This window comes from Streptomyces sp. NPDC044704 (assembly GCF_056433525.1).
In genome coordinates, this window is record NZ_JBWKGY010000036.1 from 1 (window position 1) to 48,196 (window position 48,196).

Here is a 48,196-nt window from a genome sequence, read left to right on the forward strand (position 1 = left end):
CCAGAGAATCTTCACCGCGAAACCGGCACCGAAAAGAAGCAGAGCGAGCAGAAGAACGAGAAGCAGGGGAACCATAGTTATCAACCTCCAGACAACCGAATGCCCCCACACCCCCCACCCATGCACGGAAAACTTACCTGTTTCTTATCGGCCCCGACGGGAACACGCTGTCCCCACATCGCAGGCGTGACGGTACCGCGCATCCGCCGCAGTCGATTCCGAAGAGCGCCATCAGCGCAGGTTCCCAGTAGCTGGAACGCTCGGGCTGCGGAATACCAATGAGGCCGAACAGTCCCGCCGCTGGATCGACGGTGACCCGTGACCCCACCCGGAAGGCGAGTTCCGCCTCCGCTTGATGGGCCGGTGCGGGGCCGGTGACAGGCCTGGGCTTCAGGCTCAGCCCTCTATACGATCTGTTCCCGCTGTCACAGGCCGGCTGGAGGGGGCTGGAGTGCACGGTACAGAGCTGGCGACCACCGCGATACGAATGCTGACGGGAGACGGGGGCGGCACAGCGGAAGGTGCCGCTCGGCAGGCTAAGATTCGCGTGCTGGTCGAGGACCGGCTCCGCCGGAGTGCTCTGGGGGCGGCCGCGTTAGACCGTTTACGGGACGAGCCCGGCGACAGCGCCGCCTCGATCGCCGTGTCAGTGTTGGCAGACGAGATTTCCCGGGACTTCGCCTACGCCGCATTATTGACGGACGTGGTGGGCGCCGGAGCACGCCCCGGGACGGCCAGCCGGGTACCACCGCTCCCCCCGCCCCCGCCGCCGCCCGCGCACCCCCCGACGGCGACGACAGCCCTGCGGCCCCCGTTGCCGGAGACATACCGACGCCAGACGTGGTTCATCTGGCTGCTCGGGCTGCCCCTGGCGTTCGTCTCGTACGTACTTCTGAGCGTCCTGAGCCACGCGTCCACCTCCAGCGGCGGTCTGGTCGGCATCCTCAAGCTGCTCTTCCTACTCCCCCTCGTTGGCGGGCCGCTGGCGTCAGTGGCCTGGTCGGTCAGCCTGCTCCGCCGTTTCACCAGCCCCCCGCTGCTGGCGGCGGCGATCCTTTCCTCACTGCTACTCCTCAGGGTCCTTCTGTTCCGGTGACGGTACGCCAGGTGGGGCGCCTCGAACCGCCTTGCTCCCACCCGGCGGTGGCACCACCCCGAACAGCTTTTCCGCTCACTCGCCGGTGGCCGCCGGGCCGGGGCCGCTCAGGCGGCCGCGTGCAGGCGTTGGCCGAGTTGGCCCTGGCCGAAGAGCAGGGCGTAGCCGCCGCGAAGCTGACGGAGGATGTGGGTGAGGAAGCCGGGGCCGGCGCGAGGGCGGCGCCGGTGCCCCAGCGGGCGACGGGCGGGCTGACGCCGGTGCGGGCCGCCATGGCTTCAGCGGGCGAGGCCGGCGCGTTGGTCGCTGGTCAGGTGCCGGCCGACCGCACCTCGGCCGCCAGCCACTCAGCATCCGCCAGTACCAGCGGCGAGGCGCAGAGGTCATCGCCCTGTTGGTGACCGCTCCCTGCAAAGGCGAAGGAGACGCGTCATCCCCATGCCTCCCGATCCTTTCCACACCATCGCCCAACTGATCCGCCGTCAGATCCACCACCGGCTGGCCGTACCGCTGGTCAGTCGATACGACCCTCAGGAACGCCTGTGGTCGGACCCCGTGCCCTTTCCACTTTGGCGCAGCCCATCGGTCATGGGCCCATGTCCTCCATCACAGGCAGGCACTCAGTGAGCAGGTCGACGACGTCCCGCCAGGCTCGCTGCGCGTGCTGCGGGTGGTAGCCGACGCCGGGGACCACGGCGTGGTCGACCGGCGGGTGGTGGAAGGCGTGCAAGGCGCCGCCGTAGACCGTGAGGCGCCAGTCCACTCCCGCGGCCTGCATCTCAGCGGTGAACGCGTTCCGTTGGGCGGGCGACATGATTGGATCTTCCGATCCGACCCCGGCCCACACCGGGCAGCGGATGTGCGCTGCCTCGCCCGGTCGGCCCGTGGTAGTTGCGTTGACCGTCCCGATCGCGCGCAGGTCGGCACCGTCTCGTCCGAGTTCCAGCGCGATGGCGCCTCCGGTGCCGTAGCCGATGGCGGCGATCCGGTCGGGGTCGGTCCGGGGCTCGGTACGCAACTCGTCGAGTGCCGCATAGCCGATCTCCCGCATCCGCTCGGGATCAGCGAGCAGTGGCAGGCATCGGGCCAGCATCTCCTCGGGGTCACCCAAATAGCGCCCGCCGTGAAGGTCGAAGGCCAGCGCTACGTATCCCCGCTCGGCGAGAACATCGGCCCGGCGGCGCTCGACGTCGCTGAGCCCCGTGCCCTCTGGTCCGAGCAGCACCGCGGGCCGGCGGTCGGCACCGGCCGGGAGCGCGAGGTGCCCGATCATCGTCAAACCGTCGGCCCGGTACTCGACCGTACGCGTCGTAATCTTCGTCATGAGACCGGACTGTAGTGATCGTCGGGCCCGGTCCGGCCGGTGTTCTGCCGCCGGCAGAACAGCGTGGGTGGCCCTCTGAGATACGGCCCGGGCCCGGCAGGAGCAGTAGTTCCGCCCTTGAGCTCGTCCTTTGTGGCCCGGTGTCGGACGAGACTGCGTGGGATCGCAGGTCGAGTTCAGCGGGACGCGTAGACGGTGGTGGCGGCTGGAGGCAAGTCGCGGCCCCTCTTGCGGAGTGACTGACTCTCACACCCGGCACCAGTACTGTCACCAGGATGACTTCGATACCTTCCGACCTCCTGTCCCGTGCACTTGACGCCCCAGGGGAGCCGCCCCTGAGACCACTGCCGCCTGTAGTAGCGGAACTGCTGCGCTCCCTTGAGGCCCCACCCCGTTTGGCGGCGCACCTGCGCGCGGTCCACGACGTCGCGGTCGAACTGGCCGACTGGGTGGGACACCGGTACCCGGACCTGGCAGTGGACCGCGACGCCGTTCTCATCGGTGCGGCGACCCATGACGTGGGCAAGACCTTGCACCCCGAGGAGCTTTCCGGGCCCGGATCGGCGCACGAGGCAGCCGGCCGGGATCTGCTTCTGAGGCACGGCTTCGCGCCCGGCCTGGCCAGGTTCGCCGCCACCCATGCGAGCTGGGACGGCCCCACCGTGACGATCGAGGACCTCCTTGTCAGCACGGCCGACCAGGTCTGGAAGGACAAACGCGTCCCCGACCTGGAGGACAGGCTCGTCCGGGCGCTGACCGCGGCGACGGGGCGCGAGCCTTGGGAGGAGTACCTCGCGCTCGACGACCTCCTCACCCGTCTCGGCGCGGACGCCGCCCGTCGGCTGGCCTTTCAGGCGGCCTTCCCCGTCGACCAGTGACCCGTCCAGCCCGACTCCACCGAGCCCCGTCCCCCCAGCTACCGCTGGGAGTTGGCTCGGGCCAGCACCGTCTGCAAGGCCCTAGACCAGGCTGTTATTTGACCTCCGTCTGCCTGCGAGCGGCCCAAGGCTCGTCGACGCCCGGGCTCCGGCACGACGTCTCGGTGTGTCGTGCTGCGGGTCCGGAGCGCGGGGCCCGGGGCTTTGCGGCGGCGTGCCGTGACTTACGCCGCCGTGGTGCGGAACGTGCTGGGGCTGAGGCCCTTGTGGCGTTTGAAGGCGGCGCTGAAGCCGAAGGCGTCGGCGTAGCCGACGGTCTTGGCGATCTGGGCGATGCTGAGGTCGGTGTCGGCCAGAAGTGCCTCGGCATCGTCCATGCGGCACTCGGTGAGGTAGGAGAGGGGCGGACGGCCCATCAGCTCGGTGAAGCGCCGGGCGAACAGTGCCCGGGAGACGCCGGCTTGAGCGGCCAGTGACGCGACCGTCCAGCTCTCGGCGGGCCGCCCGTGGAAGGCGTGCAGGGCCGGGGCGAGGACCGGGTCGGCGAGGCCGCGGTACCAGCCGGGTGCGTCGGCGCCCGCCCGGTCGAACCAGGTGCGCAGCGTGCAGACCAGAGCCCAGTCGAGGAGCCGGTCCATCAGCGCCTGCGAACCGGCGGAGAGCCGGGCGGCGTCGGCGGCGGCGTTCTCCAGCCAGGCGCAGACCTCGGCGTCCTCGGCGATGACCAGGACGGGCGGCAGGGCCCGCAGGAGCCGTTCGTGGCGGTGCCCCGAGGCGCGGTAGGCGCCCACGATCAGCGCGGTCGCTGCCTCCGGGCCGGTGCCCCAGTGGATGCCGTCGAGTTCCTGGCCGGTGCACTCGGCGTCCGCGGTGAAGCAGTTGATCTCGTACGCGGTGTGGGGGCGGTGGACCGTGGCAGGTTCGTCCGCGAGGCGGAACCGTGCGGGGCCCCGGACGATGGCCGTGTCGCCCGCGCCGATCGCCCGCTCCGTGCCGTCGGACAGCAACAGCGTGCCGCCCCCGCGCAGCACGCTGACCATGGTGAGAGGGGCGGCGTCGGCAAAGGTGATGCTCCAGGGCGACGTCAGGACGGCATGGCTGACGACCGAGCCCTCGGCCCGGATGCCGCTCAGCAGCGAACTCAGAGGATCCACAGCGCCATCGTAGACGATCTCCTATGTCCTGGAGAGTTTCGCCCATGGATCATCTACGGTGCCGCGGTTGTACTGGACTCACTGCACAGATCGAGCCCTCGGGAGACACAGTGCCGCAGCACAGCAGTGACACCAGGACAGCCCTCGTGGTCGTCGCGCACCACCGCAGCGATTCCCTCACCGCCCACACCGCCCGCCGTGCGGCTGCCCGGCTGGAGGCCGCCGGGTACCGCATCGACCTGCTCGACCTGCACGCCGAGGGGTTCGATCCGCGGATGAACGTGGAGGACCAGCCGGACTGGGGCAACCGGGAGAAGCCGTACTCGCAGGAGACGCACGCCCACATGCGGCGGATCCTCGACGCCGATGTCGTCGTCGCCGTCTTCCCGGTGTACTGGCAGAGCGTGCCCGCCGTCCTCAAGGGGTGGATCGACCGCGTGTGGAACTACGGGTTCGCCTACGGCCGCAGCAAGCCCCGCCTGGCGGGCAAGCGCATGCTGTGGCTGGCCCTGGCCGGCGCCACCGCCGACGACCCCATCGCGGAGTCGATGCAGTCCGTCCTCGAAACCAACCTGAGCGACGGCATCGCCTACTACTGCGGCTTCTCCCGCTCCACCGTAGGCCTGCTCCTGGACGCGGAGGAGCGTCCGCAGCGCATCGACGCCGAGGGCAGTCTGCTGGTCGGCGAAGCGGTCGCCGGTGCCGAGCGGGAGGCGCAGTACACCGATTTCGACCGTCGGGCAGGGAAGTTCGTGGAGGAGTTCCTCTCGGACGAACTCGTCGCGGTCTGACGGCCTCCCGGTCCCGTGGCCTGGCACTGCGGCAGTACGTGCGGGACCTGGTGGCCGATCTGGTCCGCTCCGCGGAAGTCGTCCGCGTCCCCGCCGGCCGCGGGCCCGTCCGGCGGGGGTAGTACGCGGTACCGACCTGCACGGGTTCACCATCGGCCGCCGGGGCGTCGGTGCGGTGATCGGGGCTCGGGGCGGAACGCGCGGATCCGTCGCGTGCGGTCCGTGAGCATCTGCGCCGGCGCGCAAGCGGTGCTGACAGTCCGTAGACGTCCGACCAAGTCGGTCAGGGATGCCGAACGCTACAGGTCCAACGCTGTGACGAAGGCCGAAAAGGTAGGCGTTACGAGCCGCCATCGACACGTACTCGGGTCTGACCAGAAATCACTGCCGACAATGCAGGGATCCGAGGGGTCAGAGCGGTAGTCGAGTGCCAGAGCCCCGTCATCACCGGGGTTGCGAGTGATGGCGATCAGCACAGCCTGTTCGGCGTCGAGCCAAGGAAGTTCGGGCGGGGTGGCTGCCCTGCTCCCCCGCGCCACGCTGAAGTAGGTGGAGTGCGGATCGTCGGCGACCATGTCCATCGATCGGGACGCGAACGTCATCTGCTCCGGGTCACGCACGAAGGCGAGCGGGTCTTCGAACCACGGGATGACCTTTGTCAGCACGGCATCGCCCGGGTGACGCCAGAGGCCGCGATCGATGAGGGACGTCAATTGGGCAGGCAGAACAAGTCCACGGACGATCGTAGGCACCATGTCTCACAGCTTCGCACGGCGGGTCACGTCACGGTTTTCTGCTAACGCCGCCAAGACGACCAGGCTTTGATGTGAGGTGCTAAGGCCTGTAGACGAGCTCGATCATCATGGCGGTGATAACCGCCCAGACGCCGATGCCGAGCAGCCACAGGGCTTCGAGGACGGCGCCGGTGGCGATCACGGTCACGCCGGCCGCGCCGGTGGCGAGGATCGCCCGGCGGATGCCACGGTCGGGAAGCCAGTTGATGGTCACTGTCCGAGAATCCCGCCGGACCCTCGTCTTGGCGAGGGTCCGGCGGGATTCCTGTTGGCATCTTGACGCCGGGCCCCGGTCTCGTACGTCCGCCTGGGACGTCAGCCGGCGTGGACGTGGGGGCGGCGGGTCCGGTCCGGTTCCGCCTCCCGGATGACCTCGCGGGTGACGGGGGCGACCTCGCCCTGGCCGAAGAGGAAGAAGCGCAGGAAGTTGGCCATCGGGTTGCCCTCGGTCCACTCGAAGTAGATGTGCGGGCGCTGTCCCGTCTCGTCGCGTACGTGGAGCAGCAGGGCGGCGAGGGCGTTGGGGATGCTGGAGCTCTCCAGGGTCAGGACGCGGTAGCGGTCGTGCAGCACCTCGCCGCGCACCCGCATGCCGGATTCGAACTCGGACGCGTCCAGGACGGTGACCTCGACGAACATGACGTCGTCGCCCGGCGGGATGTCGTTGTCCGCGCGGATCTGTGCGACCTTCTCGCGGTATTCGGTCCTGTCCCGGTTGTCGGGCTCGTTGGCGATGAAGCGGATCGTGCGGTTGGCGGTGTCGCGGATGAAGCGCCGGGCCATGTCGTCCAGCTCCACGTCCGTGACGCGCAGCTCGAAGACGCGGGCGAGGCGGGAGAGGAGCGAGAGCGCCATGATGCCGCCGATGAAGCAGGCGCCGATCTTCACGCCGTCGGGGCGTTCCACGATGTTGACGGCTGTGGTGTAGATGAAGACGGCGGAGATGATCCCGAAGCCGATGGTCCAGCCGCGCTCCCCCGCCCTGCGGGCGGCGATGGTCACGGCGACCGCCGCCGAGGTGATCAGGACGAGGACACCGGTGGCGTACGCGCCGCCCTGCGCGTCCACGTCGGCGTCGAAGATCCAGGTCACCAGGAACGCGACCAGTGTGAACACGATGACCATGGGGCGGAGCGCCCGGGCCCACTGCGGTGCCATGCCGTAGCGGGGCAGGTAGCGGGGCATCAGGTTGAGCAGGCCGGCCATGGCGGAGGAGCCGGCGAACCAGAGGATGAGGATCGTGGAGATGTCGTAGACGGTGCCGAAGGCGGATCCCAGGTATTCGTGCGCCAGGTAGGCGAGGGCGCGGCCGTTGGCCTCGCCTCCTGGCTGGAACTGGGCGGCCGGGATCAGCAAGGTCGTGATGAGGCTGGAGCAGATCAGGAAGACGCTCATGATGACGGCAGCCGTGGTCAGCAGCTTCTTCGCGCCACGGATCCGGCCCGCCGGTTTCTCGGGGTGGTCGTCGGGTTCGCCCTTGACGTGCGGCATGACCGCCACGCCGGTCTCGAAGCCGGACAGGCCCAGTGCGAGCTTCGGGAAGACGACGAGCGCGATGGCGATCATCATGAACGGGTTGCCGTGCTCGGTGGTCAGCGCGGTCGTCCAGTCAGTGATGACCTGCGGTGCGGTGAACACGTGCCACAGCCCGACCGCCACCACGACCACGTTCAGGCCGAGATAGGTGAAGACCAGGAAGACCGCGACGCCGATGGCCTCGCTGAACCCCTTGAGGAAGACCGCGCCGAGCAGCGCGATCATGATCAGGGTGATCAGTACCTCGTGGCCGTGCAGGGTGCTGGTGAGGTGCGGGTTCTCCACGAGGTGCGCGGTCGCGTCCGCCGCGGAGAGGGTGATGGTGATCAGGAAGTCGGTCGCCGCGAACCCGAGGAGGGTCAGGACGAACAGCTTGCCCTTCCAGAAGGTGAGCAGACGCTCCAGCATCGCGATGGAGCCCTCGCCGTGCGGGCTCTCCTCGGCCACCCGCCGGTAGACGGGCAGAGCGCCGAAGAGGGTCAGCAGCACGAGCACGATGGTGGCCAGCGGTGACAGCAGCCCGGCCGCGAGGAACGCGATGCCGGGCTGGTAGCCGAGGGTGGAGAAGTAGTCGAGGCCCGTCAGGCACATGACCCGCCACCACGGCCGGCCGTGGGGCTGTGCCGCCGCCTCCTTGGCGGCGGGCGAACTGTTCTCGGCGGTCAAGCCTTCCAGCATCCACGCGCGCAGGCGCGATGTGCGGGCAGGGGTGGCCATCGTGGGGGGCTCCTGTCGTACGGCAAAGAATCAGCCATCGACGTCGACGGCTGAGCAAGCGTACGCAGCCTGATCACTTATGCCCGTGTCTGAGCGAATTCTGACGCGTCCTTAACGCGTACCCTCCCAGTGGCGTAGTGGACGTACTCCTGTTGCAGCCGGAACCCTGCCTGCCAGGCGAGCAGCCGACCGGTCCGGTCGTGCCGGGAGCAGGACCAGCTCGGCGTCCGCCCGCGGGCCGCGATGTCCCCGCACAGGGCGTTCACGCACGCCAGGGCCAGGTCCTCGGCGCGCTGGCCGGGCTCGGCGTGGACGGCCACGTCCTCGTACCGGCTGCCCAGGACGTACGTACACGCCACCGCGAGCAGACGCCCGCGTCGGAGGGCGCCCCAGGCGGCCCCCGAGCCGGCGAGTCCGTGGGGCCCGCCCCACGTCGCGTGGATCCACGACGCCTCGGGGGCGACGCCGGCCAGCGCGGGCGCGTCCTCGGCCGTCAGCCTCCGCACGACCACACCTCGCGGCGGACGCACCGGCAGCGGGGGCGCCCCCTTGACGTAGACCATCCTTTCCCGGGCCTCGACCCGGGAGAAGACGGCACGCATCGCCGGGACGAAGCGTGCCGGAGCTTCGACACGGCTCGCCGCCAGGTTGCCGAGGGTGCTCAGGGGGAGCCCGTGTACGTCTCCCCGCAGGACGGCCCGGTCCCCGCACGAGACGGCGACCACTCGGGGCGCTTCGGGCCGGTCGGCCCACCAGCGACCGTTCCCGGTGGCCAGGACGTGCTCGGCGAGGGCCGCGACACCCGGCTCCCCGACGGGAAACCAGCGGGCGAGGGCGGGAAGGCCGGAAGGGGCGAGCTCGATCACGCGGTGTGCCTCCTCGCAGGGTGGAAGACGAAGGGCGGGGGCGGCCCGGACGGAGGCCGCCCCCGCAGGGGAACCGGCGAGGTGTGGAGCCACGCCGGCCGGCCTGGAAGGCCGTGGGTCAAAGGAACCTGCGGGCGGCCGGTGGTCGCCACGGCCGGCCGCAGGGTCTGGAGGGCACGTCGCCCTGGTGGCGCCGGGGCGCCGGGAGGTCAGCGCGAGGGCGCGATCGGCGACGCCTGATGCGGCGGCCGGTCGTCGTGACGCTGACCGATGTCCATGCCGTCCATCCAACTTCTCTGCCGCACGGCGCTCAAGGGCTCATACGGGCAATTGACGCGGCTCTGACGGAACCCGTCCGAAGAGTGGGCTTCGCGGCGGGAGCTCCGCCCGGCTTGCGCCGGCCGGCCCACCCTGCCACGGCCACCACGCGAGCCGTCCGGCCCCCGGTATCCCCCGCCGGGGACCGGACGGCTCATGTGGTGTGCGACGGCTGACCGGCACGCGGTCGCGCCGGCCCGACCCCCCACGGGCGGACCGTGCGCTTCCTCGGCGGTGTTCAGGTCACCGCCCCCCAGGCCGCGCGCCACCGGACCGTCACCCGGTTCCGTCGCGACATCAGTCTGTGCACGGCCGAGGGCCCCGACAACACTTCCTGACGTGTTCCTTCCGCGCAGCCGCCGATCATTGACGCGGCCCTGACGACGGGCGGGCGCGGCTGGGGCTCCGTCACCCGGCGCACGTCAGAAGAGCGTCAAAGGCCCGTTCAGGATCTTGTCCACCCGTCCGGAATCCGCTGGGATGGGGTCATGAACAGCGGTCCGCGCCACGAAGACCGGCCACCGAATCCGGTGCGGCCGACGGCGCCCGCTGTCCGCCCGGGCTTCTGACACGTCGGCCGCGCCTTCTCCGCGGCTGACACGTCGACCGCGCCTCCTCCGCGGCTGACACATCGGCCGCGCCTTCTCCGCGTACCTGGGACCAGCCCCTTGAAGGGCGCTGGTCGAAGTTCCGTACGCGTCCTCACCTCCACCGCGTGATGCGAGCCCACGCCCCGCTTCGTGCCGGGGCGCCGGGCGCGTCCGTCATGCCTGCTTCCAGGAGTCCGACATGCCTTCATCCCTGTCCGGCCGCACGGTCCTCGTCACCGGGGCCACCTCCGGCATCGGTTACCAGACCGCCCGCCAACTAGCCGAACGCGGCGCCGTCGTGCTCCTCCACGGCCGCACCGCCGAGGAGGCCCGAGCCGCTGCCGACCGGCTGTTCGCCACCGCCGGCATCGACGGCGCCCTCGTACGTCCGCTCGCCGCCGACTTCGTGCGCCTGGAGGAGGTCGAGAACCTCGCCCACGCCGTCGTGCGGGACCACCCGCGCCTGGACGTCCTCGTCAACAACGCGGCCATCGCCGCCCCCGAGCGGCACACCCTCACCTCCGACGGCAACGAGATCGCCTTCCAGGTCAACTTCCTGGCCCACTACCTCCTGACGGACCTCCTGGAGTCCGCGCTCACCACCGGTCCGGGCGGCCGGGTCGTCAACGTCTCCTCCTCGCTCCACCGCACCGCCGCCATCCAGTGGAACGACCCGCAGCGCATCCGCCGCTACTCGCGCCTCGCCGCCTACGCGCAGTCGCAGCTGGCGCTGACCGTCTTCGCCTCGGACCCGCGCGTCACCGCGGTCTCCGTCCACCCCGGGACCTGCGAGACGGGACTGCTTCCCCTCTACGGGACCGAGGGCGGGTCCGCGGCCGAGGGCGCCGCGCACGTCGTACGGCTCTGCGACCCGGCCACCGAGATCGTCAACGGCGCCTACTACGACCGCTCCGAGCGCGTCGCCCCTGCCGCGGCCGCCACCGACGACCGCACCGTCAAACGTCTCAACAAGCTCGCCGACCTCCTCGTCGGCCACACCGCCTGAAGGGAACACCCGTCATGTCCAAGCGCGCCCGCAAGAAGAGAGCACGCCGCAAGAAGGCCTCCCACCACGGCAGCAAACCCTGCTGCTGACGGCCGGCCACCCTGCGGGGCGGCCCTGTTGGCAGGGGCCGCCCCGTTCTCACGCGTCGAAGCGGTAGCCCATGCCGGGAGCCGTGATCAGGTGACGCGGGTGCGCAGGGTCCGCTTCCAGTTTCCGCCGGAGGTGGGCCATGTACACCCGGAGGTAGTTGGTCTGCGTCCCGTAGGAGGCACCCCATACCTCCTGGAGCAGCTGCCGCCGGCTGACGAGCCGGCCCCGATGACGGATCAGGACTTCCAGCAGATGCCACTCCGTGGGCGTGAGTCTGATGTCCCGGCCCGCACGACGGGCCCGCTTCGCGAGCAGGTCGACGGTGAACTCCGAAGTCGTGACGACCACTTCATCCGCACCAGCACCGGCCTGCGGCGTTGTCCGGCGTGCGGCGGCCGCCAGTCGGGCCAGCAGCTCGTCCATGCTGAAGGGCTTGGTGATGTAGTCGTCGGCTCCCGCGTCCAGCGCCTCGACCTTCTCGCCGGAGCCGTGACGGGCGGAGACCACCAGGATGGGTACCCGCGACCACACCCGCAGCCGTTTGATCACGTCGACGCCGTCCATGTCGGGCAGCCCGAGGTCGAGCAGGACCACGTCCGGGCGCCGGGCCGCCGCGGTCCGCAGGGCCTGGCCCCCGTCCTCCGCCGAGTCGACTTCGTACTTGCGCGCCTTGAGACTGATGACCAGCGACCGCACCAACTGCGGTTCGTCATCCACCACCAGCACCCGAGTCACCGGCGTGCCGCCTTCCTGTCGTACGTCCTACGGGGACGAGGGCCGGCTCCTGGGAGTGGTTCGGCACGTGCGCCGATCCCGGCTCGACAGCCACGGGGTCCGGCGCCTCGACGGCGCCATTCGGAGAGGTCTGCCAACTGTAGGAAACAGCGACTTCGGACCGGTGCGGCAGTCTTTGACGCCGTCCGTACGGCTCCCCGCCCGACTTTGACGGCTCCCTGACGGCACGTGCTGCTTCGGGTCGCGGTTGGCTCGGGCAACCTGCCGGGCGCTGCCGGCCACCGGTGTTCCGTAGGGCCGAGCAGTGCGCCGTCAAAATGCTGTAGCCGCGGCGTCAGCAGTGCGTATGGGGGCGTCGGCCGGGACCTCGCCCGCCCTAGCGTCAGCCCCATGGGACGACGTTTTATTCAGCCCGCGGCCGGCGCACAGCACGGAAACGCGGAGCTTCCCGGGCCGCTCGCAGAGGACAGTCACTGGGCCGGCGAGAGGCGCTCGGCCGCCGGTGTCACCGCTCTGCTGTACACGGCCCTGCTCGCCCTGGACGCGGGCTTCGGTGAGCTCGACACGATCCGCGCTGCGCTCTGGACCGGGCTGGCCGCCCTCGTGTTCGTCATCCTGCTGCCGCTTCGGGTCTCCGTACGCCCTGGTCTGCTGATCGCCCGCGGACTGCTCGTGGAGCACAGCGTGCGGACCGACCGCCTCGTCTCGGTGCGGTGGTCCGACGGAGTGGCCCAGCGGATGATCCTCCGGGATGCGGAGGGCGGTCTGGTCGAGATCGACCCCACCGTCCTGGTGCGCAATCCCGCGATGTGGCGGCGCTTCGACGCGGACTCCCGCGTTTCCGTCCAGCGGGGCACCTTGCTGTGCGGCGCGACCGCGCTGCGTCACCTGGCCGAGCGCATCGATCGTGAGACGGCTCGCGCGGTCTTCAAGGTCTCCGGCTTGCAGTGACCCGTTTGACTGGTGCCGTGGGCGCCCCCGCGGGGGCCGAGCGGCGGCTTCCTCCGTTCGCGCCGACGGCGGGGGCGGAATTCACCCGAGCCCGGGGATGGTGGAGACCAGCAGGTCGATGGCCTTGATGCCGACGAACGGCAGGACGAGGCCGCCCAGGCCGTAGACGGCGAGGTTGCGGCGCAGGAGGTCGTGGGCGGAGGCGGGCCGGTAGCGGACGCCGCGCAGGGCGAGCGGGATGAGGGCGATGATGATCAGGGCGTTGAAGATGATCGCCGAGGTGATGGCGGACAACGGGCTGTGCAGGCCCATGATGTTGAGCGCCTCCAGCCCCGGATAGGCCGCGGTGAACATGGCCGGGATGATCGCGAAGTACTTCGCGACGTCGTTCGTGATCGAGAAGGTGGTCAAGGCTCCCCGGGTGATGAGGAGTTGCTTGCCGATCTCGACGATCTCGATGAGTTTGGTGGGGTTGGAGTCGAGGTCCACCATGTTCCCGGCCTCCTTTGCGGCCGAGGTGCCGGTGTTCATCGCCACGCCGACGTCCGCCTGGGCGAGGGCCGGGGCGTCGTTCGTACCGTCGCCGGTCATCGCGACCAGCTTGCCGCCCGCCTGCTCCCGCTTGATCAGCGCGAGCTTGTCCTCGGGGGTGGCCTCGGCGAGGTACTCGTCGACGCCGGCTTCCTGCGCGATGGCCTGGGCCGTCAGCGGGTTGTCGCCGGTCACCATGACCGTACGGATCCCCATCCGGCGCAGCTCCTCGAACCGCTCGCGGATGCCGTCCTTGACGACGTCCTTGAGGTGGATGATGCCGAGGACGCGGGGCCCGTCCCAGTCGTGGACGGCCACCAGCAGGGGTGTGCCTCCGGAGGCCGAGACCTCGTCGGACCACTGCTGTGCCTGCGTCGGTACGGTCCCGCCGCGCAGTGCCACCCACTCGGCCACCTGCGCGGCCGCGCCCTTGCGGATGGCGCAGCCGGCCCCGTTCGCCCAGCTCAGGTTGATGCCGCTCATCCGGGTACGCGCGCTGAACTCCTGGAAGCGCGGGTTGCTCAGGTCCTCCTCGACCGCCGCCTGGAGCCCGTACCGCTGGGCCAGGGCGATGACGGAGCGGCCTTCGGGGGTCTCGTCCGCGAGGGAGGCCAGCTGGGCCGCGTCCGCGAGCTTGACGGGGTCGACGCCGGGGAGCGGGACGAAGGCGACGGCCTCGCGGTTGCCGAGGGTGATGGTGCCGGTCTTGTCGAGGAGGAGGGTGTTCACGTCCCCGGCGGCCTCGACCGCGCGCCCGCTCAACGCGACGACGTTGCGCTGGACGAGGCGGTCCATGCCCGCGATGCCGATGGCGGAGAGCAGGGCGCCGATGGTCGTGGGGATGAGGGTGACGAGGAGGGCCACCAGGACGGTGGTGGTCTGGGCGGCGCCCGCGTACGCGGCCATGGGCTGGAGCGAGACGACGACCAGGATGAAGATCACCGTGAGGGCGGCGAGCAGGATGTTGAGGGCTATCTCGTTCGGCGTCTTCTGCCGGGACGCGCCCTCGACCAGGGCGATCATGCGGTCCATGAAGCTGTGCCCCGGGCGTGAGGTGACGCGTACGACGATCCAGTCGGACAGTACGGTGGTGCCGCCGGTGACGCCGCTGCGGTCGCCGCCGGACTCCCGGATCACCGCAGCCGACTCGCCGGTGACAGCGGACTCGTCGACCGCCGCGGCGCCGTCGATGACGTCGCCGTCGGCCGGGATCAGCTGCCCCGCCCGCACCAGTACGACGTCCAGGGGCTGGAGCCGGCCGGGGTCCACGGCTTCCGTCTCGGCGTGCCGCGGGTTCGTCCCGTACGTCCAGTGGCGCAGCCGCAGCGCGACGGTGTCCGTACGCGCCTTGCGCAGCGACTCGGCCTGGGCCCGGCCCCGGCCTTCCGCGACGGCCTCGGCAAAGTTCGCGAAGATCACCGTCAGCCAGAGCCAGACGCTGATCACCCAGGTGAAAACGGACGGGTGGATGAGCGCCGAGAGCGTGGTCAGTACGGAACCGACCGCCACCACGAACAGCACCGGTTTGCGGACGAGTGCGCGGGGATGCAGCTTGCGTACGGCCTCGCGGAAGGAGGCCGCCGGCCGGATCGACTCCAGCAGGGGACGCGGGGCCGGGCGCCTTCTGGGCGGCCGGTTGACCGGTGCCCGCGACGGCGAGGGGACGGGAGGTGTCTGCCGGGTGGCAGCGGGAGGCATCGGGAGACCTTCTGGTGGGATCGGCTTGGCCGGAACGAGGGGTGCACCGCCGGGGACCCGTCCCATGGGGGACCCCCTCCGGCTCGTCGTGTGACGTTGGGGTCCCCGGCGGTGGAACGGTGAGGAACCTACCGGGCTGTGCACGGTCAACGGCCCCTCTCCGCACGTTATTTGTGCCCTCTTAACGGCTGTGCACCTGATCCCGTCAGGGTCTCGTGAAGGACGCGTCAGGGACCTGCGGTTCGGCCGGGGCCGCGCCGAGGCGGAAGCGGAGGCGGCAGATGACGGCGTCGGTGTCACGGCGGACGGCGTGGGCGACGACGGAGCCGCGCTGGTTCTGGAGGATCCGCTGCCAGAGGTGTGCGGGTTCGGTCTCCGGGATGAGGACGGTGATCTGGGCGTCCGGGTGGGTCTGCGCCAGCTTCCGTACGTAGCCGGAGACCGGGCGGCCCAGGGAGCGCGTCTCGGAGGTGACCTCGACGAGGTCCACGCCGGGGTTCCACAACTCCCAGTCCCGGCGCAGGGCTTCGGCGGCGGAGCGGTCCTCGGCCGCGGGGTGGGTGACGGTGACCGCGAGGACCTCGTCGCCCAGGGAGCGGGCGGCGGTGAGGGCCTGGCAGGTCAGGCGCGACAGGCCGGATACGGGGACCACGACGAGCGAGCGCGCCCGGTGCGGGGGCTGCGGGACGCGTCCCAGTTCGAGGCGCTCGCCGATCTGCGCGTAGGCCCGGTTGACCTTCTCGAAGCCGAGGACGATCAGCGGCAGGGCCAGGACGATCAGCCAGGCACCCTCGGTGAACTTGGTCGCGGTGACCACGACTGCGGAGACGCCCGTCAGCAGAGCCCCGAAGCCGTTGAGGGTGGCCTTGGTCTGCCAGCCGCGCGGGCGTTCGCCGTACCAGTGCCGGACCATGCCGACCTGGCAGATGGTGAAGCCGACGAAGACGCCGATGGCGAAGAGCGGTACGAGGGTGTTGGTGTCGCCACCGGAGAAGGCGAGCAGGGCCGCCGAGACGAGGGCCAGCCAGACCACGCCGTGGCGGTGGACCTGCCGGTCGGCCTTGAGCGCGAAGAAGTGCGGCAGGTGGTTGTCCCGCGCCAGCAGGCTCATCAGGACCGGAAGCCCGCCGAAGGAGGTGTTGGCGGCGAGCGCCAGCAGCACCATCGTCGCGAACTGGACGACGTAGAAGGCCGCGTTGTGACCGAACGAGGCGTCCGCGAGCTGGGCGAGGACGGTCACGCCCTCCACCGGCTGGAGGTGGAAACGGCCGATCAGGACCGACAGGCCGATCAGCATCACGCCGAGCAGGGAGCCGAGGGCCACCTCGGTTCGCTGGGCGCGGCGGGCGGCCGGCGCCCGGAATGACGGTACGGCGTTGGCGACGGCCTCGACACCGGTCAGCGCCGAGCAGCCGGCCGCGAAGGCCTTCAGCAGCAGGAGCGCGCCCACTGCGGTGGCTCCCTCCCCGAGCGCGGAGGCGTGCCCGGCGGCGGAAGCCGTACTGGCCGGGCCGTCGCGGAACAGCCCGACGGTGATCATCGCCAGGATCGACCCGACGAAGAGCGCGGTCGGGACCAGGAACGCCTTCGCGGAGTCCACGACCCCGCGCAGGTTCACGGCCGTGACGAGGACCAGGACCGCGAGACAGATCCACACCCGCTCGCCGTGCAGGCCGGGGAAGGCCGAGGTGAGCGCGGCGACACCGGCGGTGACGGACACGGCCACGTTCAGGACGTAGTCGAGGATCAGCGAGGCCGCCGCGACCAGGCTCGTACGCCGGCCCAGATGCCGCTTGGCGACCGCGTACGAGCCGCCGCCGTCCGGGAACGCCGCGATCACCTGCCGGTACGAGGCCACCAGGACCGCCAGCAGGGCGGCGATGGCGAGCGTGACCGGGAGCGTGAAGCCCATCCCGTAGGCTCCGGCCGCCGCCAGGACCAGCACGATCGACTCGGGTCCGTACGCCACCGACGCCATCGCGTCGAGCGACAGCGCCGCCAGGCCCTGGACGGCGGTCAGCTTGTGCCGCTCCCCGGCTCCGCCCGCGCGGGTGTCGGGGGGCTCCTCCTGGCCCGGCGCCTGAGCGGCCTCGGGTGGTTTCCGTACGTGAATGGCCATGTCGCGGGTCCCTCCGTATGAGCAAAGTGAGGACAGCGTCGAAGCCGCGAGATCAGGCCACCAGCACCCTTGGCGCGTTCCATACGCGCGCCCCGCCACTCTTCACGCGTTCCGTACGCGCAGGTGGGAGCGACGTATGAGGTGCGTCAAGAGGTGCGGGCGTGTGTTGCGCCGACGCTGTGGAGGGGGCAGGTGCGAGGTCCGCGTCGGGGCTGGTCGGGTCGTCGACGGCCCTCCCGTATGGGCGGCGTTAAGGGTTCCGGGGAGCCCGTATGGAGCCCGTCAAGGCGTCTTAACACCGGGGTGAAGACACGGTTATCTCGTCATCAGCCAACTGGCTGATTCATCTCTTCCCACTTCACTCAGGAGCTCACGATGGCCGATCTGGCCTTCGTCGTCACCACGGTCGCGGTGTTCGCGCTGGTGGCTCTCATCGCCCGGGGGGTGACCAAGCTGTGACTGTCGAGAACGTCGTCGGCCTCGTCGTGGCCGTCTCACTGCTCGGTTACCTCGTCCTCGCCCTCGTGTACCCGGAGAGGTTCTGAGCAGATGAGCCCCGTAACCGCTGGTGTGCTCCAGTTGCTCGCGCTGATCGCCGCGCTCGCGCTGGCCTACCGTCCCCTCGGCGACTACATGGCCCGGGTCTACTCCTCCGAGAGGCACTACCGCCCGGAGAAGTGGATCTACAAGGCCATCGGCGCCAACCCGTCGGCCGAGATGCGCTGGCCCGCCTACCTGCGAGCCGTCCTCGCCTTCTCCGCCGTGAGCGTGCTGTTCCTCTACGGCATGCAGCGCCTCCAGGGCAGCCTGCCGGGCTCGCTCGGCTTCGTGTCGATCGACCCGGACCAGGCCTTCAACACCGCCGCCTCCTTCGTCGCGAACACCAACTGGCAGTCTTACTACGGCGAGCAGGCCATGGGCCACGTCGTCCAGACGGGCGGCCTGGCGGTGCAGAACTTCGTCTCCGCCGCCGTCGGCATGGCCGTCGCGGCCGCCCTCGTACGGGGCTTCGCGCGCTCCCGCACCGGTGAACTCGGCAACTTCTGGGCCGACCTGGTCCGCGGCACCGTCCGCATCCTGCTCCCCATCTCCGTGATCGGCGCGATCGTCCTGGTCGCCTGCGGGGTCATCCAGAATTTCGCGGGCATCCACGAGGTCGGCCAGTTCACGGGCGGCACGCAGCAGTGGAACGGCGGGGCGGTGGCCTCTCAGGAGGTCATCAAGGAACTCGGGACGAACGGCGGCGGCTACTTCAACGCCAACTCCGCCCACCCCTTCGAGAACCCGACCCCCTTCACGAACCTCTTCGAGATCTTCCTCATCCTCGTCATCCCGTTCGCGCTGACCCGGACCTTCGGCCGCATGGTCGGCAACCTGCGCCAGGGCTACGCGATCCTCGCGACCATGGGCGTCATCTGGATCGCGTTCACGGCTCTGATGATGTGGACCGAGTTCGCCCACCACGGCCCGGCGCCCGACGTCGCGGGCGGTGCCATGGAGGGCAAGGAGACCCGGTTCGGGATCGGCGGTTCGTCGATCTTCGCCGTGGCCACGACGCTGACGTCGACCGGCGCGGTCAACTCCTTCCATTCTTCCTACACGGGCTTCGGCGGCGGCATCACCATGCTGGGCATGCAGCTCGGCGAGATCGCCCCCGGTGGCGTCGGCTCCGGTCTCTACGGAATGCTGATCATGGCGATCATCGCGGTGTTCATCGCCGGCCTGATGGTCGGCCGCACCCCGGAGTACCTGGGCAAGAAGATCGGCACCCGCGAAATCAAGCTGGCCGCCTGCTACATCCTCGTCACCCCGGCTCTCGTGCTCTGCTTCACCGCTGCGGCGATGGCCCTGCCCACCCCGGGCAACTCCATGACGAACGCCGGCGCGCACGGCTTCTCCGAGATCCTCTACGCCTACACGTCGGGTGCCAACAACAACGGCTCCGCCTTCGCGGGTCTGAACGCCGACACCCAGTGGTTCAACAGCACCATCGGCATCGCCATGCTGCTGGGCCGCTTCCTGCCCATGGTGTTCGTCCTCGCGCTCGCCGGTTCGCTGGCCGAGCAGAAGCCCGTGCCGGAAACGGCGGGCACCCTGCGCACCGACAAGCCGCTCTACGCGGGCCTGCTCGTCGGCACGATCATCATCATCACCGGACTGACCTACTTCCCCGCCCTCGCGCTGGGTCCGCTCGCTGAAGGGCTCGCCTCATGAGCACCGTCACCCCCACCCGTGCTCCGCACGAGGACATTCCCACCGGGCACAAGCCCACGACCGGCCGCGTCGGCGGGGGGCTGTTCGATCCCAAGGCGCTGCTCAAGTCCTTCCCGGACGCGGTGCGCAAGCTCGACCCCCGCATCATGATCAAGTCCCCGGTCATGTTCGTGGTCCTGATCGGCTCGGTCGTCACCACCGTGCTCGCCGTCAAGGACCCGACCGACTGGTTCGGCTGGGCGATCACTGCCTGGCTGTGGCTGACGACGATCTTCGCCAACCTCGCCGAGGCCGTGGCCGAGGGCCGCGGCAAGGCCCAGGCCGACACGCTGCGCAAGGCCAAGACGGACACCGTCGCCCGCCGCCTCAACGGCTCGGCGGAGGAGCAGGTCCCCGGCACGGAGCTCCGTATCGGCGACCTGGTGGTCTGCGAGGCCGGCGACGTCATCCCCGGTGACGGCGACGTCGTCGAGGGCGTCGCCTCGGTCGACGAGTCGGCCATCACGGGCGAGTCCGCTCCCGTCATCCGTGAGTCGGGCGGCGACCGCTCGGCCGTGACCGGCGGCACGAAGGTGCTCTCCGACCGGATCGTCGTCAAGATCACGACGAAGCCCGGCGAGACCTTCATCGACCGCATGATCGCCCTCGTCGAAGGGGCCGCACGGCAGAAGACGCCCAACGAGATCGCGCTGAACATCCTGCTCGCCTCGCTGACCATCGTCTTCCTGCTCGCCGTGGTCACCCTGCAGCCGTTCGCGATCTACGCGGGCGCCGAGCAGTCGATGATCGTGCTCACCGCGCTGCTGGTCTGCCTGATCCCGACCACCATCGGCGCCCTGCTCTCCGCCATCGGCATCGCGGGCATGGACCGCCTCGTCCAGCGCAACGTCCTGGCCATGTCGGGCCGGGCCGTCGAGGCCGCGGGCGACGTGTCGACCCTGCTGCTCGACAAGACCGGCACCATCACCCTCGGCAACCGCCAGGCCTCCGAGTTCGTCCCGGTCAAGGGCACCACGGACGCCGAACTGGCCGACGCCGCCCAGCTGTCGTCGCTGGCGGACGAGACCCCCGAGGGCCGCTCCATCGTGGTCCTCGCGAAGGAGAAGTACGGGCTGCGCGAGCGCGGCCAGGGCGAGCTCGGCGGCGCCGAGTGGATCGCCTTCACCGCCCAGACCCGCATGTCGGGCGTGGACGCGGACGGCAAGCAGACCCGCAAGGGCGCCGCCGGCTCGGTCATCACCTGGGTGCGGGAGCAGGGCGGACAGGTCTCCGACGACGCCGACACCCTGGCCAACCGGATCTCGGAAGCCGGCGGCACGCCGCTCCTGGTGGCCGTCAAGGACGAGCGCGGCGCCCGCGTCCTCGGTGTCATCCACCTCAAGGACGTCGTCAAGGAGGGCATGCGCGAGCGGTTCGACGAGCTGCGCCGCATGGGCATCAAGACGGTCATGATCACGGGCGACAACCCGCTGACCGCCAAGGCCATCGCCGAAGAGGCGGGCGTGGACGACTTCCTCGCGGAGGCGACTCCCGAGGACAAGATGGCCCTCATCAAGCGGGAGCAGGCGGGCGGAAAGCTCGTCGCGATGACCGGCGACGGCACCAACGACGCCCCGGCCCTCGCCCAGGCGGATGTCGGCGTGGCGATGAACACCGGCACCTCGGCCGCCAAGGAGGCCGGGAACATGGTGGACCTGGACTCCAACCCCACCAAGCTCATCGAAATCGTGGAGATCGGCAAGCAGTTGCTGATCACGCGGGGCGCGCTGACGACGTTCTCCATCGCCAACGACGTCGCCAAGTACTTCGCGATCATCCCCGCGATGTTCGCGGTGGTCTACCCGGGCCTCGACAAGCTCAACGTCATGGGCCTGACCTCGCCCGAATCGGCGATCCTTTCCGCCGTCATCTTCAACGCGCTGATCATCATCGCGCTCGTGCCGCTCGCCCTCAAGGGCGTGCAGTACCGGCCGACGAGCGCCGACAAGATGCTCCGCCGCAACATCGGGATCTACGGACTCGGCGGCCTCGTCGCCCCGTTCATCGGCATCAAGCTCATCGACCTCCTCATCTCCCTCATCCCCGGAATCGGCTGATCTGCGATGAACAACTCTGTGGGCAACACCGCACGCCTGATCGGCGCCGGCCTGCGGGCCCTGCTGGTCCTGACGGTCATCTGCGGCGTGATCTACCCGCTCGCCGTCACCGGCATCGCCCAGGCCCTGTTCAACGACAAGGCCAACGGCTCGGAGATCAAGGACAAGAGCGGTCAGGTCGTCGGCTCCTCCCTCATCGGGCAGAGCTACAACCTGCCGAAGAACGACCCGGACGACGCCGAAGAGGCCGCGAAGCCGGACCTCAAGTGGTTCCAGCCGCGCCCCTCCAACGGCCTCGGCAGCAACAGCGTGAACACCCAGTACTCGCTGATCCTCTCCGGCGCCACCAACCGGTCCGCCGACAACGGCGCCGTCAACGGTCTGTGCACGGCGGGCGCGGAGGAAGGCACCCTGTGTGCCCAGGTCGTCGCCGCCAAGGAGTCGGTCGTCACCGACAACTCCACGGCCTCCTACGAGGTCAAGCCCGAGGACGTGCCGGCCGACGCCGTCACCTCCTCCGGGTCCGGCCTCGACCCGCACATCTCCCCCGCATACGCCGGGATCCAGGTACACCGGGTCGCCGAGCGCAACAAGCTCGACGTCAGGCAGGTCGAGAAGCTCGTCGCCGACCACACCACCGGCCGCACCCTCGGCTTCATGGGCGAACCCCGCGTGAACGTCCTTGAGCTCAACACCGCGCTCAAGGCACTGACCAAGGGCTGACGTTCCCCCGAACAGGGGTCTGGAGCCGACGTGGCGCGAAGCTCCCCCAGCGAAGGCTGGGAGGTGCCCACCGCGCCCCGCCGGCTCCGACCCGTATCCACCGAAAGAGGAGGGCCCCACACCGATGATCAAGGTGCTGGTGGTGGAAGACGACGCCCAGCTCGTCCGTGCGCTCAAGATCAACCTCGAGGCGCGGAAGTTCGAGGTGGAGACGGCTTCCGACGGGCACCGGGCCCTGCGCCTGGCAGCCGTCCGCAAGCCGGACGTCATCCTGCTGGACCTCGGCCTGCCCGACATGGACGGCATTGACGTCATCAACGAGGTGCGGGAGACGAACGGCGTGCCGATCCTCGTCCTCTCCGCACGTCACACCTCCGAGGAGAAGATCCGCGCCCTCGACGCGGGCGCCGACGACTTCGTGACGAAACCGTTCAGCATGGACGAGCTCCTCGCCCGGCTACGGGCCGCCGTCCGGCGCCGCGAGGTGTCGGCGCCCGCACCGGAGATCGCCGTGGTCACGACCGAGGACTTCACCGTCGACCTGGTGGCGAAGAAGGTCCTGCGGAACGACCGCAGTGTGCGGCTGACCCCCACCGAGTGGCATCTCCTGGAGATCCTCATCACGAATCCGGGCCGGCTGATCAGCCAGCGGAAACTGCTGCTCGACGTCTGGGGGCCGACGTACTCCGAGCACACCAACTACCTGCGGGTCTACATGGCCCAGCTCCGGCGCAAGCTGGAAGCGGACCCCTCGCACCCGAGATACCTGATCACCGAGCCCGGCATGGGCTACCGCTTCGAGGGATGACGTCATGGGACGCGGCAAATTCCGTATCTACCTGGGCTCGGCCCCCGGAGTCGGCAAGACGTACGCGATGCTCTCGGAGGGCCACCGACGGGTGGAACGGGGCACCGATGTCGTGGTCGCCTTCGTGGAGCACCACCACCGTCCGCGCACCGAGGTGATGCTCCACGGGCTGGAGCAGATCTCCCGGCGCGAGCTGGAGTACCGCGGTTCCGCGTTCACCGAGATGGACGTGGACGCGGTCCTCGCCCGCCGGCCCGCCGTCGCCCTCGTGGACGAGCTCGCACACTCCAACGTGCCCGGCTCGCGCAACACCAAGCGCTGGCAGGACGTGGAGGAACTCCTCCAGGCCGGCATCGACGTCGTCTCGACCGTCAACATCCAGCACCTGGAGTCCCTCGGCGACGTCGTCGAGACGATCACCGGGGTGCGGCAGCGGGAGACCGTGCCGGACGAGGTGGTCCGCCGCGCCGACCAGATCGAGCTCGTGGACATGTCACCGCAGGCCCTGCGCCGCCGCATGGCCCACGGGAACATCTACAAGCCCGACAAGGTCGACGCGGCCCTGTCCAACTACTTCCGGCCCGGAAACCTCACCGCCCTGCGCGAGCTGGCCCTGCTCTGGGTCGCCGACCGCGTGGACGAGTACCTCCGCGAGTACCGCGGTGAGCACAACATCCGCACCACCTGGCAGGCCCGCGAGCGCATCGTCGTGGGCATCACCGGCGGGCCGGAGGGCCGGACCCTCATCCGCCGCGCCGCGCGCCTCGCCGAGAAGGGCTCGGGCGGCGAGGTCCTCGCCGTCTACATCGCCCGCAGCGACGGTCTGACCGGCGCGTCTCCGAAGGAGCTCGCCCTCCAGCGGACCCTGGTCGAGGACCTCGGCGGCACGTTCCACCACGTCATAGGCGACCACGTACCCGACGCCCTGCTGGAGTTCGCCCGCGGCGTGAACGCCACCCAGATCGTCCTCGGCGTCAGCCGCAGACGCTCATGGCAGTCCGTCTTCCGCCCGGGCGTCAGCGCCACCGTCGCCCGCGAATCCGGCCCGGACCTCGATGTCCACATCGTCACGCACGACGAGGCCGCCAAGGGCCGCCGCACCCTGCCCGTCGCACGCGGCGGGCGGCTCGCCCGACCCCGCATCATCTGGGGCTGGCTGACCGGGATCGCCGGCCCGGCCCTGCTCACGCTGCTGCTCAGCCAGGTCGTCCCCGAGCTCGGGCTCGCCAACGACATGCTGCTCTTCCTCACCTGCACCGTGGCGGCGGCGCTCCTCGGCGGCCTGCTCCCCGCTCTCGCCTCGGCCGCCTTCGGCTCCCTGCTGCTGAACTACTACTTCACACCACCGCTCCACCAGCTCACCATCTCCGACCCCAAGAACATCGTCGCCATCGCGATCTTCGTCGGCGTGGCCGTGTCGGTGGCCTCCGTCGTCGACCTGGCCGCCCGCCGCACCCACCAGGCCGCCCGGCTCCGCGCCGAGTCCGAGATCCTCTCCTTCCTCGCCGGCAGCATCCTGCGCGGCGAGACCGCCCTCGACGCCCTGCTGGAGCGGGTCCGCGAGACCTTCGCCATGGAATCCGTCGCCCTGCTGGAGCGCGGTACGGAGGTCGACCCGTGGACCTGCGCGGGCAGCACCGGACGGAATCCGGTCGCCCGCCCGGAGGACGCCGATGTCGACATGCCCATCGGCGAGAACATGGCGCTGGCCCTGACCGGGCGGGTCCTGCCCGCGGAGGACCGCCGGGTGCTCGGCGCGTTCGCCGCGCAGGCCGCCGTCGTACTCGACCGTCAGCGCCTGGTCGACGAGGCGGAGGAAGCGCGCCGCCTGGTCGAGGGCCACCAGATCCGTACGGCGCTGCTGGCCGCCGTCAGCCACGACCTGCGGACCCCGCTCGCCTCCGTCAAGGTCGCCGTCACCTCGCTCCGTTCCACCGACGTGCAGTGGTCGGACGAGGACCGGGCCGAGCTCCTGGAGGGCATCGAGGACGGCGCCGACCGTCTCGACCACCTGATCGGGAACCTCCTCGACATGTCCCGCCTCCAGACCGGGACCGTCGTCCCGATCATCCGGGAGACCGACCTCGACGAGGTCGTACCGATGGCCCTGGCCGGCGTGCCCGACGCCGGCGTGGTCCTCGACATCCCCGAGACGCTTCCCATGGTCGCCGTCGACCGCGGTCTGCTGGAGCGGGCCGTCGCCAACATCGTCGAGAACGCCGTCAAGTACAGCCCCGACGGTGCGAGCGTCCTGGTGGCCGCCAGCGCCGTCGCCACCCGGCTCGAAGTCCGCGTCGTCGACCGCGGACCCGGAGTTCCCGACGAGGCCAAGGACCGGATCTTCGAACCGTTCCAGCGGTACGGGGACGCCCCCGGAGGCGCCGGGGTGGGCCTCGGCCTCGCCGTGGCGAGGGGTTTCCTGGAGGCCATGGACGGCACCCTGACCGCCGAGGACACCCCTGGCGGCGGCCTGACGATGGTCCTCACCCTGCCGCTGAAGGAGGGGGCACCGCAGGCACTCCCCGACCTGCCGGCCGGGGCCACGACCTGATCCCGAAACCCCAATAGGAGTGCGGCAGTGGACCGGCACGGTCGCCCTCCGGGAGTCGCGTCCCGGCCGGGCCCCCGCACCGGCCCACCCGCCGTCCCGATGGTCAGGGGGCGTCGACGAGTACCCGGCCGTCGGTCGGCACGATCGCCGCGAGCCCGTTCGCGTACGCGTTCTGCACACGGGACCGCTCGGTCGCGTTGGGCACGGCGTTGGTGCAGGCCGTCCCGGCACTTGACCCGGACATCAGCTGGGCGCACGGCCCCGGCTTGGTGTCCGGGAGGCCCAGGCTGTGGCCCAGCTCGTGCGCGGCGATGCGCGTCTTGTCGTACCCCTGGCTCACGGCCTGCGCGCCCAGTTCGACTCGCACCTGCCGCCCGGGACGGACCGGGCCGAGGGTGGCCTGCGGCCAGCCGGTGGTGGCCACGATGACGATCTCGGCCCGGACCCCAGGCGCGGCCTCCACCAGCCGTACGTTGCTGACGTTCGCGTTCCAGGATGCGACCCCGGCCGCGATGGCCGCTTCCCAGCCGACGGCCCGGCTGTCGTCGTACCGGAGCGTCACGACCGCTGCGGTGGCGTCCGGTACGGACGTGGGTGCCGCGGTCGCGGCGGTCGCCGCCGCCAGGACGAGCGCGGCGGCGGAGGTGCCGGCTTTCAGCCAGATGCCCAGAGACATGGTGGTCTTCCTTCACGCGTGGGGGACCCGGCCCCTCGGCGGAACCGGGGCACTGGAGACGCCGCCACCGCCCGCCTGTGGTCCGCACGTTCGGACAGCCGCCCCTCCGGAGCCCTAAGAAGGTAGCCCCGCACCCCGCCAACCCGTCATGCACCTGCCAGCCATTTCCGGCGGGCACTCCGGCCGGTGCCCGGTCAGCGGGCGGCCCCTTCCAGGGGGCTGGGCGCCGTCGCGGCGAATCCACTGTGTGCCGGGCGCACATCACGCCAGCAATTGGTCGCCGAGGGGGCTCCGCAGGTAGAGGACGAGGTGTCCCTGCCGGGCCCGGGTGACCAGTCCCGCGCGGTGCAGGACGCCGAGGTGCTGGCTCACGGTGGCGGGGCTGAGGCCCAGCCGTCGGGCCAGTTCGGTCGTGCTCGCCGGCTGTGCGAGCAGGCCGATGACGCGGGCGCGGGTGCGGCCGAGGAGGTCGGCCAGGGCTGCGGGCGGGGCGGTCGTGTCGGTGTGCCAGACCGTGGCGAGGCCGCGGGCGGGATACCAGATCCGGGGTGGCAGGGCGAGGTCGACGACGGTGACGGCGTGGTCGCAGAACAGGGAGGGCGTGAAGGTCACCCCGTTTCCGTCGACCGCCAGGTCGTGCCGCTGACCGGGAAAGGCGTCGACGGCCAGGGTGCCGTTGCCCGAGTGCCAGCGCAGACCGGGGTCGATGTCGGCGAAGAGCACGGCGGCTCCCCCGTCGGTGAGGCGGCGTGCGCGGTGGAGGATGTCGGCGCGCAGTACGGCGTACATCCGTGGCCAGTGCGGGGCCATGATCAAGAGCCAGTAGGTGTGCAGGGCATCGGCGATCCGCTGCAGGAGGCCGTGGGGATCCGTACGTGCCTGCCGCAAGAGCGGGTGCAGGGGGTGGCCGTCGGCAGCCTGGAGGAGTTCGCGTGTGACGCGCCGCGTCGAAGTGGTGCGCAGTGCGGCGAACTCGTCGTCGATATCCGTGCTCGGCGTCGGGGGGTGGGGGGTGAGGAAGTCGGGGATGAGCCGGGTGGGCCCGACCAATGCCTGCAGGAGGGGCCAGTCGACGTGCCGGAGCAGCGGGGCGGTCTGTCGAAGCAGCGGATCGTGCGCGGCGTAGCGGACGGGGCTGCGCCAGGCTCGCAGGCTCTGGACGGTCTCTTGCAGAGGTGAGCAGGCGAAGCGGACCGAGGCCAGGTCTTCCACATCGAGCCGGAGCAGCAACATTCGGCCCAGACTAAATGTCTCGCTCCGCTGGTGATCGAGGTGGTGGGATCCGGCGCATGACTGCTTCTCTCTCCGGGGGTAACCCGGACGTGGCGACGTATGACCGTATCGGCTTGGGATACGGGCGCGTCCGTCGACCGGACCCTCGTCTGGCCGATCTGATCCGCCAGGCGCTGGCCGGGGCGCGCACCGTCGTCAACGTCGGTGCCGGTGCCGGCTCGTACGAGCCTGACGACATGGAGGTCACCGCGGTCGACCCGTCGCAGGTCATGCTCGATCAGCACCAGGGCCCGCGCAAGGTTCGGGCTGGGGCGGAGAGCCTGCCTTTCGAGGACGGTGCGTTCGATGCGGCGATGGCGATCATGACCGTGCACCATTGGCCCGACCTGCGACGTGGCCTGGCCGAGCTGCGGCGTGTCTCCGATCGCCAGGTGGTCTTCACGTGGGATCCGCAGCACCTGCCCGAGCTGTGGTTGATCGAGGAGTACCTGCCTGAGATCCGACAGCTCGAACACGCACGCTTCACACCGCTGTCCACCGTGGTGGAAGCCCTGGGCGTGCATACCGTGCTGCCCTTTCCCATCCCGCACGACTTCACCGACGGCTTCCAGATCGCCTACTGGCGGCGTCCCCAGTTCTACCTGGACCCCGTTGTCCGAGCCGCGAGTTCGACGTTCGCCCAGCTTCCCGCGTCCGTGGTCGAACCGGCGATCGCGAGACTGCGCGAGGACCTGGCCTCGGGAGCCTGGCACCGGCGCCACTGCGATCTGCAGACCCGGGAATCCGTCGACTACGGCTACCGCTTGCTCATCGCGGGGCGGGCTCAGCGTCCGACGGGAACCGGTGCGGATGTCCGTACACGGTCAGCAGGCGAATGACGCCGCCGTGTCCGGTGCGCTCCGGCCGAGGTGGGCAGGCCGCTGATCGGAGCGGCCTGCCCAGGCGCTGCTCGGGCTTGCCCGGCAGACGTGCCTGGTGGTCGGTCCGTCCACGCCCGGGCAGCGGCAGCCAGGAAGTACCTCCCGTGGGCCGGGGGCGGTGCATGCCCGCGGTCGTCGATCACGGCGACCAAGCCTCGGAGAGCGTGAGCAGGGTACTGGTTCCCGGGCCGTGGAGCCCGATGCGGATCTTCGCCTGTCCTGCCGACCCACCCCACGGGCAGTCGCCAGGGGTCCAGTAGCGTCCGTTGCATGATCACCTTCGATGCCCTCGTCCGCCTCTGCCCGCCGCCCGCCGACCCGCCGCCCGCGGTGGACTGGGCGCAGGCCGAGCACGCCCTGGGTACGGCTCTGCCCGCCGACTACAAGCAGCTCGTCGAGACCTACGGCGACGGCATCTTCGACGACACGATCTGGCTGCTCGTCCCCGACTCCGCCCACAGCGACTGTGACCTGCACGCGCAGACGACGGAACGGGACGAGATCCTGACCGGCCTGTGGGAGTTCGAGCCGAAGCCCGCCGGCCTGCTGGAGGCGGGGGCGCGGGTCCTGCCCTGGGCGTTCGAGGAGGGCACGGGGGCGTTCCTGTACTGGCTGGCACGGCCCGGTCAGCATCCCGACGAGTGGAGCGTGCTCTACAACGAGGGGCGCGGTCCCCTGTGGGAGCAGCACGACATGGGGTGCCTCGCCTTCCTGCTGGCGGTGCTGACGGGAACGGCGGAAACGGAGTACTTCGGCCACCTCCACGAAGTGCTGAAGCCCACGGAGCACCGCTTCGCGACGGCCGACCGGACCCTCGGCACGTCTCAACGCTGACCCCGTCCGGCCTCTCCCGATGGCCTGGTGCAACGCCGGCGCACCGAACGCCGTGCCTGGCCGGGCACGAGGGTGGGATCACCCAAGTCGTGCCCTGAGGTACGGTCTTCCGGTGATGTACCTGATCGGCGGACCACCACGGGTGGAGCCGATGACACCACCTACCGGAAGATCGCCGCGTGGGTCAGGGACCAGAGCACTGCCCTGCGTGAAGCGTGTGCGGCCAGCGGCCAGCGGCCAGCGGCCAGCGGCCAGCGGCCAGCGGCCATGTCTACGTCGACCTGGGGAACGGTCACATACCAGGGCTCGAACGGGCGTATTCCGCACTGGTCAACCCTTAGTCGGCTGAGCTGCCCGGCCTCATCCGTCCGGGGCTCTTTTGCCGTGTCCCGGGTGTGCCGCGCACCCTCACAGGGCACTTTGCGGGTAGAGGCCGGCGTTCAGGACGGGACAGGAAACACCGCTATGGGAGCCCAGACGTTCACCATTCCCCCTGTGCGGACCGGCTTTCGCTGGCGCATCAACCCCCACCACTGCGCCGAGATGGACGCCGACGCGAACGCGTGGGCGTACGGTCTGTTCAGCGACGACCCGCGCGTCCCGGCTCCCGTGCATGCCGACAACTACACGACGTGGGCGGCGCTGTGCTTCCCCGACGTGGACCCCGACCTGCTGAACCGTTGGTGCCGCTTCAACGCCCTGTACACGTTCGCTGAGAACAGGCAAGAGGCCCTGTACGGGACGAGCGACGCCGGGAGCGCTGAAAGGGTATGGGCACGCACGGTCACACTGCTGTTGCGGCAGTCCCACACTGACGACGTGTTCGCCGCCGGCGACTGGGGCGACGGACTGCCCCGCTCCTACCTGGCGACGGCCATGACGATCGCCGAGAGGCTCCCGGAATCGCTGGCGCGGTACTTCCTGCGGCGTCTCGCATCCATGGCGCAGGCGCAGTACCAGGAAACCCACATGATCCGCTCGCCCCGGATGGGGTGGGGCGAATACCTGGAGTACCGGCACGTCAACTTCGGTGTCCCGCTGTTCACCGCAACCCTTCCCGCGCTGATGGAGCGGAACCTTTCTGCGCCTGAGTGGGAGTCCGCCGGGCGGGAGCGGCTCGACCGGCTGACGGCGCATCACTGCTGCCTCGTGAATGACCTGTACTCGTTCCGGAAGGAGTGGAACGACAGGAACGGCAAGAAGGCGCACGTCCAGGCTGTGTCGGTGCTGCAACACGTGTACGGCCTGGGCCTTCAGGAGGCTCTGGACAAGCTCGTCGAGACGATCGAGGAGACGGAGCGGCAGTACGTCGGGCTGCGCTCGCGCTGGGCCCTCACCGCGGAAGCCGACGAATACTGCGACCGCCTGGAGGACATGATCGCGGGGAACCTGCGCTACCACCAGATCTCGCCCCGATTCCACGGGAGCGGGTTCGAGGGTGTGTTCACGGGCGGGGAACTGAAGGTGACCGGAACACCGATCTCTCAGTCTGGGGGCTAGGTTTGGCCCGTGAACCACAGCAGTTCCACGGCCGGAGTGCCCCGCGAGCCTGGCTTGCCGCCCTACCAGGCAGTCCTGGCGGAGACTGACTGGGGTTCGCTCCAGACGGCTTTCGGGAACGGTGCACGCCTTCCCGAAGTCCTGGCACGGTTGCTGGAGCCTGATCCCAGAGTGCAGGTCACCGCTCTGTCAGAACTGGGGGAGCTGGTCGGCCACCAGAACGGCATCTACGAAGCCACCGCCCCCGCCGCCCTGTATGTCGCCGGTATCCTCGCCCACCCGGCGGCCATGACCCTCCGGCCGTATCGCGACGTCCCCATCCGCGCGACATGGTTGAACTGGTTGGCTTCCACGGTCTACGACGTGTCCGACGAGACGGTCGACCGCACCGAGCAGTACTTCCCTGGTTTCCTCGCCCACAACACCACGCTGGCAGCCTTCCGGGACCTGCGCCCGACGCTCTATCGAGCCGTCGTGCCCTTCCTGCAGGACAGTCACGAGGACGTGCGCGAAGCCGCCGGCCTCGCCGCGCTCGTCCTCGCCGAACACCCCGCGCTCGCCCAGTACCGCGATCACCTCGCCGTGCACGCGCGCCGCATCCTGGACACCAGCAGCGACGAGGCCAACCGGCGCGTTGCCTGGAAGGCCCTCGGAACATGGGGCCACGACGTCACCGGCATTGAACCTTTCCAGGAGACGGTTTGGGACTGCGGGCCACACAGCGATGGCCGCGGCGATCTCGAACCTCCCTTCTGACCGACCGGGACGCGGGACAGAGCTGCCGGCGCGGCTGCGTGATCGGCACTGGCGCGTGATCGGCACTGGCGCATCACGCTGGTCGCACTCAGCGCCCTCCGAGCCATCGCGGGCGCCGGTGGCCCACGGTCAACGGCGTGCTGGCGCGCTGGTCGTCGCCGAGACCACGTGTGGCTTCCGCTCGTGCCTCGTCGCGCTGGTGGATGAGGTCCTCGCGTTCACGGTCGGTCACCTCGCTCTCCCGCTTCGATGTGACGGATCCGCTCTGGCGGGCGAGGCGGCTGCGGCGGGATGCCCGCCGGGCGGCCATCATGATCATGACCAGTCCGAGGATGCCCGCGGCGCCGACGACGATGCCGTAGAGGAACAGGGCGCCGGTCGAGCTGGTCACGTGGTAGCCGAAGACGGAGAAGTCGTCGGTGAGTGCGTGGGCGCTGCCGAGGTTCGCCATGACCCCGGCCACGGCGAGGATCAGAGCTGCGATGAGGATGACGAGTCCGAGGATGAGGATCATGGCGTACTCCCTGCCGGCGCGTCGAGGGGCCGCCGGCTCGGGGGGCGCCTACCCGCGGGGGGCCGGGCCAAGCACCCGTCTCCCCCGTTGCCGGCGCCCGGTCCCCGTCAACCGTCGTCGGGGCCGCCTGGCGCGTTACGCGCCCTGGTGATGGCCCGGGAGGGGCTGTCCCGTCGTCGACGGTCGTGACGCGTCGGTGAGGTCGGCGCCGGTGGCGGCGTCCCGCTGGGAGTCGCCCATCCCGTGCCAGTCCAGGCACATGACGGTCGCGTCGTCGTCCAGACGGCCGTCGCCGGCGTCGACGATCGCTCCGATGAGGGTGTGGGCGGCCTCGCGGGGATGCAGGGCGCGACTGCGGATGATCAGGTCGGACAGATCGAGGCCCTCGGCGTTGCGCTCCAGCATGCCGTCGGTCAACATCACCAGCCGATCACCCGGCCGCAGGTCCAGCGACTGCACCCGGTAGGTGTTGCCCTGCGCTGTCTGGACGTTGAGACCAAAGGGGCGATCGACCTTCGGAACGATCTGCTGTACCTCCCCGTCGCGCATCCGCAGCGGCCAGGGATGCCCGGCGTTGACGAACTCGGTGGTGCCGTCGATCAGGCTGATGCGCAGCAGTTGGCCGGTGACGTAGCCCCCGTGGCCGTGGTCCCGCATCGCCTGGTCGGCCTGGCGGGCCTGTTCGGCGAGGCCGGCGCCTGCCCTTCGAGCCCGCCGCAGGGCACCTACCACCAGGGTGGCGAGCAGCGCCGCCTCGACGTCGTGACCCATGGCGTCGGTCACCGACAGCTGGACGGTGTCCCGGTCGATCACATAGTCGAAGGTGTCACCCCCGACGTGGTCGGCGGGCTCCAGCGCCCCGGCCACCGCGAACTGGGCCGCCTCGCACGCCAGCGACGCCGGGAGCAACCGGTGCTGGATCTCCGCGGCCAGGCTCAGCGGCTTGGTGCGTCGGCCCCACTGGTACACGTCGGTATGGGACCGGTTCGCGATGACGATGTACGCCAGGGCGTGCGCGGTCTCGCCGATCTCGCGCATCACTTCCGCGCCCGGTGCGGAGGGCAGGAACAGCTCGAGCAGGCCGAGGGCGTCCCCACGGTTCGTCACCGGCGCGACGACCCGCACCAGGTCGTTCGCGCCCCCGTCCTCCACCTGCGGCCGCTGGGTGCGGATCACGTCGTCGTACAGCGTGCCCCGCAGCGGGATGCGCCTGGCCGGCTCGCTGGTCTCGACGCTCCCCGCGGCCCCCAGCCGCACGACGGAGCCGCCGGAAAAGTCAGTGATCAGGAACGACACCGATGCGGCTCCGAGGTGGTCCCTGAGCATGCGCGCGACCACGTCGAGCGACTCGACGGGCGCCGCGGCCTCCGCTGCTTCCAGTGCCCCCGCCAGAGTCGTCGCCCGACCCCGCAGGCTTCCGCCCACGAGAGGACGACCGGCCATGCTGCCGCCTGGCTCTCCTGCGGTCACAGCGACCCCCTGGTGCTCGATGCCGGCCGGGCTCCGCCCCGATCGCGCGAAGAGCCGCGCCGAGGCGGCACCGTACAGGTCACATTGCACCACGAGAGCCCCGGAGAACCGCTGAGCCTGCACGGCGGCAAAGCCATCACGCGCCGGTCTCCGCCATGCCGACGGAGGGCACCCTGCCGAGCGACCAGCATGTCGGCCTGCGCTCCCGCGACGCTGGACGGCAGCGGGGCGACGCCGCGTGTCGCCACCCCGGCCAGCCTTGCGAAGACCTAGCCGTGACAGCTGTTTGGGTGATCACTTCAAGATCTGCAAGGGTTGGGGAATGAGCAGACGAGACGACGTGTGGGAACTGATCCACCTCATCAACAGGAAGATGGAAAGCGCGGCCGCTTCCGGCGATATGGGCACGGTCATCCTGACGCCAGGCGATCTTCCGGAAGTGGTGCAGCTCGACGCGATACTCGCCGAGGGCGACGCGGACATCGACGTCAGCTTGACGGCCGTCGCGCAGCACCTGCTGGGAAGGCTTCGCTGGTACCGGTCTCGGCTGGTGCCCGAGGGCCAGGGGCACGCCGACTACGACGCCGCGCTGGACTTGTTCGAGCTGCCGTTCGTCATGGGGCTGGACGACATACCGGAGCCCATGCTCCCCACGCTCGCGGAGCGGATGGTGCCCATGGCCGGCTCATTCCAACAGGGGGCGTCCGAAACGAAGGACCCGGCCAGGATCGAGAGCTCGCTCGTCCTGTCCCGGCAGATCGTGACCCACCTCGATCCCGATCACCCCTTCCGGCCCGGAATGATGGCCAATCTGGGCCTCATGCTGCTGCTCCGGTTCGAGAACGGCGGCTCGGCGGAGGACCTCGACCAGTCCATCGATCTGCTTGAGACAGCGCTGTCCAGTGCCGTCGACCAGCGGGAGGCCATTCTCTCCACCCTGGTGCAGGCGCTCCGGCGCCGGCTGGCGGCCACGGCCGATCCGGCGGATCTGGACCGGGTGATCGAATGCTGTGAAGCCGGTGGCGCGGTGGCGTCCGTCGACGACGATCACGCGGTCAAGTGGCTGAGCAGCTTGGGAGACTCTCTGCTCAACCGCTTCGAACGCGCCGGGGCCGGCTCCGATCTGGACCGGGCGATAGACGTCATGAGGCGGACCCTCGACGCCGACCGTGCTCGCCTCCTCGACCCCGTCGCGGTGAAGTACGACCTCGCTTACGCCCTGTCGCGCCGCTTCGACCGCGCCCGGTCGATGACGGATCTCACCGAAGCGATCGACGTCGCCAGGTCCGCCGTGGAGGCCGCCGGCCCCGACCACGTCTTCCGCGCCCCGACGCAGGACCTGCTGGACGCCATGCTGAGGGCGAACGCCTCACTCCGCTCCGCCCCATGACCTGCCGGATGTCCTGCAACCAGGCGATGGAACTCGCCTGGTTGGGGGCATGGACGTTACGACCCTCTGCTCGAGCGGGGAGCTTTCCCGGTGGCCCGGCCTGCCCGTGAGGACCATCCGGTGTTCCGTGGGGCGGCCCTTCAGACAGGGCCGCCCTGCCGTCGTTCAGGCCCGGACCCGGGTGAACAGCCGGCCGGCGAGGTCGGCGCCTGCGACCGTGCCGCTGTCGTCGCGGTTGAAGAAGCCGCGCTGCCCTTGGAGACCGCCGCTGGTGACGATGTACTCGTCCTCGTCGCCGGGCAGTAGCCCGAGACGGGCCGGCGGGAGGTCCGGCGGCAGTTGCGTGTCCGTCGCCGCCCGGATCTCCGGCTTGATGTCGCAGGCGATCGTCAGCTCGGCTCCGTCCGTGGCGATGGTCAGTGTCATCAGCTCGTTCGCGTAGCTCCCGACGACCTCCCGGGCCCGCACCTCGTCGTACGGAAGGGGCTCGGGCTCCCGCTCGACCACACCCAGGTAGGTCTCCAGCACCCAGCGGACGACGGCCTGGTTGAAGGCGAGCCCGGCGTCCGGGCCGGCATTGGACGCTGTGACGACGGCGAAGTTCCGCTCGGGCACCATGAGCAGATCGACGAACTGGCCGTTGACCGAGCCGCCGTGCCCGACGGTGCGCACACCGTCCACGTCGCGCAGGAACCAGCCGATGCCGAAGGCGTCGGCGAGCGAGCTGCCCCGCAGTTCGACCGTCGGCTCCTGCTGCCGCAGCAGCAGCTCGGCGGGCAGCACACGCTCACCGCTTTCGGCGCGGCCGTCACCGAGGTGGAATCGTGCCCAGCGCAGCTGGTCCGCCACTGAGGACACGCCGCCACCGCCAGGGTTGTTGGCGCGGGTGTCCTTCCACTGCCGGACGACGGTCAGCGTTCCGTCCTCGCCGAGGTTGTGCCCCACCGCGAAGCGCCGGGTCATCGCATCGGCGGGCGCGAAGACGCTGTCGGACAGGCCGAGCGGCTCGAGGAGGAGGGTGCCGACGGCCTGCTCGTAGGTCAGACCCGTGACGTTCTCGATGATCCGCCCGGCCAGGTTGTAGCCCATCTGGCTGTAGGAGGCTCGGGCGCCGGGCGACGCGATCAACTCCGACTCGGCCATCTTCGCCACGTACGCGGCCAGGGCGTCGTCTCCCTCACCGGTTTCGACGCTCAGCCTCCAGTCCAGTCCGGCGGTGTGGTTGAGCAGCTGCGAGACGGTGATTTCCGCCGCGGCCTGCTCGTCGCTGAGCACGAGCTCGGGAACGTATCGACGAACCGGCGCGTCCAGTTCGACGCGCCCGTCCCCGACCAGGCGCATCAGCGCGGTGGCCGTCCAGGGCTTCGTGACGGAGCCCAGCACGAACAGCGTCCGCTCGTCCACGGGCAGGGGGTTGTCGACGCTGGTCACGCCGTGGCAGGCGTACACCTCCCGGCCGTCCCGCCACACCCCGACGGCAGCGCCGGGAATCCCGAACTCCTTGGCGGTCGACTCGACGAATCCGCGCAGCACCTCGTACGACATCCCGTTCCCCTTCCCCTCGTCTTCCCCTCGTCGCCGCGACCTCCCCAGCGACTTGCACTTTGTTCAAGAGGAAGGTACGACACGACTTGAACTAAGTGCAAGACCATGCCTGAACTTCGCGCGAGCCGGGGTCTAGCTGCGAGAAGTCCGGCGTCGTCGGTGAGCAAGCGGTCCAGACGGCGGCCGCCGTCTTCACCTACGCGCTGGGCAGCACCATCGGCTCATCGGCCTGTTCCCGTCCGCTGAAGGCCCGCAGATGTCAGTACCGCGGGCCATACTCGTGCCGCGGCGCCGTCCGGGCACCGCAGCACGAGGGGAGCGACATGGCTGAGGTGTTGGTTTTCCACCACGGGCACGGGCTGACCGACGGCATCCGCGAGTTCGCCGAGCAGCTTCGCCGCGCCGGACACACCGTCCACGTCCCGGACCTGTACAAGGGGCACGTATTCGACAGCCTTGAGGAGGGCATGGGCTACGCCGAGAATGCCAGCTTCGGCACGGTTGTCGCGCGCGGAACCGCCGCCGCCGAGGGGCTGCCTTCGGAACTCGTCTACCTCGGGTTCTCACTCGGCGTCCTGCCGGCGCAGAAGCTGGCGCAGACCCGGCCCGGCGCACGGGGGGCACTGCTGCTGGAGGCTTGCGTCCCGGTCGCGGAGTTCAGCGGTGCCTGGCCCGGCGATGTCCCGGTTCAGGTACACGGCATGGACGCGGATCCGTTCTTCGCCGGAGAGGGCGATGTGGACGCGGCCCGCGCGCTCGTCGCCACAGCGGTGGATGCCGAACTGTTTCTCTACCCCGGCGACAGGCACCTGTTCACCGACAGCAGTCTGCCGTCCTATGACGAGCAGGCAACCGCCCAGGTCTCTCACCGAGTCCTGGACTTCCTGGACCGCATCACATAGCCCGGCTAGCCCAGCCGCCATCCACCTCGCCGGACTCCACCTCGCCGCCATCTTCACCTGGTCGGCGAGGTGATCCGAAGGAAACGGCCTACACCAGGGCTGCTTTCGACGGCATCCGCTCCGGCCGCCCCTCAGAAGGTCAGCCGGTGATCGAGAAGAAGATCGAGCCGTCCTCGGCCCACCACCAGGCGCCCTCGCCCGTGTTCCACTCCGACGCCCAGCCGTCGAGGGCCTCGATGAGCTCCCCGAGGTCGTACCGGAGATCGGCGTCGACGCGGTCCAGCACCGAACGGTAGGCCTCCACCGCGGGGCCCGCCTTCGCGAGGGGCCAGCAGCCGATCTCCGGTGAGCCCTCCGGGGGATGGGGTATGTGGAACCCGATCTCCGAGGGCGGGCCGCTGAAGACGTACTGGTAGGGCAGCAGGTCCGCCGGGACGCCCGCCGCGCTGAGGGCGTCGTCCAGGGCGGAGAAGTAGGTGACGGGGCTCCGGTAGCTCGCCAGGGTCGCGCTGTCGCTCGCGTTGTGGTCGATGACGATCTGGAGGGCCGCGTAATAGGCGCAACCGGCGTAATCGGCGGAGGAGTCGGCCCGGCCGGAGACCAGCTCCTCCAGGGCGTCCGGGACCGACAGCCCCCAGTCCACGCCCTGGTGGTCGAGGCCGTCCTGACGTGCCTTCGCCCGGACGCGCATGGTGTCCAGGCGTCGCGCTTCGTCGGCGCTCAGGTCCGCGGCGGGCACGAAGCGCGCGATCTCGCCGCGGTTCGCCATGCTGTAGTTCACTACCTTGCTCATGGGCTCATGCTGCCAAAGGGCACTGACAGCGCGGCGTCCCGGACCAGTTCGCATGCGCGCCGGAGCCGCTCAGGCCATGCCTCCGGATCAACCACCGGCTACGGCGTCACCCGAGCCTGCACGCACGGCCTCTACAGCCACGACCACCTCGGCAGCGGCCTGGGGCAGGAGGACCAGCCGGTGCGCCTCCGCCGTCGGCCCGGGCGAGGAGCAGCACAGCGGCCGCGTCGGCAAGGCCGCCCTGCCGGATCTTGCATGATGATCTGCATGAACACGGAAACATGCGATCCGGCCGAGCTGTCTGCCCTCCGGGAGATATTCGCCTCCAGACCTGAGGCCGCGCCGCCGGCCGGCTGGGAGGCGGTGCGGTCCTTCGAGGCGGAGCATCGCATCGTGCTCCCGGAGCCCTACCGCACGTTCGTGGCGGAGGTTTGCGACGGCCTGCGCGCCGGTCCGCCGTACTACGGGCTGCTCCCCTTCGCGGAGGCACCCCAGGACTGGGGATCGGACCGCCCCGAACGCCTGCTGGCCGAGCCTTTCCCGCTTGAGGCGGCATGGCTGTGGGAGGCGGAGGACGACGAAGCGACGCTGTCGGTACAGGAGTTCGAAGCCCGGACGGACCCCGTGTTCGACCACGGTTCGCTGCTGCTGGGCACCGATGGCTGCGGCATGTACTGGCACTTGATCGTCACCGGCCCCCAGCGCGGTCACGTCTGGCAGATCGCCGGCGAAGGCGCGATGCCCTTCGGTCCCCAGTCGCCCGACGCACTGATGCCCGGCACCCCCGGCTTCGCGGGCTGGGCAACGCACTGGGCCGAGGGCCGCGACTGGTTCGCGTAGGCCTAAGGGGTTGTCGCGAAGGGCCTCAGGCTCGCGCGCCGGCTCTAAAGTCTTCCCGTGAACGTCAACAGCTGGTTCGAGGTCGAGGACCCGGAGGAGGGTGAGGACCCGTGGAACTTCAACGAGGCAGAGCTCGCCTTCCTTGAAGCGCTACGGGCCCGGGCTGACGGCTGGCAGGTCCCGCCGACTCCCGACCTCGTCACTCTCACCGAAGACGAATCAGCGCTGCTCGTGAGCATTTGCCTCATCGACGAAGCGCGCCACGTGATCCTCGGCGAGTGGGCCGTTCACTTCCACGGAACCCACGTGCGGGCGGGCAAGGTCCGCGACCAGGTGTACAACCTCCACGAGTCGCCCGAGAGCGGCTTCTTCATGGCCACCGGCACGGTCGAGGAGCTGGCGGTGCGCTGCGCCGACTGGTTCGAACACGTGCTGAGCCGCCCGGTCGACCGCTGTGAGTGGCCGCGCGAAGGCGGCGGGTACGTCACCTGCTGGGAGTTCGCCGACACCGGCGAGGCACTGGCCGGTGACGGCACGACCGACGGGTCACCGCCGGCGTACCGCCTCCAGGTGCGGCCCTGACCTTTCGCACCATCGTCGCCTCCCTGGACCGACGCCGCTCCGTACGAGCCTCCACACCGGGGCGCCGTGGTAGGGAGCGAGGTTACGCGTGGGGCAGGTTGGCCTCGAGCACGGTCAGCAGGTGGTCGATGTCGCGGTCGGTGGTGTGGAGGTGGGGGCTGATGCGGAGTACGCCTCCGCGGGCTCCTACGTGGACGTCGGCCGCGTTGAGCGTGTCCAGCAGGCGGGCTCGCCGGTGTTCGGGGACCTCGATGCCGAGCATGTGCGGGCCGCGGGGTTCGGGAACGTGCAGGCCGAGGCCGCGTGCGGCGTCGGCGATCCGTCCGGTGACGGCGTCCAGGGTCGTGGCGATGTTCGGCACCGTCCAGTCGGCGAGCTGCTCAAGGGCGGCGATGGCCATCGGGGTGAGCTCGAAGGCGGTGCGCTGTCCCATGTCGAAGCGGCGCGCACCGTGCTGGTAAGTGTCGCGGTAGTCGGCCAGGCGGGCGAAGTCCTGGGCGTCCTCGCGCACGATCCAGTTCTCCTCCAGCGGTCGGCCGTCCTGGTGGGCGGGGGCGACGTAGAGGTAGCCCAGCCCGAAGGGGCCGAGCAGCCACTTGTAGCCGACGGTGACCACGAAGTCCGGCCGTAGTGCGGCGACGTCCAGGGGTACGGCGCCCACGGACTGGCTGGCGTCGATGACCAGGGCTGCTCCGGCGTCGTGGGCAGCCTGCGCGATGGGCGACAGGTCCACCAGGGTGCCGTCGGTCCAGTGCACCTGCGGCACCGAAACCACGGCGACCGTCTCGTCGAGGTCGCGGAGGACCGCGTCCGTCCAGGTCTGTCCGGGCTCGCGGTGAACGGTGTGCACGGTCGTGCCGGTGCGGGCGGCGAAGCGGCGCCAGGTGTAGACGCCGGAGGGGTACTCCTCTGCGAGGACCAGGACGCGCTGACCTGGGCGGCCGTCGAGGTTGGCGGCGGCTGCCGCGAAGCCGTAGCTGGTGGCGGAGATCAGCGCGACGTCGTCGGCTGCGGCGCCGATGAGGCGGGCGAAGAGGGCCCGGCGTTCCTCGGCGGCGGTGAACCAGTCCGGTGCGGTGATCGTCCACGGCTGTGCCCGGCGTTCCAGGGACGCCTGCCCTGCGGCGAGCACACCCTTGAGAGTCGGCGCGAGGCTTGCGGTGTTGAAGTAGGCGATGTCTTCGGGGACGTGGAAGAGATGGCGTGCGCTGGGCAGGACGCGGCCCTGGGCCATGGTGTTCACCGTATTTCCGCTCTCTCCTGATCGGGCTGATGGCGCCGGCGGTCACACCGCCCCGGTCAAAGGTCCAGCTGGCATTCGTAGGCGACGTGTGTGGGCAGGTAGCCGAGGGTGTCGTTGACGCGGCGCATGTACGGGTTGTTGTCGGCGGTGTCGGTGAGCAGGCCACCCAGTTGGGGGTGGCTCTCGCGGACGGCGAGGATCGCGGCGGCCTTCATCCAGCGGGCCAGGCCGTGGCCCCGGTGTTCGGGCAGGACGGCTGTGCCGTAGTGCAGGGCGTCGCCGGTACCGCCGGCCGGGACCACGAGTTCGGTGAAGCCGACGATCGCCGCGCTGGACCTGTCGATGGCGGCGACGGTGTGAAGACTCTCCCCGCGCGTCTCGACGGCCGCGGCCGCGGCCCGTATCCGGTCGAGGTCCCAGATCACCGTGCCGTAGTCCAGGGCACCCATCGGCATGTCGTCCATCGCCCGCCGCGACACCACATAGGTGTCGGCGAGTTCGTCGGGAACCGTCCCGTCCCAGGCGGTCAGCCGATAGCCGGAGTGAGGTGCTCCGGCCAGCGCGGTCAGGGCGGGGCGGTTGGCTTCGGCCAGGGGGAGGCGGGCGTACGTCAGGGTCAACGCGGTCCGGAATCCGCCGGCGATCAGGAACCCGAGACCGGGACTACCGTCCTGGGCCTGGGCGATGACACTGCGACGGCCGTCCTCTCGGGCCGCCGCCACGGCCGCAGCGAGCAGCCGGGTGCCGATCTGCTTGCGCCGCTCGGCGGGATGGACCTGCACATCCAGCTCGGCGAGGTGGCGCTGGCCGTCCTGGGTGAACAGGCGCAGGGACGCGGACCCGACGGGGCTGCCGTCGGCGTCCGAGGCCAGCCAGGCCAGACGGCGGCTGGAGGAGGTCTCGTCGGGGTCGGTCAGGGCGGTGATGCGGACGGGCAAGCTGTCTCCGTTGCTGGATGGGTGATGTGGTGCCGCAGGGCGGTCGCTGCGGGGGTTGAGGTTGTTCAGGCGGTGTACGTGACGTCCCGTCACTGGGCCCAGGGCAGGGGACGGGTGCCGTCGGTGCCCGGTACGCGGGCCACGCCGTCGGCGCGCATCGCGACGTGGGCCGCGGCGGCCTGCGGAGCGTGAACCTGGCGGAGTCCGTCCGGGGGAAGGATGAAGGTGTGACCCGCCGGGACGGTTTCGGTGTGCCCGCCGCAGCTGACTTCGAGCACTCCGGACGTCACGGTCCAGACCTGTTCGCGGCTGACGGCGTGTTCGGGGCCGCTCTGCCCGGCCGCCATCGCGACGGTCCAGGTGCTGAGCTCGTTGCTGCCGCGGCTGGGCGCCGCCAGACCGGTCATGCGGGCGTTCGGTGATTCGACGACGTGCTCGTCGGCCGGAGCGATCACGAGTACGGACGGCTCCCCTGCCGGCGCGGCCTCGGCAAACGCCTCCCCGACGGGGGTGACCCATTCGACGAGCTGGACCACGATGCCGTTCGGGTCGGTGAGCTGGAACAGGCGCTCGCCCCACGGTTCTTCGCGCAGCGGCATGGTGATCGGGGCGCCTGCCTCGCGCAGCCGCCGCTCTTCGGCGTCGAGGCCGTCAACGGTGAGCGCGAGGATCAGGCCGTCGGCCCGCCGGTCACGCTGCTCGGGCGGCAGCACTTCGATGCCGGTGCGGAGCAGCACGATGTCGACGGCGGCATCTTCACGGGCCAGGGATACGAAGCCCTCGGCTGCGACGGCGACCTGATAGCCGAGGTGAGTGCAGAGGAACTCGCGGGAGGCGTCCACGTCGTCGACGGTCAGGGACACGGTGGAGGTGGTGACGTTCAGGGCAACTCCAGAGAAAGGGGGCGAATGAGATGGCAGCGGCGTACTGCGGCGGTCCATGGGCCGGGCGGCCGGGTCGGCCGTCCGCGATCACCTGGCCGGCCGGGTCCAGACGCGTGCCGGGCGAACGGGCCGAGACGATCTGCCGGATGCCGACAGTGGAGCTGGCCGGCTTGACGGCCAAGCCGGGCGCGCGGGGGTGCGGTCCATGAGCTCGGGCTCGGACCGCGAAGTGCCCGCAGCCAGCCGGCTCACGGCGGCGTAGGCCTGTACGGGCAGGTTCGCGGGGGCGCCTTCGGAGCTGGGCGCGAGGCACGCGACGTCACCGCTGGGGGTGCCGAGAAGGCTGTTGCGGGTGAGGTTGAGGTCGGGGAGGTGGTTGGGCTGGTTGGGCTGGCGCAATCCAGGTCCGTTCAGTCAGGCGATTTTTGCGACGGACGTAAACTTAGATCGAACACCCCAGAAGGTCAAGGATATTTTTGCTACCGATGTAAGATTTCTTCCATGGCTACCGAGATGGGACTCCGCGAGTCCAAGAAGCAGGAGACCAGGCAGCTGATCTCCGACTGCGCGACCAGGCTCTTCATCGAGCAGGGCTTCGAACAGACCACCATCGCCGAGATCGCCACGGCGGCCCGGGTCGCGAAGAAGACGGTGACCAACTACTTCCCCCGCAAGGAAGACCTGGCACTCGACCACCACACGGAGTTCACCGAGGGCCTGGCCCGGGCGGTCGCCGAACGCGACCCGGACGAGGCACCGCTCGCCGCCCTGGGCCGGACCTTCCGGTCTTCCCTGCTGGCGCACAGCCCCGTCGTCGGCTTCACCGGACCCGCCTTCGCCCGTATGGTCGCCGAGAGCCCCACCCTCACCGCGCGGCTCCGGGAACTGCACGACCGGCGCGAGGAGGCACTGGCCACCGCCCTGGCCACCACCGGCCCTGCCGACGCCCCCGCGATCGCCCCGCAGGCCGCCGCCGCCCTGATCGCCGCATCGGATCGCCTGCTGTTCCGCCGCATCCAGGCACTCACCCTGGCCGGCCACACCAACGACGAGATCGAAGCCACCCTCCTCCCCGAGGCGGACCACCTCCGCGCCCTACTCGCCGCCGCCCTGGCCAACGACCCCACCGGTTCCCTCTGGTGAAGACCGACGCCGCCCGGCCCACGGCATCGGATCCGGCCGCCATCGCCAAGGCCGATGCCGCGTACCGAGCGTGAGTCGGCAGCCGGAGTCGGTATCGGTGTGGGGCTCGACCATCGACCCGCCGGGAGCGAAGCGGGCGACAACGGGCGCGGGTCACGCGACGAGCGCCGCCCCTGCTGTCGGTCGATCGCGGGCGCAGACAGCAGAACGGCTCCCCCTGGGAAAGGGGGAGCCGTGATCGTCCGCGGAGGGACCGTCACGCTCAGGCGTGGCGGTGGCTTCGCCGGTTGCCGGTGACCAGCCGGTAGACGGCGAGAAGGATGACCGAGCCGATGATCGCGGCGATCCAGGTGGAGAGGTCGAAGAATCCGTCGATGGAGTCGACGCCGAAAATGACCTTGCCGAGCCAGCCGCCGAGCAGACCGCCGGCGATGCCGATGAGCATGGTGATGATGATGCCGCCAGGGTCCTTGCCCGGCATCAGCGCCTTCGCGATGAAGCCCGCGAGCAGTCCGATCAAAATCCAGGCAATGATGCCCATGTGCTTCTCCTGCCTCGAAAAATTGAGCCGGTGTCAACCGTCTTCACCGCGCCGAGGCTTCCAAACGTCCGTATCGCTGGATGCCGCCGGTTTCGTTGGTCGCCAGGTGTCGGGCCGTTCGGATGACGTGATGGCAGAACGAGGTTTTCGCTCGTAATGGGGGCAGGTGCGATGCAGGACACCGTCGGAAGGAGGCGCCATGGCGACACCCGTCCTCGATCAGCCTGTACTGCGCACCGGTCAGCCCACTACGGCAGCACGTGACGCCACCCGAGGCTTCCTCCAGCGCGCCGCCCAGGTCAGGGCCCCCATCCGGCCCGGACACGCCGACGACGTTCTCCTGATCGTCGCCGAGCTCGTCACCAACGCCCTCCGCCACACCGACGGGCCCTGCGTCCTCCACCTGGAACTGCACGGGGATCACCTCGAGGTCTGTGTCACCGACGCCAGCCCCTGCCCGCCCCAGCCCCGGACTCCCCACACGGACGGAAGTGGCGGCTGGGGATGGCTCCTGATCAATCACCTCGCCACCCGCGTCACCATCGAACTCACCTCCGACGGAGGCAAGACGATCTGCGCCGACACTCCCTGGTGAGATACGCCCGATGCCACGTGGTGCCCCAAGGCAACCGGCCGGTTGCCGATCGGTTAGCGCATCCGGAGGTCGGCCCGGGTGTGAAGACCCTGGTGAAGCTGTCCTCCCTCGGCCCTGGCGCAGCATGGGTGTGCCGTGCCGGCGGGACCGGGCTTGATCCGTGATCTGTGGAGGCTGATGTGGGGCGTGATCGGATCGGTCTGGCCGAGGTGCTGGCGGCGGCGGAGGCGGCCGCGCCGGTGGATTCCCTCGATGTCGTGGCGCGCGATCTGCGTGACCGGTTCGGTGCCGCGTCGGTGTCGTTCCTGTTCGTCGACGTCGTCGGCCGGCGACTTCTCCGGGTCCACGACACGGCGGCGGAGCGGCACGAGGAGCGTGCCGAGGAGGCCGCGCTGTCCGGCCGGAGCGTCTACGACGAGGTCCTGGAGGGCCAGAGGCTGGTGCTTGCCGCCGGTGGCGGGCAGGGGCAGCGGGTACTGGCGCCGGTGACGAACCGCGGTGACACGATCGGGGTCCTGGAGGTGTTCCTGACCGAGGTCACCCCGGATGTGCTGGCCGAGGTGGGTGCGGCCGCGCACGCGCTGGCGTACATCATCGTCACCGACCGTCGGTTCACCGACCTCTACCACTGGGGCAACCGAACCACCCCGGTCAGTCTGTCCGCGGAGATCCAGCGTCAGCTCCTGCCCACCGCCGCCGCCTGCGAGGCCCCACAGTTCGCCCTCGCCGGCGCGCTGGTCCCGGCCTCCGACATCGCCGGCGACACCTACGACTACAGCCTCGACATCGACACCCTGCACCTGTCGATCACCGACGCCATGGGCCACGACGTCGACGCCGCCCTCATGGCCACCCTCCTCGTCAACGCCTCCCGCGGCGCCCGCCGCGCCGGAGAAGGCCTCGCCGAGCAGGCACGCCAGATCCACCAGGCGCTCGTCGACCACGGCCGGAAGACCATGGCCACCGGCCAACTCCTGCGCATCGCCCTCGACGGCAGCGGTGCCCGGCTCGTCAACGCCGGCCATCCCTGGCCCTTGCGGCTGCGTGAGGGGGCGGTCACCGAGCTGACCCTGACCGTGGACCTCCCGTTCGGCTACACCGGCTTCAAGGGTCCGTACGTGGTCCAGGACATCGACCTGAAGCCAGCTGACCGGCTCCTGCTCCACACCGACGGCATGCAGGAACGCGACGCCGAAGCCGTCGACCTGCCAGCCCTCCTGCGTAAGACAGCCGACGAGCATCCGCGCGAAGTCGTCCGGACCCTGGTGGGCGCCGTAACCGACGCCTACGGCGGTAGGCCTCCGACGGACGACGCCACCGTCCTGTGCCTCGACTGGCACGGCCCCCGAAACGACCGTCACAGGAACTCTTGAGGGAGTGTCCTGCGGGTGTCGCGTTGCGCGCCTGCAAGGACCAGATCAACCACTCCCCCGAAGACGCGCGGACGCCCGAGACGGCGCGTCCGTACACCGCCCGCCACAGGCTCGCCGACCGCGCTCGCCGGTCAGCCGCCGCCCCACCCCTCCGGCTTTGACCCGCGGTCATGGCAGCGGCAGGATCAAGGGCGCCCGCCTGCATGACGACGATGGAAAGGCCCCTTGGTGGCCAAGCGCGAATGGTTCCTGAGCGAACACGACTCCGGCTACGCGGAAGCGGCCCGTGACGCCAAGGAAAACGGGGAAGAGCTCCTGACCATTCCCTACTTCGAGCCGACCTGGGTAGGCCCGCACAAGGGAACGGGCGGCTGCATCATCGGCTTCGAGGCCCACTTCCCCATGGTCAACTGGCAGGAGCTCAAGACGTGGCTCGGTGAATCCCAGCTCGACGTGACCGAAGTCTGGTTCGCCCACATCTCTCAGGACGAGTCCGGGAAGTTCGCCCTGGGCGCGCCCGACGCCCGGGCCCTCCTGGTCCTGGCCGGCGACGGCATCCTGCTGCTGAGGGCGGAAACCGCAAGCAAGGCCATGCCCTACCTGAGCAGCACGGCCCCGGCTCCGTCAACGACCGGCCAGGACTGACCGGAGCATCAGCTGCCGGCCCCCGGGCCCCGGGGCCGGAACACCGTCTTCGACGAGAGTCGGCGGGCGTCCCCTGAGGGATGGCGCTCGGCGCTCCCCCCGTTCCGCGCGGGTGTCCCCTACGGGCTCGGCGGGAATACTCCTCACAGGACTGGCAGCCCCGCACGCGCCGGAACCCACAGTGGCCACGCCGCGCCTGTTGCGCGGCCGGTCAAGGGGCGACCGATCGCGGCCGCCACGTAAGACTCCGACAGGCCGCCCCGGGGCCCGCCTGATGGGCGAGGAGAAGACCATGACAGCAAAACTGACCGTCTACCACGTCTCGCCCTCCAGCGAGCGAGCGGCCGCCGCGGGCGTGAAGTGGCAGGTCGAGGGAAGAGAAGGACGCCGGCTCCTGCACGAACCACACCGCACGCAGAAAGACGCGATCGGCGCCGCACGCCACCACGCCAAGCAGCACGCGCCCGCCCAGGTCATCGTCCACGCCCTCGACGGACATGTCCGCAGCGCCTACACCTACGGAAACGTCCCCGCGGCACCCCCCGACGAACGCGGCCGCAAGGCCGGGCAACACGGAGGCGTCTTCTGAATCACGCCCAGGCCCTTACGGCCAGGGCCGGAACGAGTCCAAGCCGTGAAGGGCGGGGTCAGGACGGGGGGCCGCCGCAGGGGGCGCCGGTGCCGTAGTAGGTGCCCAGTTCCTCGCGGTAGCCGGCGTCACCGATGTGCTTGTCACGGTGGAACTCGGGAGCGTCCTTGATCTGTTCCTTCGTCCGGTCGACGTAGACCTTCCGCTCGTCCGGGTCGACCCGCACCACCGTGCTCGCCGGGAGCAGGACCTCCTTGCCGAAGATCCACACACCCGTGTCCACGACCAGATAGGCGTCACCGACCTCGTCGGAGTGCTTGTCCACCTTGCCGATGCTCCCGTCCGTCGCCTCGACCTTGTAGCCGGTCAGGTCCGTACCGGCCAGGTGACCCGCAGTCGACTTGTAACTCCACACATGCTCAGTCACGCGAAAACAACTCCTCCGAGTAAAGCGAGAACCATAAGGAAAACAATTCCCAGCCGGTGCGGCAGATGGCGCATTCGCCGTTCCGCCTGGAATCCGCATGCCCCGCCCTTCCGGCTTCATTCCCCTCAGATTTCCCCCAGGTACCCCGTTTGCGCGCGGACATGGCGGTGGGGGGGCCCCCCCCGGGGGGGGGGGGGGGCCGCCCCCCCCCGGCCCCCCCCGGCCGGGCCCCCCCCCGGGGGCGGCCCCCCGGCCCACGCGCCCCCGCAGCCCCACC

44 protein-coding genes and 1 pseudogene are annotated in these 48,196 nt (G+C 70.1%); 24 read left to right on the plus strand and 21 right to left on the minus strand.

The window, feature by feature from the left end; genetic code table 11:
- Window positions 1-75: pseudogene (locus tag AC07B0_RS39360) on the minus strand (hydrophobic protein); the annotation flags it as partial.
- A gap of 739 nt (window positions 76-814) precedes the next feature.
- Here AC07B0_RS39360 and AC07B0_RS39365 point away from each other — a divergent pair.
- Window positions 815-1,096 carry a hypothetical protein gene (locus tag AC07B0_RS39365; protein WP_356882054.1) on the plus strand — a complete coding sequence of 94 codons (282 nt, stop codon included), beginning with the start codon at window positions 815-817 and terminating at the stop codon, window positions 1,094-1,096.
- Window positions 1,097-1,682: 586 nt separating this feature from the next.
- On the opposite strand, the gene AC07B0_RS39370 is transcribed toward AC07B0_RS39365, so the two are convergent.
- Complete coding sequence (locus AC07B0_RS39370) at window positions 1,683-2,420, minus strand: dienelactone hydrolase family protein (RefSeq protein WP_478900474.1); 738 nt, start codon at window positions 2,418-2,420, stop codon at window positions 1,683-1,685.
- Window positions 2,421-2,695: 275 nt separating this feature from the next.
- On the opposite strand from AC07B0_RS39370, the gene AC07B0_RS39375 reads away from it, so the two are divergent.
- The gene (locus AC07B0_RS39375; protein WP_478900475.1) at window positions 2,696-3,298 is read left to right on the plus strand and encodes an HD domain-containing protein; all 603 of its coding nucleotides are present in this window, start codon (window positions 2,696-2,698) and stop codon (window positions 3,296-3,298) included.
- A gap of 224 nt (window positions 3,299-3,522) precedes the next feature.
- Here AC07B0_RS39375 and AC07B0_RS39380 read toward each other — a convergent pair whose 3' ends face one another.
- On the minus strand, window positions 3,523-4,452 hold the full coding sequence (locus tag AC07B0_RS39380) for an AraC family transcriptional regulator (RefSeq protein WP_478900476.1): 930 nt from the start codon (window positions 4,450-4,452) through the stop codon (window positions 3,523-3,525).
- A 110-nt stretch (window positions 4,453-4,562) separates the two neighbouring features.
- On the opposite strand from AC07B0_RS39380, the gene AC07B0_RS39385 reads away from it, so the two are divergent.
- Window positions 4,563-5,243: an NAD(P)H oxidoreductase gene (locus tag AC07B0_RS39385; protein ID WP_478900478.1), complete on the plus strand. Its 681-nt coding sequence runs from the start codon at window positions 4,563-4,565 to the stop codon at window positions 5,241-5,243.
- Window positions 5,244-5,542: 299 nt separating this feature from the next.
- On the opposite strand, the gene AC07B0_RS39390 is transcribed toward AC07B0_RS39385, so the two are convergent.
- From AC07B0_RS39390 to AC07B0_RS39405, 4 genes are all read right to left on the minus strand, one after another.
- On the minus strand, window positions 5,543-5,998 hold the full coding sequence (locus tag AC07B0_RS39390; RefSeq protein ID WP_478900479.1) for a hypothetical protein: 456 nt from the start codon (window positions 5,996-5,998) through the stop codon (window positions 5,543-5,545).
- A gap of 79 nt (window positions 5,999-6,077) precedes the next feature.
- Window positions 6,078-6,251 (minus strand): hypothetical protein, encoded by a 174-nt coding sequence (locus AC07B0_RS39395; RefSeq protein WP_356882066.1) that lies wholly within the window; start codon window positions 6,249-6,251, stop codon window positions 6,078-6,080.
- 101 nt (window positions 6,252-6,352) lie between these two features.
- Complete coding sequence (locus AC07B0_RS39400; RefSeq protein ID WP_356882068.1) at window positions 6,353-8,290, minus strand: APC family permease; 1,938 nt, start codon at window positions 8,288-8,290, stop codon at window positions 6,353-6,355.
- Between the two features lie 77 nt (window positions 8,291-8,367).
- Window positions 8,368-9,156, minus strand: coding sequence for a GNAT family N-acetyltransferase (locus AC07B0_RS39405; RefSeq protein WP_478900481.1), 789 nt, complete (start codon window positions 9,154-9,156; stop codon window positions 8,368-8,370).
- Between the two features lie 1,107 nt (window positions 9,157-10,263).
- On the opposite strand from AC07B0_RS39405, the gene AC07B0_RS39410 reads away from it, so the two are divergent.
- The gene (locus tag AC07B0_RS39410; RefSeq protein ID WP_478900482.1) at window positions 10,264-11,070 is read left to right on the plus strand and encodes an SDR family NAD(P)-dependent oxidoreductase; all 807 of its coding nucleotides are present in this window, start codon (window positions 10,264-10,266) and stop codon (window positions 11,068-11,070) included.
- Window positions 11,071-11,208: 138 nt separating this feature from the next.
- Here AC07B0_RS39410 and AC07B0_RS39415 read toward each other — a convergent pair whose 3' ends face one another.
- Window positions 11,209-11,895, minus strand: coding sequence for a response regulator (locus AC07B0_RS39415; RefSeq protein WP_478866436.1), 687 nt, complete (start codon window positions 11,893-11,895; stop codon window positions 11,209-11,211).
- 390 nt (window positions 11,896-12,285) lie between these two features.
- Between AC07B0_RS39415 and AC07B0_RS39420 the strand changes: the two genes are divergently transcribed.
- The gene (locus AC07B0_RS39420; RefSeq protein ID WP_478900484.1) at window positions 12,286-12,846 is read left to right on the plus strand and encodes a hypothetical protein; all 561 of its coding nucleotides are present in this window, start codon (window positions 12,286-12,288) and stop codon (window positions 12,844-12,846) included.
- A gap of 81 nt (window positions 12,847-12,927) precedes the next feature.
- On the opposite strand, the gene kdpB (AC07B0_RS39425) is transcribed toward AC07B0_RS39420, so the two are convergent.
- Together kdpB (AC07B0_RS39425) and AC07B0_RS39430 are read right to left on the minus strand one after the other, a co-directional pair.
- Window positions 12,928-15,075, minus strand: coding sequence for a potassium-transporting ATPase subunit KdpB (kdpB, locus tag AC07B0_RS39425; RefSeq protein WP_478900485.1), 2,148 nt, complete (start codon window positions 15,073-15,075; stop codon window positions 12,928-12,930).
- Between the two features lie 205 nt (window positions 15,076-15,280).
- Complete coding sequence (locus tag AC07B0_RS39430) at window positions 15,281-17,194, minus strand: APC family permease (RefSeq protein ID WP_478900486.1); 1,914 nt, start codon at window positions 17,192-17,194, stop codon at window positions 15,281-15,283.
- 455 nt (window positions 17,195-17,649) lie between these two features.
- On the opposite strand from AC07B0_RS39430, the gene kdpF reads away from it, so the two are divergent.
- From kdpF to AC07B0_RS39460, 6 genes are all read left to right on the plus strand, one after another.
- Window positions 17,650-17,739 carry a K(+)-transporting ATPase subunit F gene (kdpF, locus tag AC07B0_RS39435; protein ID WP_037860493.1) on the plus strand — a complete coding sequence of 30 codons (90 nt, stop codon included), beginning with the start codon at window positions 17,650-17,652 and terminating at the stop codon, window positions 17,737-17,739.
- A 4-nt stretch (window positions 17,740-17,743) separates the two neighbouring features.
- On the plus strand, window positions 17,744-19,408 hold the full coding sequence (kdpA, locus tag AC07B0_RS39440; RefSeq protein ID WP_478900488.1) for a potassium-transporting ATPase subunit KdpA: 1,665 nt from the start codon (window positions 17,744-17,746) through the stop codon (window positions 19,406-19,408).
- Window positions 19,405-21,504 carry a potassium-transporting ATPase subunit KdpB gene (gene kdpB, locus AC07B0_RS39445; protein ID WP_469384539.1) on the plus strand — a complete coding sequence of 700 codons (2,100 nt, stop codon included), beginning with the start codon at window positions 19,405-19,407 and terminating at the stop codon, window positions 21,502-21,504. The genes kdpA and kdpB (AC07B0_RS39445) overlap by 4 nt, the downstream gene beginning before the upstream one ends.
- Window positions 21,505-21,510: 6 nt before the next feature.
- The gene (locus AC07B0_RS39450) at window positions 21,511-22,227 is read left to right on the plus strand and encodes a potassium-transporting ATPase subunit C (RefSeq protein ID WP_478900490.1); all 717 of its coding nucleotides are present in this window, start codon (window positions 21,511-21,513) and stop codon (window positions 22,225-22,227) included.
- A gap of 124 nt (window positions 22,228-22,351) precedes the next feature.
- Window positions 22,352-23,035: a response regulator gene (locus AC07B0_RS39455; RefSeq protein ID WP_356882088.1), complete on the plus strand. Its 684-nt coding sequence runs from the start codon at window positions 22,352-22,354 to the stop codon at window positions 23,033-23,035.
- A gap of 4 nt (window positions 23,036-23,039) precedes the next feature.
- Entirely contained in the window at window positions 23,040-25,586 is a 2,547-nt protein-coding gene (locus tag AC07B0_RS39460) for a DUF4118 domain-containing protein (RefSeq protein ID WP_478900491.1), read from the plus strand.
- Window positions 25,587-25,689: 103 nt separating this feature from the next.
- On the opposite strand, the gene AC07B0_RS39465 is transcribed toward AC07B0_RS39460, so the two are convergent.
- Window positions 25,690-26,262, minus strand: a complete 573-nt coding sequence (locus AC07B0_RS39465; RefSeq protein ID WP_356882092.1) for a snapalysin family zinc-dependent metalloprotease — start codon at window positions 26,260-26,262, stop codon at window positions 25,690-25,692.
- 261 nt (window positions 26,263-26,523) lie between these two features.
- On the minus strand, window positions 26,524-27,495 hold the full coding sequence (locus AC07B0_RS39470) for an ArsR/SmtB family transcription factor (protein ID WP_469384535.1): 972 nt from the start codon (window positions 27,493-27,495) through the stop codon (window positions 26,524-26,526).
- Between the two features lie 56 nt (window positions 27,496-27,551).
- Between AC07B0_RS39470 and AC07B0_RS39475 the strand changes: the two genes are divergently transcribed.
- The 4 genes from AC07B0_RS39475 (at window position 27,552) to AC07B0_RS39490 (ending at window position 31,505) form a co-directional block, all read left to right on the plus strand.
- Window positions 27,552-28,373 (plus strand): class I SAM-dependent methyltransferase, encoded by an 822-nt coding sequence (locus AC07B0_RS39475; protein WP_478900492.1) that lies wholly within the window; start codon window positions 27,552-27,554, stop codon window positions 28,371-28,373.
- A gap of 312 nt (window positions 28,374-28,685) precedes the next feature.
- Window positions 28,686-29,249 (plus strand): SMI1/KNR4 family protein, encoded by a 564-nt coding sequence (locus AC07B0_RS39480; protein WP_478867126.1) that lies wholly within the window; start codon window positions 28,686-28,688, stop codon window positions 29,247-29,249.
- A 495-nt stretch (window positions 29,250-29,744) separates the two neighbouring features.
- On the plus strand, window positions 29,745-30,749 hold the full coding sequence (locus tag AC07B0_RS39485; protein ID WP_478900493.1) for a terpene synthase family protein: 1,005 nt from the start codon (window positions 29,745-29,747) through the stop codon (window positions 30,747-30,749).
- A 9-nt stretch (window positions 30,750-30,758) separates the two neighbouring features.
- Window positions 30,759-31,505: a hypothetical protein gene (locus AC07B0_RS39490; protein ID WP_478900494.1), complete on the plus strand. Its 747-nt coding sequence runs from the start codon at window positions 30,759-30,761 to the stop codon at window positions 31,503-31,505.
- 88 nt (window positions 31,506-31,593) lie between these two features.
- Here the strand turns inward: AC07B0_RS39490 and AC07B0_RS39495 are convergent, their stop codons facing one another.
- Window positions 31,594-32,019: a hypothetical protein gene (locus AC07B0_RS39495; protein WP_478900495.1), complete on the minus strand. Its 426-nt coding sequence runs from the start codon at window positions 32,017-32,019 to the stop codon at window positions 31,594-31,596.
- Between the two features lie 135 nt (window positions 32,020-32,154).
- Window positions 32,155-33,462: a PP2C family protein-serine/threonine phosphatase gene (locus AC07B0_RS39500; RefSeq protein ID WP_478900496.1), complete on the minus strand. Its 1,308-nt coding sequence runs from the start codon at window positions 33,460-33,462 to the stop codon at window positions 32,155-32,157.
- A gap of 349 nt (window positions 33,463-33,811) precedes the next feature.
- On the opposite strand from AC07B0_RS39500, the gene AC07B0_RS39505 reads away from it, so the two are divergent.
- Window positions 33,812-34,879, plus strand: coding sequence for a hypothetical protein (locus tag AC07B0_RS39505; RefSeq protein ID WP_478900497.1), 1,068 nt, complete (start codon window positions 33,812-33,814; stop codon window positions 34,877-34,879).
- 165 nt (window positions 34,880-35,044) lie between these two features.
- Here AC07B0_RS39505 and AC07B0_RS39510 read toward each other — a convergent pair whose 3' ends face one another.
- On the minus strand, window positions 35,045-36,424 hold the full coding sequence (locus tag AC07B0_RS39510; RefSeq protein WP_478900499.1) for a serine hydrolase domain-containing protein: 1,380 nt from the start codon (window positions 36,422-36,424) through the stop codon (window positions 35,045-35,047).
- A 323-nt stretch (window positions 36,425-36,747) separates the two neighbouring features.
- On the opposite strand from AC07B0_RS39510, the gene AC07B0_RS39515 reads away from it, so the two are divergent.
- Window positions 36,748-37,326: a dienelactone hydrolase family protein gene (locus AC07B0_RS39515; protein ID WP_478900500.1), complete on the plus strand. Its 579-nt coding sequence runs from the start codon at window positions 36,748-36,750 to the stop codon at window positions 37,324-37,326.
- Between the two features lie 139 nt (window positions 37,327-37,465).
- On the opposite strand, the gene AC07B0_RS39520 is transcribed toward AC07B0_RS39515, so the two are convergent.
- Entirely contained in the window at window positions 37,466-38,119 is a 654-nt protein-coding gene (locus AC07B0_RS39520; RefSeq protein WP_356882114.1) for a DUF7691 family protein, read from the minus strand.
- Between the two features lie 255 nt (window positions 38,120-38,374).
- Between AC07B0_RS39520 and AC07B0_RS39525 the strand changes: the two genes are divergently transcribed.
- Window positions 38,375-38,959, plus strand: coding sequence for an SMI1/KNR4 family protein (locus AC07B0_RS39525; protein WP_356882116.1), 585 nt, complete (start codon window positions 38,375-38,377; stop codon window positions 38,957-38,959).
- 57 nt (window positions 38,960-39,016) lie between these two features.
- Window positions 39,017-39,541 carry a hypothetical protein gene (locus AC07B0_RS39530; RefSeq protein WP_478867135.1) on the plus strand — a complete coding sequence of 175 codons (525 nt, stop codon included), beginning with the start codon at window positions 39,017-39,019 and terminating at the stop codon, window positions 39,539-39,541.
- A gap of 82 nt (window positions 39,542-39,623) precedes the next feature.
- Here AC07B0_RS39530 and AC07B0_RS39535 read toward each other — a convergent pair whose 3' ends face one another.
- From AC07B0_RS39535 to AC07B0_RS39545, 3 genes are all read right to left on the minus strand, one after another.
- Window positions 39,624-40,775: an aminotransferase class V-fold PLP-dependent enzyme gene (locus AC07B0_RS39535; RefSeq protein ID WP_478900503.1), complete on the minus strand. Its 1,152-nt coding sequence runs from the start codon at window positions 40,773-40,775 to the stop codon at window positions 39,624-39,626.
- Window positions 40,776-40,840: 65 nt separating this feature from the next.
- Window positions 40,841-41,722 (minus strand): GNAT family N-acetyltransferase, encoded by an 882-nt coding sequence (locus AC07B0_RS39540; protein ID WP_469385039.1) that lies wholly within the window; start codon window positions 41,720-41,722, stop codon window positions 40,841-40,843.
- Window positions 41,723-41,811: 89 nt separating this feature from the next.
- Window positions 41,812-42,585, minus strand: coding sequence for a VOC family protein (locus AC07B0_RS39545; protein WP_469385042.1), 774 nt, complete (start codon window positions 42,583-42,585; stop codon window positions 41,812-41,814).
- Between the two features lie 522 nt (window positions 42,586-43,107).
- Here AC07B0_RS39545 and AC07B0_RS39550 point away from each other — a divergent pair.
- Window positions 43,108-43,749 (plus strand): TetR/AcrR family transcriptional regulator, encoded by a 642-nt coding sequence (locus AC07B0_RS39550; protein ID WP_469385045.1) that lies wholly within the window; start codon window positions 43,108-43,110, stop codon window positions 43,747-43,749.
- A 262-nt stretch (window positions 43,750-44,011) separates the two neighbouring features.
- On the opposite strand, the gene AC07B0_RS39555 is transcribed toward AC07B0_RS39550, so the two are convergent.
- Entirely contained in the window at window positions 44,012-44,290 is a 279-nt protein-coding gene (locus tag AC07B0_RS39555; protein ID WP_356882126.1) for a GlsB/YeaQ/YmgE family stress response membrane protein, read from the minus strand.
- Between the two features lie 199 nt (window positions 44,291-44,489).
- Between AC07B0_RS39555 and AC07B0_RS39560 the strand changes: the two genes are divergently transcribed.
- The 4 genes from AC07B0_RS39560 (at window position 44,490) to AC07B0_RS39575 (ending at window position 47,492) form a co-directional block, all read left to right on the plus strand.
- Window positions 44,490-44,885, plus strand: coding sequence for an ATP-binding protein (locus AC07B0_RS39560; RefSeq protein ID WP_469385049.1), 396 nt, complete (start codon window positions 44,490-44,492; stop codon window positions 44,883-44,885).
- Window positions 44,886-45,064: 179 nt separating this feature from the next.
- The gene (locus tag AC07B0_RS39565; RefSeq protein WP_469385051.1) at window positions 45,065-46,258 is read left to right on the plus strand and encodes a PP2C family protein-serine/threonine phosphatase; all 1,194 of its coding nucleotides are present in this window, start codon (window positions 45,065-45,067) and stop codon (window positions 46,256-46,258) included.
- Window positions 46,259-46,486: 228 nt separating this feature from the next.
- A complete protein-coding gene (locus tag AC07B0_RS39570; RefSeq protein ID WP_469385053.1) occupies window positions 46,487-46,903 on the plus strand; it encodes a hypothetical protein in 417 nt (138 codons plus the stop codon).
- Between the two features lie 292 nt (window positions 46,904-47,195).
- Window positions 47,196-47,492: a DUF2188 domain-containing protein gene (locus AC07B0_RS39575; RefSeq protein ID WP_478900505.1), complete on the plus strand. Its 297-nt coding sequence runs from the start codon at window positions 47,196-47,198 to the stop codon at window positions 47,490-47,492.
- 58 nt (window positions 47,493-47,550) lie between these two features.
- Here AC07B0_RS39575 and AC07B0_RS39580 read toward each other — a convergent pair whose 3' ends face one another.
- Window positions 47,551-47,919: a PRC-barrel domain-containing protein gene (locus tag AC07B0_RS39580; protein ID WP_478900507.1), complete on the minus strand. Its 369-nt coding sequence runs from the start codon at window positions 47,917-47,919 to the stop codon at window positions 47,551-47,553.
- Window positions 47,920-48,196: the final 277 nt, after the last annotated feature.

Coding starts and splice junctions, on each gene's coding strand:
- AC07B0_RS39370 (WP_478900474.1), bottom strand. CDS start 2,420: ATGACGAAGATTACGACGCGTACGGTCGAGTACCGGGCCGACGGTTTG.
- AC07B0_RS39375 (WP_478900475.1), top strand. CDS start 2,696: ATGACTTCGATACCTTCCGACCTCCTGTCCCGTGCACTTGACGCCCCA.
- AC07B0_RS39390 (WP_478900479.1), bottom strand. CDS start 5,998: ATGGTGCCTACGATCGTCCGTGGACTTGTTCTGCCTGCCCAATTGACG.
- AC07B0_RS39400 (WP_356882068.1), bottom strand. CDS start 8,290: ATGGCCACCCCTGCCCGCACATCGCGCCTGCGCGCGTGGATGCTGGAA.
- AC07B0_RS39410 (WP_478900482.1), top strand. CDS start 10,264: ATGCCTTCATCCCTGTCCGGCCGCACGGTCCTCGTCACCGGGGCCACC.
- AC07B0_RS39420 (WP_478900484.1), top strand. CDS start 12,286: ATGGGACGACGTTTTATTCAGCCCGCGGCCGGCGCACAGCACGGAAAC.
- kdpB (WP_478900485.1), bottom strand. CDS start 15,075: ATGCCTCCCGCTGCCACCCGGCAGACACCTCCCGTCCCCTCGCCGTCG.
- AC07B0_RS39430 (WP_478900486.1), bottom strand. CDS start 17,194: ATGGCCATTCACGTACGGAAACCACCCGAGGCCGCTCAGGCGCCGGGC.
- kdpA (WP_478900488.1), top strand. CDS start 17,744: ATGAGCCCCGTAACCGCTGGTGTGCTCCAGTTGCTCGCGCTGATCGCC.
- kdpB (WP_469384539.1), top strand. CDS start 19,405: ATGAGCACCGTCACCCCCACCCGTGCTCCGCACGAGGACATTCCCACC.
- AC07B0_RS39450 (WP_478900490.1), top strand. CDS start 21,511: ATGAACAACTCTGTGGGCAACACCGCACGCCTGATCGGCGCCGGCCTG.
- AC07B0_RS39455 (WP_356882088.1), top strand. CDS start 22,352: ATGATCAAGGTGCTGGTGGTGGAAGACGACGCCCAGCTCGTCCGTGCG.
- AC07B0_RS39460 (WP_478900491.1), top strand. CDS start 23,040: ATGGGACGCGGCAAATTCCGTATCTACCTGGGCTCGGCCCCCGGAGTC.
- AC07B0_RS39465 (WP_356882092.1), bottom strand. CDS start 26,262: ATGTCTCTGGGCATCTGGCTGAAAGCCGGCACCTCCGCCGCCGCGCTC.
- AC07B0_RS39470 (WP_469384535.1), bottom strand. CDS start 27,495: ATGTTGCTGCTCCGGCTCGATGTGGAAGACCTGGCCTCGGTCCGCTTC.
- AC07B0_RS39475 (WP_478900492.1), top strand. CDS start 27,552: ATGACTGCTTCTCTCTCCGGGGGTAACCCGGACGTGGCGACGTATGAC.
- AC07B0_RS39480 (WP_478867126.1), top strand. CDS start 28,686: ATGATCACCTTCGATGCCCTCGTCCGCCTCTGCCCGCCGCCCGCCGAC.
- AC07B0_RS39495 (WP_478900495.1), bottom strand. CDS start 32,019: ATGATCCTCATCCTCGGACTCGTCATCCTCATCGCAGCTCTGATCCTC.
- AC07B0_RS39500 (WP_478900496.1), bottom strand. CDS start 33,462: ATGGCCGGTCGTCCTCTCGTGGGCGGAAGCCTGCGGGGTCGGGCGACG.
- AC07B0_RS39505 (WP_478900497.1), top strand. CDS start 33,812: ATGAGCAGACGAGACGACGTGTGGGAACTGATCCACCTCATCAACAGG.
- AC07B0_RS39510 (WP_478900499.1), bottom strand. CDS start 36,424: ATGTCGTACGAGGTGCTGCGCGGATTCGTCGAGTCGACCGCCAAGGAG.
- AC07B0_RS39515 (WP_478900500.1), top strand. CDS start 36,748: ATGGCTGAGGTGTTGGTTTTCCACCACGGGCACGGGCTGACCGACGGC.
- AC07B0_RS39520 (WP_356882114.1), bottom strand. CDS start 38,119: ATGAGCAAGGTAGTGAACTACAGCATGGCGAACCGCGGCGAGATCGCG.
- AC07B0_RS39525 (WP_356882116.1), top strand. CDS start 38,375: ATGATGATCTGCATGAACACGGAAACATGCGATCCGGCCGAGCTGTCT.
- AC07B0_RS39535 (WP_478900503.1), bottom strand. CDS start 40,775: ATGGCCCAGGGCCGCGTCCTGCCCAGCGCACGCCATCTCTTCCACGTC.
- AC07B0_RS39550 (WP_469385045.1), top strand. CDS start 43,108: ATGGCTACCGAGATGGGACTCCGCGAGTCCAAGAAGCAGGAGACCAGG.
- AC07B0_RS39555 (WP_356882126.1), bottom strand. CDS start 44,290: ATGGGCATCATTGCCTGGATTTTGATCGGACTGCTCGCGGGCTTCATC.
- AC07B0_RS39560 (WP_469385049.1), top strand. CDS start 44,490: ATGGCGACACCCGTCCTCGATCAGCCTGTACTGCGCACCGGTCAGCCC.
- AC07B0_RS39575 (WP_478900505.1), top strand. CDS start 47,196: ATGACAGCAAAACTGACCGTCTACCACGTCTCGCCCTCCAGCGAGCGA.